We start from the raw sequence: 57,671 nt of genomic DNA, 5'->3' as shown, positions 1-57,671 counted from the left end.
TTGGTCTACCTTGGGTAATGATTGCTGATTCTATTGATTATCATGAGTGGAATTCAGGAGAACGTACAGAAGGGATTGTTTATTCAACGTACAGTTTCTTCCGAAAGCTTGCACAGGCTCTCGCTGGTTTTATTCCAGGGGTAGCACTAGGGCTTATTGGATATGTTCCAAATATTCAACAGTCTGCAGATACACTGTTAGGTCTTAAAGGACTGTTATTTCTTGCTCCAGCAGCCCTCAATATTATTGGATTAATTATCTTATTTTTCTTTTATAATCTCACAGATAATTTATACAGTAAAATTGTAGCTGACTTAAAAGAAAGAAATAAAGATAATCAGCCTGACTTAAACTAAACCTAAGAGGAGACGTGACGAAAAAGTTTCTTAATTATTTTTGTATGCGTTTTATTAAAGGCAGTACTTTATTCTTGCATCAAATAGCTATTAGAGAGCATCTCTGATGTTAGCTTAATCTTATACTATTTGATCTATAATATACACACAGAGAAGGAGATATCAAATGAGCATTAAGGAGAACTATCAGTTTACTTTCATTAAAGAGAATAACAATATTCTTGACTTTAAATTACTAGATGGAAACACATATGCAAAAATTATGGTGCTTGAAAAAGACATCATTCGAATCTTATTTACAGATGGAGAAAAATTAAAGCTTGATAAAACCTGGAGTGTAGCACCGGGACAAGCTGATGTTCCATTGGAGGGCCGTGATCGTTTGGATACAAACGGTTTTTCACTACCAAATTATGAATTTAGACAAGACGATGATGAATTCATTGTAGAAACTTCACTCATAAAGATTCAGGTGAAGTTAAATGGATTTAAGATCAGCTGGTTTTATCGTGAGAATTCTGAGTGGGAGAACTTTGCGAATGATCGACAAACTCAGGCATATAACTTTGATGGCTCACTTTGTCAGGACATAGTTCATTATTTAAAGCGCGATTTAAATGAACAATATTTCGGATTAGGTGAAAAAACGGGCTCAGTTGATAAGCATGGAAAGCGCTATCGGATGCAGACAATTGATGCGATGGGTTACGATGCAGAATATAGTGATCCACTTTATAAACATATTCCATTTTATATTACACGACAGAAGAAAACTGGATTTTCATTTGGAATTTTCTACGACAATTTGTCCAGCTCTATTTTTGAATTAGGTACAGAGCTTGATAATTATCATGAGTTATACAGATATTTTCAAGCTGAACATGGTGATTTAGATTACTATATTATCGCAGGTCCGAAAGTTAAAGATGTCACTCGCAAATTTTCGTGGTTAACTGGGCAAACAATCTTTCCACCAAAATGGAGTTTAGGCTATTCTGGATCGACAATGAGTTACACTGATGCTCCGGATGCGCAAGTGCAGTTAAATAAATTCCTAAAGCTTTGTGAAGAACATGATATTTTATGTGATTCGTTCCAATTGTCATCAGGATATACATCAATCGGCAATAAACGTTATGTGTTTAATTGGAACCATTCAAAATTTCCGTCTCCTAAAAAGATGGTACAGAATTTTCATGATAAGGATGTACGATTGTGTGCAAATATTAAACCATGTTTATTAAAAGATCATCCATTATTTAATGAGTTGAAAGAAAAAAAGATGTTTATAACAAACAGTAAGACAGAAGAACCTGAAATGGCACAATTTTGGGATGATATCGGCGCTTATTTAGACTTTACTAACAAAGAAACGTATGATTGGTGGAAAGGTCAAGTAAAAGAAAATCTGTTGTATTATGGAATTGATTCAACTTGGAACGACAATAATGAGTTTGAAATTTGGAGCAAAGACGCTACTTGCCAAGGCTTTGGCAAAAATAAAGAGTTTGAGCTAATTCGTGCGGTCCATCCGCTCCTTATGATGAAAGCTTCCTATGAAGCACAGTTAGAATACAATCCTGAATTGCGCCCATATCTAATATCACGCTCTGGTTCCGCGGGAATGCATCGTTATGTGCAAACATGGACCGGTGATAATCGTACCAGTTGGAAAACATTGAAATACAACATTAAGATGGGAATAGGGTTAAGCCTATCAGGTATTTATAATTTTGGCCATGATGTAGGCGGATTTTCGGGTCCTGCTCCTGAACCGGAGTTGTTCGTGAGATGGGTGCAAAATGGAATTGTTCATCCAAGGTTCACTATACATTCTTGGAATGACGACCAAACAGTTAATGAACCTTGGATGTATCCTGAAACACTGGAATCGATCAGGGCATTGATTAAATTTAGAACAAAGATCATTCCATATCTATATACTGCTCTGCACGAAGCCTATAATAACTATCAGCCTATCATCCGACCGACGTTTTACGATTTCGAACATGATGAAACTACCTTTGAAGAAAACGATGACTTTATGCTAGGTGAGTCACTCTTGGTTGCTTCTGTTGTCGAAAAGGGGAAGAGAGAACGGGAAGTTTATTTACCTAAGAATACTGATGGGTGGTATGACATTCAAACGGGAAAATGGTATGAAGGAGGGCAAACAGTTGTAATTCCTGCGCCTTTATCCTATACGCCAATACTAGCCAAAGCAGGATCAATACTTCCAATCAATCAAGCAGAAGTCACTTTTGCAACTAAGAAAGAGGATGAAAGGGGATTTTTATTATTTCCTTCTAAAGGAAAAGGAAAGTCCTCTTACAAATTATATGAAGATGATGGTTTAACAAACAACTATTTGCATACATTTGCCTACATTAATGTTGAAATGGAAGCTGAAGAAAATGAGATTCAAGTGACAATTCATAAGAAAGGGTCCTATAAATTGCCATATGATCAGATCACATTCCACCTCCCAGAAAATGAACAGAGAAAATTAATCGTCAATGGAATAGAACAGGACCGTGATAAAGGCACTTTTAATTATAAATTAAACTAGATTTTCGCTGAATACTTGATCAAATAATCCAAAGTTTATCATCCTCTTTTAACGATTATGAGTTTATATTTCGTTTTTTATTTGGATGCCTGCGGGCATCTTTTGAACTTTATTTTTTTGATTTTCCTACAATAACCCAAATGGGCCCTTTATTTTGGCTCTAGTCAGTATATATTATTGCATATTGAAGTGACGGGTTTACGGCGATTATTTTAATGGTTATTCACTTTTATGAAGTACATAAGAACATAGAAATAGGAATCCTATCTAATGCTATATATCATGAAATTAGATTGATGAACAATCAGCCTTAAAAAGAGTTATCTCACTTGAATATCCACATGATAAGGTTCAAAAATAAAGAATGAAAATTAACTCCTAGCCTCTAGTATGCTGGGAGTTAATTCTTGTAGGTGTAAGTCAGAAGATTAAACCCAGTTATGAAGAAACATTCATTCTTTGTTCGTAAAAGTACGCTTTTGCATACGGGTATGTTTTATGTGTTGCTTTAGGAGTTATTTTGCACTTATTTTTGGCGATATTTTGCACTAGAAGTAAATATAAAAAAGCGATAATATCTAACGGGGAAATCGAACTCCATTTGCATATTCCATATATCTATCCGAATGAACCTGACACTCAATGATTCTAAATGAGTGTTTTTTTGTGCGGAAACCCACTGAATTAACCAAATTTTCGAAATTTACAATTGACCAAAATGGGACGGCTGAATTAAAATTGATATGTATATGAAATTAAGTTTTGTATATAAAACAAAATTCAGAAGGGGAAATTTATGTCTAATGGACATTTTTCATTTGAAGAATCTGATGAAAAGCATGTTGCTGAATTAAAAGAAAGCACTTTTAAGCTTGAATGGCTATAAATTCAAGAGAAGATTGAAACGGCTTTTCTTTGAAAAACAGTAACCTATTAACGCTTAACGGTCTTTCAAAGTTAGTGAATTAAGCGTCAATAAAAAATGATTGATTTGGGGAGGTAAGTAATATGCTTAAGAAAAAATGGTTCGTTCTGCTTTGTTTGGTGTTTATAGTATCTGGATGCAGTTCAAGTGACGAAACTACTACAGAAAATAAGGGGAGTTCAGGAGGGAAAGCGGTAAAGCTTACTTTTACAGAACCTGCACGGTTGTTGTCGGTTGCCCCATTGTACGTAGCCATTGAGCAAGGATATTTTGAAGAGGAAGGAATTGAAGCTGAAATTGTTTCTGGTGGTGGAGGAGCACAAGTAATCGCTTCTGTATTATCAGGTGAAGCTCAGTTTGCGGTCTCAGGTCCTCGAAGTATGTTTACTCCTCTTGACAAAGGTGAAGATTTATTGGCAATTCAATCTTTAAATTCAGCGTTAACCTATCAAATTACACTCTCTAAACAATATCAAAAGAAAAAGAATATTTCTAAAGACTCATCACTTGAAGAAAGAGTTGCTTCATTAAATGGAGCAACTATTGGTACTAACCTTGTTGGCGATTCCGGGGATGTATACACCCGATATTTAATGAAATTACATGGAGTGGATCCAAATACTCTAAAAACCGTCAAATTAGCAGGAGATGGATCGAAGATTGGCGGAATGCAGGAGGGGATTGTTGACGGGGGTGTAGCATCACCACCGATGGGTTTACAAGTGGAAAGTAAAGATGTTGGTGAGATTGTAATCAATACAAGTGAAGAGCAAATGTATGGGAACATGGTCTGGGAAGCTGTTTTTGCTAAAAGAGAATACTTAGAAAAAAATAAGGAAACATCTTTGAAAGTGGTTCGAGCAATTGGGAAAGGGATGGAATTTACACGTAATAATCCAAGAGAGGCTGCCGAATCAATCGTATCTTATTTTGATGGGATTGATGTTGATATTTTAGAGGAATCAATAATTGGCTTAAAGAACACTTTTAAAGGCTATGGAGAAATGAATCAAGAAGCTTGGGATAATGCTCAAGATCCATTAGTTGAATTTGGCAAAATGTCAGGCGTTTCTACTAAACAGGATACTACTGAAGATGTTATTTGGACAAATAGTTATATTGAAGAAGCTTTTAAAAAGTAATGAAAATGGAAAGGAGATGATAGTTAAGATGGAAAACGAGCAATTGGAAGAAAATTTTAAATTATGTACTCGATTTTTAGATGTTACTTACGTAAACAATAAAACTGGTGCAGAAGTGATTGCCCTACAAAATATAAACTTATCTATTATAGATGGTGAATTTATATGTATTGTTGGGCCGAGCGGCTGTGGAAAAACAACTTTTTTAAATACTGTAGTTGGATTACTAAAGCCAAGTAAGGGAGAAATTCTATTAGATCAGCAAAAAATTGATGGACCCGGCAAAGATAGGGCAATGGTTTTCCAAAACCCGAGTCTTTTACCTTGGAGAACAGTTTTGGAAAATGTTCTATATGGGGTTGAACTATTAAAGCAAGTAACAGCAGAGAAAAAGAAAGAGGCCAAAGAATTTATTGAAATGGTCGGATTGAAAGGTTATGAAAATCATTATCCACATGAATTATCAGGGGGGATGCAGCAAAGGGTAAACTTGGCTCGAGCTTTAACGTTAAACCCGTCATTAATATTACTGGATGAACCATTTTCGGCGTTAGACGCACAAACTAGGGAATTTATGCAAGGTGAGTTACTTAGAATATGGGAAGAGACAAAAAAGACAAGCCTTTTTATTACACACCAAATTGATGAAGCGGTATTTTTAGCTGATAGAATTTTTGTTTTTGGGGCAAGACCAGGACGTGTAGTGGAGGTTGTGGATGTTGATATTCCTAGACCGAGAGATCTCCATGTGAAGCGTAGCCCAGAATTTTTAGAAGTTGTGGACCATATATGGTCTATTATTGAACAGGAGTCTTCAAAACAAGGTTTCGATAATAAAGAAAAATAATAAAGTGAAAGGAGAATACTATGACTAAGGGTACTATCCAACTTACACAATCAAAGCATAAGATAAAAAAAGCGAAGAAAATAAAAAAAGAAAAAAAGTCATTTTTTATCAGTGTTGCTTCTGTTTTAATATTCCTGTTACTTTGGGAATTGGCCTCTCAAAATGAATGGATAAATCCATTGTTTATTAGCTCACCAATTGAAATTGCTCAAGCGGCAGTTTTAATGGTCCAAGAAATTTCTTTTTGGGAGAATGTGGAAGTAAGTGGTTACGAATTTGTTGCAGGCTTCGTTTTAGCAATACTTATTGGAATTCCAATTGGTGTGTTGTCTGGCTGGAATGCTAACTTTAATGCAGTAGTTAATCCTTTTATTTCAGGATTATATGTAACTCCTAAAGTTGCCCTTTTACCCGTTATTATCATTGCATTCGGAATAGGGCCAGCATCAAAAATTGTTATAGTATTTTTGATGGCCTTCTTTCCCATAGTGATGAGCGCTCAAAAAGCCATGTTAACATTAGATCAAAACTTAATAAAAGCAGCAAGAACGTTTAATGCAAGTGAATTTCAAATTTTTAAAACGATTGCATTGCCTTCGACGGTACCATTCCTTTTAAATGGTATTCGCTTAGGTATCGGTCAAGGACTGATTGCTGTAGTTGTAGGTGAATTATTCGCTTCGACAGCTGGTATCGGATATCAATTGACAAGCAATGGACAAAATCTACAAACAGATCGTATGTTTGTTGGAGTGTTAGTAATTACCATTACGGGAATCATTCTTACTTCATTATTAGGTATCATTGAAAGACGCTTTTCTTCTTGGAAACCAGAAAATAGTTAATTTATATAGGAATGTAATCGTTAATTTAACCGGTTACATTGTAAAAAGTCTCAAGAAGTATTTCGAGTAATCTATATCTTGGACATTCTGGGTGCTTCTGATACGAAGCACCTTTTGTTTAGCATGCTTTTCAAAACCTGATCGATCCGTTCCAAGCCCAGATGGAATTTACTTTCCCAAAGAATGTACGTTAGTTCCGTATTTTACTTTTTCACTTCACAGCAAGATGGAAATTTTATTGAAGTTCTCCCATATCCATGTTACCTTCAGGTTATAGTGAATGGTTGGGGGGAATAGGTTTTGAACACTAAGGCATTTTTATTGGCATCAATTACAGTTATTATTTGGGGATCTACATTCGCAGCTATTCGTGCAAGCCTCAATGGCGGGTATTCAGCTGGACATTTGGTACTTGTTCGTTATCTTATAGCATCAGGGATTTTTGTCCTTTATGCTCTATGGCCTGGAGTGAAGTTTCGTCTCCCGAAAAAAGAGGATTTATTGAGGATATCGATCCTTGCATTAATTGGTATTAGTATTTATCATATCGGGGTGACGTTTGGGGAACAGACCATTTCGGCGGGAACTGCTGGAATGCTGATTGGTTCAGCACCTGTTTTCATCGCTATCATCGCTTCTATCGTTTTAAAAGAACGCCTTGGCCTATTCGGATGGATTGGTTTAGGAATAGGTTTCACAGGGATCACCTTAATAACTTTAGGTACTGCAGGTCCTTCTCTGGATATTTCTGAAGGAGCCTTTTTAGTGCTGATGTCTGCTGTTGCATCAGCGGTGTTTTTTGTTTTCCAAAAGCCTCTGTTTAGCCGCTATAATCCGATTGAATTGACAGCTTATTTCACATGGATTGGTACGATACCCTTTTTTATATTTGTTCCTGGGCTATTTCAAGACATGCAACACGCTACAATGGAAGGGCATTTATCAGCTATTTTTGTTGGTATTTTCCCTGCGGCCATCGGTTATGTCACATGGGCAATTGCACTATCGTTAGGAAAAGCCAGTTCCGTTTCTAGTCTGTTATACATTGAACCTGTAATAGCCATTTTCATCGCTTGGCTATGGCTGCAAGAGGTGCCGAGTACTCTTTCAGTCATTGGAGGTGTGATTGCGATATTAGGGGTTCTTGTTGTTAATGGGTTAGGAAAGTACAAATCATTAATGAAAAAAGCTGCATGAAAATTCAGGGTCTTTCCAATCGGGAATTTTTGAGGGCTATTTATATATAAGCCGAGATATATTCATGGAAGCAGATATGAAAGAATCATCGAAGAACTGCTTGACATGGTAAATCATCAAATAGCCACAAGCTGGGCTGAAGAATGTACAGATCGCATTTCAAACAAAAATAGCCGCATGATGATCGGCCATGAAAAGCGATAAAAGCAAGTAACACATGGGAGAATTAAGTGTGGAAGAAGCTTGCAAAGCTGCTTTCACAGCCCATGCTACTGCAGTTGCAGCAAGGTTGCAACTGCACATATGTTTGGGCATCCGCTTCATGAATCCACCTACCAGTGTCTTTTTGATTAGCGAGGCCAGTTTAAACCAACTTGAAGAAATGTTCAATTTTCACAGCATTCCACCTTCTTTATGTGGGATGATCGTTCATCCTTCCAAATCCTTGGAAACTGCCGATTATAAATAGTAATTCACAACTGTTATCAGGTTTTGGAAAAAAATGATGATAATGCATGACAGCTTGAATGACTCAACAAAAAGGGTGGAGTAGTCCACATAAAAGGAATGAACCCAGGTTGATTGATAGTTCAGGATACCTGGGGAATTCAATTTTTTTCCTTGTGTTTCAAATTACTTAAAGTTAAATCTATTTTTAAAATCCCAATCCAATTTAAATGAATTATTTTCCCCTGTTAAAAATTTATAATCAATATAAGTTTTTTCCTTTTTAGACATTTCATTGACAAATGGGGAAAAGGTACGGAAAAGCAGTTCGTTTTTCTTTTCATTAAATTCCACAAGTCTTAGCCAACCATTTCCCCCGCGATAATTCGCTTGGTAATTGACTAGCATTTGAATCACATCATTCCCTGCTGAGTTTTGTTTTACCTGATGTGCTATCCCAAAATAATGTCCATTAACCGTCATGAACACTTGATTGTGATCCTTTACAAGTTCATCCCAGATCAGTCGGCCATTAGACGACTCGACGGCTTTGATTTCATTACCTTTAACCTCTGGGGAAATAATATCATGTGAGACGAGGATGGTCGGTTTATCTTTATGCTGATCTAGAACCTTTTTTGACCACTCTAAGTCCTTATGCAGATTTTTCATATCTACGATCAAGACTAAGTATTCATAACTTCCTGCCTTAGCAATTGCATAAGAGCTATATCCGGATTGAGACGACCCCTTATAGTATTTTTTATTCACAAATCGTTGCGGTCCATAATGTGTTAAAAAAGGGTTTCCGTCAGCATAGTCATGATTACCTGCTGCCATCATATATGGAACTTCATTCTTATCCAAAAGGGAAATGGCTCCGAGGGAAATCTGCCATTGTTTTTCTGAATCACTATCGACAATGTCCCCAACGAATGTATTCATAATGATATTGTTTTTTTTCGTATTCTTGGAAATCCAATTCATTTGGCTATTGAAAATCTCTGGATTTTGGCTTGCGTATTTCTGGGTATCTGGAACAAAAAGAAAATTATAATTCTTTTTATTCGTTAGAAAGGGTAAAGATTTGTTTGATCCTTCGAATGGTTCATCGTCACGAGCATCCTGCACAAGCCATTCTTTCTCTGTCAATGCTTTATTAGCAATCCGTATTTCCTGGATATTTCCTGCAAATAGTGTTCCCAATTTATTTCCCCACTGAGAAGCACCGATGTTCCAGCCTTTACCTTGTATTGCTGCAATGCCTATAACTTTTTCTGATTTTCCGTAATCACTAACGCCATTCAATGTTAAAGTCGTTGTGCTACCGTCATTAACAATAGCCAAATGATACCATTCATCAGGATTTAACGAACGAGACCAATTACTTACATTATATTGTAGGTTGGATGGATGGCTTGACCATTGAATTTTTTGATCACTGGAAACAGTTAATGCAGAAAGAATTTTTTTCTCCCCTTCCATTTTATTAAGGGCCGCAGCCTGTCCTTGTCTTGAAAACATGCCCATGCTGCTTTTTAAATTACTTGGCAATTTGAATATTGTCTCGATGGTGAATCCATGATCGAATATCTCAGAATTTATAGGTGCATCCTTTTTTGTTTTGAAATATCTTCCTGATGGGGCGTTTTCATAATTAGCGAATTTCAAACTATCCACTTTTTCTTGATCATAATAATCTTCTTTAGACCATTGAAGCATATTTTTTAATTCAGGCGAGGCCGGATCACCTATCGTCACCAACTCTAGATCATTTCCATGTTTGCTTGCATCTTCAATAATTAAATTACCTTTATCGATTGAACCACTTTTTACATGTTGTTTTGTAAATTTCCAGTCAGCCAGGATATTGCTTCGGTCGCTTAAAGAATTTGCCGAATTGGCAATACCAGGAACAATCAAACATAAGAGTGATAGACCTATAAATGCCTTTTTCATCTTCATAAAACACTCACCCCAATAAATTTTGGTCAAGCCATTTAATAATAACGTTTATATATTTATTCTGTTTTAACTACCTAGATAATTTGTGGAAAACTATGCCTAGGTAGGGAGAGTCCGTTAAAGGCGCAATATGGTATAGTTTGCTTATCTTCTTGATAACTTATTAAGGATGAGTAAAAAAGACTTATTCTTTTAAAAGGGATTAGGAGATAAGACCTAATTCATGCAATTTAACTTGTTGATCGCTTTAATCAAAACAAATTGTCAAAAGTGAATAGGAAAAGGTGTTATTTGAAGAAGTTTGAAATTTAGATGGCGAGGTAGGGAAACAAGCGGTGTTTTCGTATAAGGACAGTTGAAGCTGCGGGGGAATGGCTTGTATTAAAATAGCTAATACCAGAGCTGCGAAATAAGAGTGTACTTGATTTGGGCTGCGGTTTCGGATGGCATTGCCGATTTGCCCGTGAGCAGCAAGCCAGTTCCGTCGTTAGTATTGGTATTTCCGACAACATGCTTTAAAGAGCACGTGAAAAAACGGATGATACTTTCATTTCATATATTAAAATTGCCTAGGGCTGCTTTTCACTATCAGGGACCGTCAATAAGTTTGTGTAAATAAGCAATTCCTTTTCCTACGGATTTTATCGACTTGTGTGCTTTAAACATCCATTGTATATGTAAAAATTCCTTTTCTCTGACGCAAATTTTCCTTTTATGAATTTGAGTTAAGTAAGCTTTAAAAGTTCTACTTCAGCTATTTTTTATACCCTCTCCTCCTCGCCCAATTCAGGTATATTTCCCCTATTACAGGTTATCCTAATCAGCATATGTAAGCGTTATTAAAGAAGGAGACCTAGAAACCAAAATGGCAATTCAACGTGGTCTAATAAATGAAAATATTGAACAATTTAAGGTGCATCTAGAAAAAGAACTAGGGGCTAATTCAGACCTTTTAATTAGAGAATTTCAATTACATAACCGTGTAGATTTAATCATTGTCTATATTGATGGGATCTGTGATAAACAAGTGATCGAAACTTCTATTATCAAACCTATTTTGGAAGTATGTAACGATTCTTTTTATTTCAATGAACCTAATAGAACAACCGAGTTAAACAATTATCTAAAAGACCAGGTATTATCTGCTTCAGAAGTAGAAATAGCGTCTACGTGGGATACTATATTATCTTCTCTTGTATCAGGAAATACAGTTATCTTTTTTAACAAGAGTTCAGAAGTATTAGTGATAGGGACTAAATCGATTGATTCTCGCTCCATTAGCGAACCTACTACACAAGTTCTTGTTCGCGGTCCCAAAGACAGCTTTACAGAAAAAATCCGCACGAATTCGTCTCTCGTGCGTTCACGCATTCAACATCCTAGTTTACGCATTGAGTTTTCTAAATTAGGGGAAAGGACACAAACGGATATAGCTATACTTTATATAGAGGATTTAGTAGACGCATCTATATTAAAAAAAGTAAAAGAGAAAGTAAAAAATATTAAAATCGATGGCATATTGGAATCTAGATATATCGAAAGCTTTTTAGAAGATGAAACATACTCTCCCTTTCCCCGTACGTTTAATACAGAACGGCCAGATGTAATGGCTGGTAACTTGTTAGAAGGGAGAATAGGCATTTTAGTGAATGGGACACCATTTGGGCTTATCTGTCCTACGCTATTAATGGATCACTTCAAAACCGCAGAAGATTATTATGAAAAGTCTGATATTAGCTCACTCATGCGCTTATTGAGGATATTTTCTTTTATTATTTCATTGTTAACACCAGGTGTGTACGTAGCTTTAGTGACACATCACATTGGAATGATTCCAACTAACTTAGCAGTTAGTATTGCAGCACAACGAGAAGGAGTACCTTTTCCAACTGTTGTCGAAATCTTTTTGCTTGAAGTGACATTTGAGATTCTACGGGAAGCAGGCATTCGGATTCCCCGAGCTTCAGGACAGGCAGCATCCATTGTAGGTGCTCTAATTATTGGGCAGGGGGTTGTAGAGGCCGGATTTGTCTCTTCTGTTTCAACTATTATCGTAGCTTTAACGGCAATCAGCAGCTTTGCTGTCCCTCAATATTCCATTGGAGCAACGGGTAGAATCTTGCGATTTGTTTTTTTATTTATGGGAGCTTTTATAGGTTTATATGGTATTATGCTCTCTTTATTTTTTATTGGTTTTCACATCGCAAAGCTAAATTCTTTTGGTGTACCATATTTATTACCTGTGACTCCATTTAATACTGCTGCTCAACAAGATAACTTTATTCGAATGCCTTGGCGTCAAATGAAGCGAAAAAATAATAAGATAAGAGATGAAAAATAAGAGGTCTAAAAGAGATGGTGAGAGACATGATCGGAACGTTTTCTAAAGGGTTTAAAGTTCTAGCAATCATTTCGTTATGTAGTTTTCTTGCAGCTTGTAGTGATTATAAAGAAGTAAATCAGATTAGTTTTGCAATCGGTGTGGCCTTGGATAAAGAAAACGACGGAACATATAAGGCTACTCTACAGGTGGTCAATCCTTCCAATGTTACTTCAGCTAGCAGTACAGGAGGACAAGGTCCGGCCATATTAAATTATCAAGGACAAGGAAGAACCGTAGGAGAAGCTATGTGGAAGAGCTTCGAGAAACTCCCTCGTCCAGCTAGTTTTCCTCATCTAGAGATAGTGGTAATAAGTGAGGCGATAGCGAAGGAAGGTTTACTTAATGCTCTAGAGTTGTTTGATCGAGAGCCCGATGTCCGTTTATCAACGGCTGTGACAGTTTCCCATAATTCCTCTGCATGTTCTATTTTAAACGCGCTCACACCTTTAAATAAGATACCAAGCAACTCGTTAATTTCTAATCTAGAGAATATTAAAAAAGTAGCAGGTACGGGTCAATCGTTAACTATTAGTCAAATTATTCAATATATTAAAGATGATGGGCAGGAAGTAGCTATATCAACTGTAGCATTACCTAAAAAGAAAAAAAGTACAGGTGATTTATCTAACCTAGAAAAAGCATCTCCTACTTCTCCTGAGATAGATGGGACAGCCTTTTTTAAAGAAGATAAATGGGTAACATGGAGTAAGAATCATGAAATACGTCCTGTATTAATAGCTTATAATGAGATGAAATCTTCGTATATAACGGCCCCTTTTGAAAAACATAAATTTGTTACCGCTCATTTACTAACTGTAAAATCTAAAAAGTACACAACTGTCAAAGATGGCATACCCTACCTTAAGATGAATGTAAAAGGGATAGCAGAGATAGAAGAGATAAAGGGCTTATATACCTTAGAGAATGATAAAGACCTTCAACCTATTGAAAAATCTGTAGAGGAAGAAATAAAGAAGGAAATTAAAAAGATGATTGCCCTTACCCAGAAATATCAAACGGACACATTAGGATTTGGTAAACAATTATCCTTTCAACATCCTTCTCAATGGAAATATTACCGTAAATCATGGAGTTCCCTTTACCAAAAAGCCCAAACAGAAGTTCACGTTGATATTTCGATTAAAACAGCAGGATCACGTACACATTCAAACCAATTCCAAAGAGGTGAAACACAATGAAAGAGAAAATAAATACGATTCAATTTTTTTGTCTCATTGTGTTATTTGAAATAGGAAGCGCTCTATTGCTTGAAGTAGGGCGATCTGCAGGTAAATATGGCTGGATTTCCTTGATAGTTGCAGGCCTATTAGGGTGTATACTATATTTAGTATACACAAAGCTTCATACCTATTACCCTTCCTTACCTCTTACTCAATATACTCAATTAATCTGGGGGAAGCATATTGGAATAATAATAAGCTTCCTGTATGCCCTCTATTTCATGTACATGGCAGCGCGTATCTTGAGAGACTTTACAGCCTTATTATTAATAATGGCCTATCGTAATACTTCTCCAGTTATACTTGCAGCATTGATGATGGGAGTATGCATGTATGGTATTAAACAAGGGATACAAACAATAGGACGAGTAGCTTTAGCTGGATTTGTTCTTCTTTTTTCTATTTTATTTTTAATTATTATCTTTCAATGGATTAATGGGTTATTGGATGTAGAAAATGTACGGCCTATAATACCTAGAGATTGGTCTCCAATCCTCCATACAATTTTCCCAACTGCGTTAACCATTCCATTTGGAGAGATGATTGCTTTTTCAATGATTTTTCCTGATCTAGATCAGAAATCGAAAGTGAAAAAAATAGGATTATATGCCATTATAGCTAGTTGTCTCTTCTTGGCTTTTTCCTCTATTGTTAATATAATGATTTTAAATGAAGATATTGTAGAATCATCTATTTTTCCACTTCTATCAGCTGCTTCTCTTGTGGATATTGCTCATTTTATAACCCGTTTGGAAGCGCTAGTTGTTATTACATTGGTTACGTTAGGGATTTTTAAACTGTTAGTTTTCTTCTATTGTACTGTTATTGGTATAGCAGATATCTTACAAATAAAGAACCAAAATAAATTAATCTTACCCATAGGACTTTTAATTTTAACTTTGTCGTTTGCTATTGCGCCTAATTATATTGAACATATTTATATTGGAATTCACAAAGTACCTTACTACCTACATATTCCTTTGCAAATTGTTGTGCCTATACTACTTCTTTTGACAGCTTTTATAAAGAATAGAAAAAAACATAACTAAATTGCCTTTAAGAACATCGTATATGCTACCCATTTTGACTACAATATTGTATCCATTACCTCTATATAGAATGTGTAATAGCATTTTTCTTTTTAATTGATTTATCATTTTAGTCTACATCCAATAAAACTATATTTTGTACACAATAAATAAAAAATCTTGTGTCGTCAGGCGGTATGCTCGCCTTATAACCTATTCTGTCTACTATGAGTGGATTTTTTTTATGGGGAAAAGAAGAGAACGTTTGACATTGAGTTTAAGAAAAGAGCAGTTGATTTATATCTTTGGGGTGGTATGAGCTATTTTTATATTCCAATTTCAGCTTCAAATCGTTTTATTTTCGTTTCTGTATTCTCTGAATAAGTAGGGAAATGCCCTATTGTGGGGCCTTTTATTTTGCCTCGTTTTTCTTCAAGTCCTTTCATGCCTTCAGTTTCCAAGTGACGAACCCTACTCACAACGGTTGTATGATTAATCCCTAATTCTTTTCAAAAGGCCTTACAACCCATGACAGTTAGCCCCCATAATAAACCAACTATCCTATTAATTATTATCCGAATTTAACGAAAGTAGGGACGCATTTTCTTTATTAACATTTATTCTTTCATCTATAAATCGTTGATTATCGGCTTTAATTAGGTAATGATTGAAACAGTAAAATATGAAAAAGGGGACATTAGAGGAGGGGAATTGGATGGGGAAAGAATTTCCGTTTATTGAAACAAAGCGATTGATTTTAAGGGAAGTTACAAAAGCAGACGCGGGTGATATGTTTACATATCTATCTGATACAGATGTAGTGAAGCCAATGGGATTAGATCCATGCCAAACAGTAAATGACGTATGGGATGAAATTAAGTGGTACGAATCTATATTCCAAGAAGGTACGGGAATTAGATGGGGAATTACATTAAAAGATTCCGGTAAGGTTATAGGTAGCTGTGGTTTTCTTAATATGGTCACCAAACATCATCGAGCTGAAATTGGATATGAATTAAATAAAGAACATTGGGGAAAAGGCATTGCTAGGGAAGCGTTGGAAGCCGTTGTTATGTATGGGTATCGTCACTTTCACCTGGAAAGGATTGAAGCTTTAATTGAACCTACAAATCACCCATCCCAAAAACTAGTGGAAAAACGAGGATTTAGAAGAGAAGGATTGCTGAGGCATTATGAATATACTGGTGGCAAATTCGATGATTTATATATGTACTCACTAATAAAAGAGGATCTTAATGATATTTCCTTTAATTCATTATCATGATTTTAAATGAAAACTTGGTTATGTTTTTACTTTTTTTGATGGTTCGTAAAGTTTGAACGTTGATATTCACTCCAGGCACGCGCTTGCCCCGCAGGAGTCTCGTACCTTCCGTTCCAATCAACTTTGTTTTGGAATTTAGATAGAAACCCTTTTGTCTATATAAGGGGATACTGAACAGTCTCATCCCGAACCAAGATTTTAAAACAAGACTAGGTTATACTCTAGTTTTTTTGTTTTAAGACCCTCTCAATAGATTGAAGAAATTTTGCGACACTCTTGCCGAATAACTGACTAGCCAAGACCCCACAGACGCCTGCGGCGAGGAGGCTTGGCAGACAGTCGGCGGAAAGGGAGCAGATTTCTGAAATCAATGGGAACGTTTATTATAGAAAAAACTACAGGCAAACTAGCTTTTCTTCGAGTTTGTCTACAGTCTGAGACCGCTAAAAAAGCGGTCTTTTTATATAGTGAAAATCATAAAAAAGGCATGCAATTACATGAAATCTTAGTATTTTTACTTACTTGTATAATCTCTCTCAACCTTACAAATCCGGGTTGTGTATGACGAGTACCAATCTTTCATACCTTTTTCTTGAGCTTTTTTGTGGGCGGCATTTTCTTTCCAGAGCTTAATGGCATCGAGGGAACTCCAATAGGATACAGTAATTCCTACTCCGTTTTGATCTCTCACACTTTCGACTCCTAAGTAGCCTTCTTGTTGAGCGGCAAGCTCATCCATGAAATCTGCGGTAGAGTTGTAACTTTCGGCATCTTTATCGCTTCTTTGGGAAGTGAAAATACAAGCGTAGTAGGGTGGTTCAGGTGTTTTTGCAAATAACATGAAATGATGCCTCCTTCTATCCTAATATTCAAAATAATACCACATCGGTTAGACCATGGATACAGCATTTTCCTATAAGGAAATCTTGCTTAAAACCCATTATCGGGAAGAAGCAGAATGGAAGCCAGCGATGTAAAAAGGCGAAGGTGTGCAAATTTCTCAGATGCGAAGAAACGACTACTATTCAATAGGACAATTCAGAGGGAGAAGGGATTTTTTCCCTGCCCCACGAATATATAGTTTTGTAGGTTTTTCTAAGAAAGGGATAATTTTAATGTGTGGGATTTGTCAGTAAACATATAGAAAGAGATGCATTTTTACCAAAACATCGCGATATTCTATTGAATAATGCATTAAAGGATTTATCAGCAGATCCTAATGTTTTGGCAATTTACCTAGCCGGTTCATTACCAAAAGGAAACTTTGATAATTACTCTGATATAGATTTGCACACCATTGTCATGCCAGAACGGATAGCGGATTTTTTAAAGGGAAAAAGAAATAGGGCCAATAACTGGGGAACTGTTTCATTTCACGAAGACTACAATCCTTCTTCACCGTATGTCATCACTCATTATGATACCTTTGTAAAAGTGGATAGCTGATATCAATTACCTAAGGAAGTTATACCATCCATCTGGTTAAAAGAGGTTGAAGTACTATATGATCCTTTTAATATGATGAGTTATGTTATTCAGGAATCAGGAAAACTAGTTTATAAACCGTCACCAGATGAAGTTGAGCATTGGAGAGGAAAGCTGCTTGCTTTTATTCATGAAACTTACAGAGCTGTTATGAGGGAGGAAATATTTTATGCACTTTCTAATCTTGATAGGATACGGTGGCTAATTGTGTCTGGTTGGTATATGGAAATGGAAGAACATGTAGATGGGCCCTATGGGGTATGGACGAAAATCGAGGGTAAAAGAAGTAAATTAAATGAAATGCAATTATTCCTTTTGACAGGTTGGGATTGTGGCCGTAATTCAAATGAAATCATGAAAACGATGAGAGGTATGTTCCCAGAATTCCTTAGATTGAATAAATACCTAAGTACTCAAGTGGATATTGAAGCAAAAGAAGACCACATAAAAAAAATAATGGATATGGCTATATGATACAAGTTTTCTACTAAAGCCATGAATGGCGCTCGAATAGAATGTACTTGGAGGGATGACAAAGTGGGGAAATTGGTTTATCATGTTGCAGTCTCATTAGACAATTTCATTGCGGACCAAGGGATTGTAGATGGGAATATTAATCAATCACTTTTCTTATTTGAAGGGGAACATGTCCCGGATTTTTTATCCGATATTCAGCAATATGAAGCAGTGTTGATGGGGAGAAAAACATATGAGTTTGGTTTTCATTTTGGAGCTAAGCCGGGTGAACCTGGCTATAAAGGGATAAAGCATTATATATTTTCAAATTCCCTTCAGTTCGAATCGAACGAGGAAGTAGAGCTCATCCAAGGTGACTCTGTAGCATTTATTGAAAACCTCAAACAGCAAGGGACCGGTAAGCTATGGTTATGTGGGGGAGGAGAACTGGCTGGAACGTTAATCAACCATAAACTCATTGATCAATTGGTGCTGAAAGTGAATCCAGTCATTATCGGTGAAGGTATACCTCTATTTGGAAGCGTAAAGCCTTGTCTTAAATTAGATTTAGTTGAAATGAAACAATATCCAAACAGTGTGATTAAATCCACGTATAATATTATATATACCTAAGAGAATACGAGTTGTCCGAAAAACTTCATTCCTACATACAGGAGTGCTTTTTAATAAATAGTGAGGGTTGCGTTGGCAGCCCTCAGTTTGTAGACAAAAGGGGTTCGGAATTAAAAAATTCCGAGCCCCTTTTGAAATCCCTTTTGAATTTTCGCCTAAAGTTAAGAGATTGGGGCTCTACGAGCCCAATATGTTAGGCCATTTTTGGACCTTCCATGTCCAATTGGCCATCCTACCTCTGAATACATATCTTTCACCAAGTCATAAATGAAAGTGAAATTAATGGCAGCCTCCATTTTACGAACCAAATGGTTCGGTGGCACCAGTTGATCTAAAGTAATCATTTTAAGTTGATCTCGCTGAATAGAATCATGTTTAGAAAGCATCCTTATCACCTCAAGTTTTAATACTTCTATTTTAAAACAAAAAAGACTCTAGGCATAAGGGTTCTATCTAAAAGTTAAAACAAAGTTGATTGGAACGGAAGGTACGAGACTCCTGCTTAGAAAAGCGCGTCTAAGGGAGACCCCGCAGGCGAAAGCCGAGGGCGGACCGCCCGCGAAAAGCGAGTGCCCTACGTTCCAATCAACGTCCAAATTGTACAACCCTTTTTTTATGCAACAAACAAAGTTCAAACGTGTTGTAACTTTCAAATTCGTTGGTCTTGGATAAAATTTATTAAAGTTTAACAAGGGGCTTACCTTAAGAAAAAAGTGAAAAATATATAATGGAACATCATTCAAATGATTTTGATTTATTGAAAACTTCATATATTTACTCTTTTCAGACAGTTTCCCCTATGCAACATAGTTACCTATTACTTACTTATATAAAACGGTACAAAAAGGTTGCTATAGACCCACCCAATTTAAAGTTGATATTATATTCATGTACTTAATTGTGGGGGGAAGTTGAATGGAAGAACAAAAATATAATGACCTCAAATTAGGCGAACGTGGTGCAATCATTAGTATAATTGCTTATATTTGTCTATCTATCTTAAAACTGGTTATAGGTTACATAAGTGACTCAGAGGCATTAAAAGCGGATGGTTTGAACAATACCACAGATATTATCGCATCCATTGCCGTACTGATTGGATTAAGGCTAGCTCAAAGACCCCCCGATAAAGATCATGGTTATGGTCATTGGAAAAGTGAAACGATCGCTTCTATGGTAGCTTCCTTCATTATGTTTGCCGTTGGTGTACAAGTTTTAATAGATGCTGTCACTTCCATGCTTAAGGGTGGAGAGGAATCACCTGACGTATTGGCGGGATATGTGGGTTTTTTATCTGCGATAGCTATGTATTTTGTATACCGATATAATAAAAAGCTTGCAATCAAAATTAACAGTAAAGCTGTTATGGCAGCTTCAAAAGATAATATATCCGATGCATGGGTTAGTATAGGAACAGCCATAGGTATCTTTGGGTCCCAATTTAACATGCCTTGGCTGGATCCCTTAACTGCCATCATTGTTGGACTATTAATATGCAAAACTGCGTGGGAGATATTTATACAAGCCTCTCATGAACTTTCTGATGGATTTGATGAAGATAAAATTCATCTTTATAAGGGTGTAATTACAAATGTGGAAGGCGTTAAGGGGATAAAAGAAATTAAAGGGAGAAATTATGGGAATAATGAAGTGATTGATGTTGTGATTCTTGTTAATTCCACATTGGATATTAAAGAAGCTCATGATATTGCGACACACGTAGAAAAAGTTATGATGAAAGAACATGGAGTGTACGATGTTCATGTTCATGTTGAACCCAATTAATTTTATGATTACTACAAATAAATGGTTTATGGAAGGGGATTCATGTATATGAGAATACCTTCATTCCACAAAAAATATATTTTCCGAATTGGTCATTAAAAAAATAAGGGTTGACAACAAGAGAATAAAATGCAATCATAAACACATTACATTGGAAGGAATAGGTACCTCATACAATGAAGCAGTAATCTTATCAAAAAACAGTAAATCTAAATATTTTTCAATGGGTGTATATGGTCAGGTATGTTCAATGCTAGTACGCGTCACTTTTTCATTTGAACAATCAACTTCTTACCCATGTGAAATTTTTAATGATTATGTTTAGAGATGGGATTCGTCTGCTCGTTTATAGGTACTAATTCATATACAAATACTTTTTCTGTCAGCGAAAACAGGAGAGGTATGTTTAGTTTTTGTATATTTTAGTAGCAGGCGATCTCTCTCTAAAAATTAGAGGGGGATTTTTTATGTTATTTTTAAAAGCCAGTGATTTAAAGAAAAGCTACGGGTCACGTGAAGTTCTTTCCATTGATTCACTCCAACTTTACAAACATGATCGTGTTGGCGTTGTTGGGAGAAATGGAGAAGGAAAAACGACATTGCTTTCAATATTAGCAGGTGTTAAGGAACCGGATTCCGGTCACATAGAGAACTTTGGAACGGTCACTTATATCCCACAGCTAGAAGAAACTGAACAGGAAATAAGTGGAGTGTTAGCGAGTATTTGGAACTTGCCCAATGAGGATCAAGAAATGATAAGCGGCGGCGAACGCACCCGAAGAAAAATAGCTGCAGCCTTGACATCCAATGCGGATGTCTTAATTGCAGATGAACCTACAAGCCATTTAGATGTATTCGGAATTGAACAACTGGAAAAGGATCTGATGTCTTTTGATGGAGCTATATTGCTCACTTCCCATGATAAAGCATTCTTAAATCACCTATGTACAACAATCTGGGAAGTTGATCAAGGTAAGGTTACTGTATATGAAGGGAATTACGAAGCGTATACCGAACAAAAGCAGACAAAAACAGAAAAGGAAATTAAGGAATATGAAGAGTATCATCGCGAAAAGGATAGGTTGAAGAAGGCTGCACAAAACTTACAGACCAAGTCGGATTCCATTAGGAAAGCCCCTAAACGAATGGGGAATTCGGAAGCAAGACTTCATAAGAGGAGTTCCGGGAAACAGAAGGCGAAATTGAACCGGTCTGCTGAAGCAATCGAAACTCGAATCGAGAAGTTAGCAAAAAAAGAAAAACCTAGGGAAAATACTCCTATCATCTTTGATATTTCCGAATTTCCCTCTTTACACAGCAAAAGGGTCATTCGATTTAATGGCTGTTCCCTGAAAGCCGGGTCTAACATACTAAAGAAGCATATCTATGGAGATGTCCCCCTAAAATCCAGGCTCGCCATCAATGGGCAAAATGGGTCAGGCAAATCGACGTTATTGAAAAAGATAGTCGATCGTCAAGCGGATTTAAATGTAGCGAAGCCGGCAAAGATAGGATTTTTTGCACAACAACAAGAAAATTTGACCGAAAATAAAACGGTGCTTGAAAATATTTTGCAGGATAGTCCGTACAATCAAGCCTTTGTTCGAACGGTATTATCCCGATTAGCCTTTAAAGGAAATGATGTTTACAAACAAGTATCACTCTTAAGCGGTGGTGAAAGAGTCAGGGCTTCGCTAGCAAAAGTTTTTTTGGGAAACTATAATGTACTGGTTTTGGATGAACCTACAAATTACCTGGATATAAGCACGAAAGAGGCTTTAACCGAGGTGTTAAAAGCATATCCAGGAACCATTGTTTTTGTGACTCATGATCGTTCATTGATTCAATCACTTGCAACACATACTCTTTCTTTTGAAGATGAACCTTCGAGAGTTAGAGTCATCAACCAAGAACCAATAAAATTGGATACGGAAGAAATTGAACATCAAGACAAAAAGGCTGAACTCCTTAAGATAGAAGTGCAAATCCTCGATACACTTGGGAAACTGTCCACGGTTATGAATGAAGCGGAAAAAGAGGAATTGGATAGGGAATTCAAGCGGCTCTTGAACAAGAAAAGGAAGCTTGAAAGTTAAAGGGCTTTCCTGTTTCTAAAAAGGAATTGTTGCAGGAAATAGACGATATCACCTAGCGTATAAATCAAAGAAATTCAACAACAGTCAGGACTTCTTTCTTAACAAAGAAAATGCTGCAGATAAAATAATACTTTTTAAGAATGTACTTCATTTCTTTCGTTCCGAATCAGTTTTTGATAAGTTGGGAATACATGATAATGAAGAAAGCATGAAGGGGGCAATATGATGAAACCACGGATTACTGTCATTACATTAGGTGTAGATGATTTGGAAAAATCGCTAGAGTTCTATCGTGATGGGCTTGGATTTCGAACAGAAGGGATAATTGGCAAGGAATTTGAGCATGGCGCCGTTGCCTTTTTCGACTTACAATCAGGCCTAAAGCTTGCCATTTGGAATCGAAAGGATATTGCTCATGAGGCCAAGGTTGCTTTGACTCCAACAAGTTCTACAGAATTTACCATTGGTCACAATGTAGCCAGCAAAGAAGAAGTGAATACCGTGGTGGAGCAAGCAAAAAAAGCGGGTGCGGTCATAACTGATCCGGCACACGATACATTCTGGGGAGGATACTCTGCACACTTTCAAGACCCAGATAGCCACTTGTGGGAAGTGGTTTGGAATCCGGAGTGGGATATCTGAGAATCTTGAATGTGATCCATTTCAAATGGTTCTTGCGTATAGAAAGCATCCGTAGAAGTTCTATCCAAATGTTAAAACAAAGTTAATTGGAACGGAAGGTATGTGACTCCTGCGGGAAAGCGAGTAGCCTACGTTCCATCAACGTTTACATTGTAAAAGCCATAAAAAACTGTAGGCAAACCCGATTTTCATCGAGTTTGTCTACAGTTTGAAGCAAGCACTTTACCTAGAGGTTAAGTGCTTGTTTTTTATTAATAAAATCTCTGCTTTTTTCAATCATTTCTTTATTCTTTTCAATCGCTTCGTTATTACTGAATTTCACCTGTGCATTAACGGTCTCATTGTCTTCCATGTATTCAAGCAGCAAGTCTACAGCTTTTTCCATGAGTCTTTCTATGGGGATATTTCTATCTTCAGAAAGATTGGTGAGTCTATTAGTTAAATAAGGATTGAGCGTAATGTTTAATGGTTTTCTCGTTTCGGAATGAATAAGTCGTTCCACCTTAAGTCGTTTTATCTATTATATAACTATAATTATAGTTAAACAAATGTGAGTGTTTGCAGTGGCTTATTGGAACCCGAAGTCCCAATATTAAAAGAGAAAGTAGAGTTTCGTTAATATCACTTAAAGTTGAAGATGATTTTATACTATTTTGTCATCACAATTAGTTGCTGAATCACTGTTTCACGTAAATGATCATCTAACGGAGCTATATTAAAAAGCTCTGATTAATAAAGACCATCCATGGCTAATCGAATGATAGCTGCTGTTACCGAATTAATATGATCCTGCTCCACTTTGTCTTGAAGAACGATTATCCCTCATAAGAAACGATTATCCCCCTTTAAAAATGTCATCATCCCATTTCTTTAAATTCAACGAGCATTGTTAGTTTCTACTTTTGTATAGCTAGTAGTCCTTCTTAAGTATGAAGGTATCACTGTCCCCAGATTTCATCCTTAAAACAGTAAAACTTGATATATAGGGAAAGTCACGAGGTGGATTACTCTTTAATACATTTTATCCCCTTAATCTTACCTGGCTTAATATCTGGATAAGATCTTTTAGAACGACTTATTAAAGAGTTCCACACTGATTTTATGATAGGTAAAAAAAATGTTGACATAATCAATATAACGTTATAATGTTTATTTATTGTAATTTTGTGTTTTTTCAGACTATAAATAAAAAAGGGGGTAAAGTTATTGAATAATTTTATGGGGTTTCTCGAAGCTAAGGTACTGCCAGTGGCAAACAAAATTGGTTCACAAAGACATCTACTAGCTATTAGACATGGCGTTCTAGCAACGCTTCCTTTAACGATCATTGGATCATTCTTTGTTATTTTGTTGAATTTTCCAATTGAGGGGTATGATGAATGGATAGCACCTTATCGTGCTGCTTTAGATGTTCCGTTTCGGTTTACAGTAGGAGCGATGGCTTTATATGCAGCTTTTGGGGTCGGGTCAGCTCTTGCTGGACATTATAAATTAGATCAGCTCAGTGCAGGCTTTCTATCAGTCTTAGCTTTTTTAATTACATGCGTTGTGCCTACGCAAGTCATGGAAACTGTTCCAGGAGTCATTGAAGCAGGGCGTTGGTTACCAATCAGCTCTTTGAGTGCAGCTTCTTTATTCGGAGCAATTGTGACAGCATTGATTTCCGTAGAAATTTTTCATTTTCTGATTAAACGTGATATCAAAATTAAATTACCGGAAAGTGTTCCGCCAATGGTTTCGAATTCCTTTGCAGCTTTGATTCCAACATTAGTCGTCGTCCTTTTATTCTGGGGCATTCGCTATGGTTTAGGCTTTGACATTAATTCGATTATCACTACATTGGTATCTCCTCTCAAAAATTTATTGGTAGGAAATAGTTTAATAGGTGGTCTGCTTACTGTCTTTCTCATCGTTTTCTTTTGGTCACTGGGTATTCATGGGCCTGCAATATTAGGGCCGATCATACGACCAATGTGGGATTCGGCGATTCTTGAAAATATGGATACATTTGCGAGAACAGGTAATGCAGCTAATTTGCCCAATTTATTTACCGAACAATTCATTCAATGGTTCGTCTGGGTCGGTGGTGCAGGTTCGACTTTATCGCTCGTTGTATTGTTCTTATTTTCAAAATCGAAATATTTGAAAGAGCTGGGTAAACTGTCCTTTGTTCCAGGGGTTTTTAATATTAATGAACCTGTCATCTTTGGAGCACCTATCGTTATGAATCCTATATTAATGGTCCCATTCATTGTTGCACCTTTGGTTAATGTCATCGTTTCATATACGTTCTTTCAATTGGGATTAATACCAATGATCATGGCAAAGCTGCCGTTTACGGTGTTTAGTCCGATTGCAGCTGTAATCAGTACAGATTGGACAATCATGGCCGGGGTTCTTGTTTTATTGAATTTCTTCATCTCATTAATGATATATTTTCCATTTTTCAAGATGTTCGAGAAGCAACACTTGCGTGATGAAAATAAAATAGAAGATAGACCAGAGGAAAACAAAGAGGACATTAAATATGCTTGAAATAATATGTGCAATCCTTTCATTTGTAGGAGCCCAAATCATTTTTTCCCGTACCAGTCTAGGTGAAAAATTAACTCCCTGGAAATCGGTTGGCCTCTCTATTTTAATCATTGGCTTTTCTATTTTTTTGTTCAGCGCAATGGGGTCGACTTATTATTTGATAGTCATTGTACCAACGATTATTTGTTCTGTAATGGTATCCTCCCGCTACCGTGATTACTTAATGGGTTTACAAGCTAAGCGGGCTCAATGGAAAGAAAGTAGAAAAGGAGTGAATGATAGCTTATGAGAAGATTAGGTATTTCCATTTATCCTGAACACTCTACACCGGATAAAGACAAGCAATATATTAAACTTGCCCATGGTTATGGTTTTGAACGAATTTTCACGTGTTTATTATCGGTTTCAAAACCTCTTGAAGTTGTGTTGGAAGAGTATAATAATATTATTTCTTATGCGAAATCATTACATATGGAAGTCATTCTTGATGTTGCTCCAGCTGTTTTCGACAAGTTTGGCATCAGTTATGATGATTTGAGTTTTTTCGCAGAAATGGGAGCTGACGGTGTTCGTCTTGACCTTGGCTTCGATGGCTTGAAAGAAGCTAAAATGACATATAATCCTTATGGATTGAAAATCGAATTGAATATGAGCAATGATGTCGACTATTTATCGAATATTCTGACGCACCAAGGGAATAAAAATCAAATCATCGGTTGTCATAATTTTTATCCACAAAAATTTACGGGTCTGCCTTATGAGTTCTTCATTTCCTGCAGTAAACGTTTTAAAGAAAACGGCATTAAAACAGCGGCATTTGTTACTTCACAAACTGGTGATATAGGGCCCTGGAGCATTAATGATGGTTTATGCACATTAGAACAGCATCGTGACCTATCAATTGATGTACAAGCTAAGCACCTGTGGGCAACTGGTTTAATTGATGATGTAATCATTGGAAACGCATACGCCAGTGAAGCGGAACTGAGAATGCTTGGTTCCTTACAGCGTGACATGATCGAATTGAAAGTGGAGCTTCATTCGGATGCGTCTTCAATCGAGCATAAGGTTGTATTGGATGAATTACACCTTCGCCGTGGTGATATCAGTGAGTATATGGTACGTTCGGTGGAAGTTCGGAAAAAATATGCGAATGAAGATTTTGCAATTCGGGAGAGTATTCCACAGGTGAAAGGATCCGTTTTCATTGGTAATGATTCTTTCGGGAAATACAAAGGGGAACTTCAAGTCATTTTACGGGATATGCCTTTGGATGCACGAAAAAATGTTGTCGCACAAGTTGTAAAAGAAGAACATTTTTTACTGGATTACATTAAACCGTGGGGCACATTCAGATTGATTAAATAGTCTACACGACTTACCACTCTAACGAGATTTAAATATAATCATTTGCTTACTATCCAGTAAGAAAATTTTTAAGGGGGAAAGAGAAATGAATATTTTATTATGTTGTTCTGCAGGAATGTCTACTAGTCTATTGGTTAACAAGATGGAGAAAGCTGCAGCGGAAGAAGGAATGACCGTGAAAATACAGGCCGTAGCCACTATGGAAGTAAGAAACCACATTAATGAAGTGGATGTTATTCTTTTAGGTCCTCAGGTTCGTTACTTACTTAATGATATAAAGAAAATAGGTGATGAGAAAGGGGTACCGGTAGACACGATAAATCCGATGCATTATGGATCATGTAACGGTAAAGAAGTATTGAAAACAGCTATCCAATTAATTTCAAAATAACATACTATCAAAATATAAGAGGGTGTTAATGTGACAAAAACAAAAGAGGATCTTTCTGAATTATCATTTCAATTAATTCTTCATAGCGGAAATGCCCGCAGTTGCGCAATGGAAGCTATCGCCTTGCAAAAACAAAGGAAATCAAGCGATGCCCGAGAAAAACTAAAGGAAGCAGAGAGTGAGTTTGTTGCAGCACATAAAATCCAAACGGCATTGATCCAACAAGAAGTGAATGGTGAAGAATTCGAAATTCCATTGCTCTTAATCCATGCTCAAGATCATCTGATGACTTCCATGACCACAAAAGATTTAGCGAAAGAAATCGTGGAATTACACGAGAAAACACAAAAGAACTAACTAAGTGATCATGCTGCTAGGGGAATGAGTACTTATTTAAGAGGTTGCTACGGCAGCCTTTTTCTTATGGACATAACGGGTGAAATTGCACGACAAGGTGGCGTTATATTTCTATAGTTTAGGTCATGAACCTAAGCTAAAGAGTTATGGCATAAAAGGGTCACTCAAGATTAGGAATCTCCGAAATTTTAAATTATACTAATGCTCATGGCAGTAACAAATGATACTGACACAGATTAACCAGTATGATTATGAAGGATAATCAGGACAGAAAGCATTAACATAGGTAAGCCATAACAAACAACTTATTAGCAAGGTCAATCATGATATAAAAGGAGAGAAAAGGCATGCAAAGAGTCAATTTAACTGAAGATTTTAGTCTTTCACGCATTGTTCACGGTATGTGGAGATTAGCAAATTGGAAATTTTCTAACGAAGAAATTCTATCACTTATTGAACATGGTATGGATCGAGGTATCACTACATATGATCACGCCGATATATATGGTAGTTACACATGTGAAGAGATTTTTGGGAAGGCTCTTTCATTAAAGCCATCTTTACGCGATAAAATGGAGATTGTTACGAAATGTGGCATAGTACTTCAATCAGAAAACCGTCCTTCTCATAAAAGTCACCATTATAACACTAGTAAAACCCATATAATAAAGTCTGTTGAACAATCTCTTATGAATTTTAAAACGGATTATATAGATTTATTACTTATCCATCGTCCTGATCCCCTGATGGACCCGACGGAAACGGCTGAGGCGTTTAATCAATTAAAAGAATCAGGAAAGGTCCGTAACTTTGGCGTATCGAACTTCAAAAAAACGCAATGGGATATGCTTCAATCTTATCTTGAATATCCACTTGTGACGAATCAACTGGAGCTTTCTGCATATAATCTTGAAAACTTCGAAGATGGAACCATGAACTTATGTCAGCAAACGGGCGTGGCGCCGATGGCATGGTCACCGCTTGCAGGAGGAAGCATCTTTGAGGAATCGGATGAAAAGGCTGTCCGCTTAAGAAAAACGTTAGAAATCGTAAAAGAAGAAATAGGGGCTAATGGAATAGATGAAGTCATGTATGTTTGGCTGTTGAAGCATCCTGCAAAAATCATTCCAATCGTTGGTTCCGGCAAGAAAGAACGCCTGGATAGCGCCATTGATTCATTAAACCTAAGTATGAAACAAGAGCAATGGTTCAACATTTTAACAAGTTCCATGGGGCATGATATCCCGTAATGATCATACAGTTGAACCGCAAAAGTATGGGACTTCCAAAAGGGGGCCCATTCTTTTTTGCGTGAAAACATAATTGGGAATTAACTAGAGATGTAAACAGGCAATCGTTTAACCAATCCTTCCGTAAAGACCAACCTATTAATTCAAGTGAACGACTGGAACATCAATCTTTACCCCTTTTAAGTAATACCTTCAATTTTTAATAGTATATTTTTATTGATAAAGGTAGTTATGTATTTTATAATGGTTATAATGAATTAACATCATGGATAAGAGGGGGTTCGTACATGCTTAACACGGTCGTTTTATATTTACCTATAGGTAGAAAAACGTTTGATATTGAAGCAGCTGAAATATATCGTAAGCAAAGTATGGAGTGGTTGGAAGAAAGCTGCAGCCATCTTGTAGCACCAGAACAAACCGTGACATCTGTTGAGGAACTTCAAGATTTTTTAGATTCCATAAAAGATGTGAAATTCGATACGGTTTTATATCAGAGTGTTACTTTTGCAGATGGAGAGTTTATGGTCAAGGTATTGGAGTATTTCAAGCAGCCTGTCATTGTTTGGTCAGTTCGCGAACCGAGTGTTGGAGGACGATTACGCCTCAATTCATTAACTGGCGGGAACAGTACAAGTAATGTACTGCGGAATCATCAACATCCGTTTGCTTTTGTATTCGGGAATCCAGATGAAGATGCTTTAAGAAAGCGTTTACTAAGACAATTTGATGTTATGCGTGTTCTAAAGGCATTAAGTGAGCTGAAAATAGGCGTGGTAGGTGAATATCCACCAGGTTTCTTCTTCTCACAATCTAATGAAGGAGAACTGCAAACAGCACTTGGGGTTACACTTCATAAGATTGATTTACAAGAGGCGTTTACACATTGTGTGGAACTCCCAGAACAAGAGTGGATCGGTGAAATTGACCGTGCTGAGAAACAAGTAATTGGATTGAATCGTAATGATGAAACCGTTACGAAGTTCGCTCAATTTTCAACGTACATAAAAAAACATATCCAGCAACAAGAATTGAACGCATTGGCGATGCGGTGTTGGCCGGACTTTTTTAACGAGTTGGGAGCAGCTCCGTGTTCGACTCTATCCCAATTCACAGAAGACGGAATGGTAACATCATGTGAATCAGATATTCATGGATCGGTTTCTATGTTTATTTTACGTGAATTAGCTGGTGGAAATGCACCTTATTTAGGAGATTTAGTCCATGTAGATGAAGCAAAAAATTCGGTTGTATTTTGGCATTGTGGTGCGGGAGCTTATTCTCTTGCCAATCCTACTACAGGGGCAACAGTCGGTGTACATCCAAATCGGAAAATAGGCTTTGCAATGGATTTTGGTTTGAAAGCAGGAGTAGTAACGATCTTTAGAGTAAGCCATACACCTGAAGGCTATCGTCTTTTAGTCATGAAAGGAAATGCATTGGATGGAGAGCAGCCGTTTACAGGAACATCTGTGGAAGTGGAATTAAAAACAGATGTAATGGACACACTTTACAAACTTATGCATGCAGGATATGAGCCTCACTTTGCACTAGTTTATGGAGATGTAACGGAACATCTAATTGAATTGGGACGTATCCTTCAATTAGAGACCGAGGTATATGTATAAGAAAACAGTATCTCACCATTACAGCAATAGCTAGTTAATGATATATAATTTATCCTATATACTAGCTTAAAGGGGTTGGACAACGTGAAAAATATGATAGATGCTAATAAAAATGTGGCTCTTTATTTACAGGTAAAAGACATTTTAGTTAAGCGCATTCAGGAAAAAGTATGGAAGGCAAACGCATTGATACCAACGGAACAAGAGTTGATGCAAGAATTTGATGTTAGCCGTACCACTTTAAGGCAAGCCATTTCCATTCTTGTACAAGATGGATTATTGGAGAAAAAACAAGGAAGGGGAACAATTGTAAAGCCTCAACCTCTTATTGGTGGGAGCTTAGGAAAACTAAAGGGGTTAGCAGAAGAAGTAACAGAGAGAGGCTTGACACCTAATTCAAAATTACTGCGTGCAAACTTTAAAAAAAATCTATATTACGAAACATCAATGCTCCAACTAGCAGAGGGAGAAGAAGTTTTTGTAATTGAAAGGATCCGTTTCGCTGATGATGTTCCCATTGCCATTGAACGCTCATGTTGGCCCAGGCATATTGGTAAAATAATTGAAAAACATGACCTGAATAGTGCAAAGTTTTATGAGATTCTAGAGGAAAACGAAATTTTTTTAAAACGTGCGAAAGAAAAAATTTGTGCAATCAACGCAACTATTTATGAAGCAGATTTACTTGGCATTCGCGGTGGTGAAGCTTTGCTTGAAATGACAAGGCTAAGCTTTGGATTTGATGATAAACCACTTGAATTTACGATAACAAAATATCGTAGTGATAAATATCATTATGATATTGACCTTTTTAGATAAATCTTAATACGTTTAGGGAGTGGAGAGATTTGACGAATGGAACACTAGTTAAGCAATATGGTTTATATGTGGATGGTCAATGGGAGAAAACGTCAGAAACAATGAACGTACTAAACAAATATACGCAAGAACCCGCAGCTCAAATTTCAGTAGCCACAAAAAAACATGTGGATAAATCTGTAAAAAGTGCAAAAACAGCGCTAAAAGTAAATTTTTCACCATATGATCGATATGAGGTATTAATGAAAGCTGCTCAGTTGCTAATTGAGCGTCGTGAAGAATTTGCTCGAATTTTAACTATTGAAGTTGGGAAGTCCATTCGCGAATCACGTGGAGAAGTAGATCGTTCAGCTCAAACTTTACAAATATCAGCAGAAGAAGCAAAGCGTATTCATGGAGAAGGTGTGCCTGTTGAATCAGCTCAAGGTTCAGAGAATCGCATGGCCTTTACAGTACGTGTTCCGGTTGGGGTCATTGCAGCTATCACCCCATTTAATGCACCTATAAATCTGGTCTGTCATAAAATCGGACCAGCACTTGCTGCTGGCAATAGTGTGGTCTTAAAACCAGCCGAAGTAACCCCAATCTGTGCCATTAAACTGGCAAGCCTATTGGAAGAGGCTGGTCTACCAAAGGGACGCCTTCAAGTGCTGACTGGTGATGGTGCAAAAGTTGGTGAATGGTTGCTAGAAAATCAAGATGTTAACATGTTTACTTTTACAGGAAGCCCACGGGTAGGAGAATTAATCCGTTCAAAGGCGGGATTACGGAAAGTGTCTCTTGAATTAGGAAACAATTCAGCCACCATTGTTCATAAAGATTCTGATTTGGAAAGAGCTGTAACTTTAGTTTCACAAAAAAGCTTTAACAATGCAGGACAAGTTTGTATCTCAGTCCAACGTATCTATGTTCATAACGATATCTATGAAACCTTTGTTGCTAAGTTAATAGAAAAAACAGAAGATTTTGTAGTTGGTAACCCATTGGATGAAAATACAGATATCGGACCTATGATTCGTCTTACTGAAGCGGAGCGGGTAGAGGAATGGGTGAAAGAAGCAGTAGAACAAGGTGCACAGGTTGAGTTAGGCGGCAAACGTGATGGCGCTTTTTATTTTCCTACAATCTTAACGAATGTAAATGATGACATGAAAGTTTGCCGTCAAGAAGTGTTTGGGCCAGTTGTGTCCATTGCACCATATGAAGAGATAGACGAAGTAATCGTTAAAGTAAACGATTCTGATTATGGTTTACAAGCTGGACTTTTCACGAACGATTTACAATTAACAATGAAAGCAGCGCGTGAAATAGAAGTGGGCGGGCTGATTGTTAATGATGCGTCAGCATATCGGGTCGACCATATGCCTTATGGTGGCGTGAAGAAGAGTGGAAATGGAAAAGAAGGTCCGAAATATGCAATTGAAGAAATGACGGAAGAACGTATTATTGTCATAAATTTATAATTGTATGATTTATTAAAAAAGGACCTAGAGGGGAAAGAATCTAGGTCTTTCCTTTAGCCATATGACAAAACAAAAGGTAATGAAGGTGACAAAGATGGAGTTTTTAACTATTCTCCTACCTATTTTCGGTATTTTTGCGATCGGATTTATTGGACAAAAGAAAATCGGATTTGATACAAAGACAATTTCAACAATGGCGCTTTACATCATGTCTCCCGTTCTAGTATTTCAAACTTTTTATACAACACCATTTAACGTTGATTATTTATATCTTACTTTTTACACATTTGTCCTTTGTTTTTCCCTGATTGCAGTTGTTTATATGATTGCTTTTTTTCACGGATATTCGACTCCTGAGACATGTGGGATGATATTGGCGTCGTCTTTTATGAACAATGGAAACTATGGTACCCCCGTTGTCTTATTACTTTTCGGTGCTACCGGACTAAAATCTGCCATCATTTTAATGGTGATACAACAATTGGTTATGTGTACGGTGGGGGTGTATTATGCTGCAAAAGGGAGTCCAGAAGGTAATGGTATACGTTCAGCGCTTCGGGCAGTTCAACGTATGCCCACTATATATGGCGGACTTTTAGGCGCTACTTTTCAATTATTGAATATTCCATTAAGCAGCGCCGTACAAGAAGCTGTAGGCTTAGTAGCTGATGCAGCTATTCCTACAGTAATGATCGTACTAGGAATGCAGCTTGCTAGAATATCAATAAAACATTTAGCAAAAGCCAAGATTTCGTGGTCGCTCATTGTCAAACTTGCGATTTCACCTGCCATTGCTTATATGCTAACACTTTTCTTGCCTGTAGATGATATGGTTAAACAAATTATGATTATTATGGCTGCAATGCCAACAGCAGCTAATACGACTATGTACGCTCTCCAATTCAATACAGAGCCAGAGTTTGTTTCAAGTACGACACTAATTAGTACTTCGTTAAGTCTTGCTACTTTGCCTATTATTTTTATGATGGTCTTATAAAAAAATAGTGGAATTCCATATATATTTATGATCAAAAAATGTTAGAGGATGATTAATCAGAGTCCTCCCAATAATTCAATCCTGAACAAGTAAGTAGATATTATGAGTTTGTAGACAAAAGGGATTCTATCTAAATTATAAAAACAAGTTGATTGGATCGGGTGTGCGAGACTCCAGTGGGAAAAGCGCGTCCAAGGGAGACCCGCAGGAGCAAAGGCACCGAGAAGTCTCCCGGACCGCCCGCGGAAAGCGAGTGCCTGGAGGGGAAATCAACGGGCAAATTTTAAAAACCTAAAAAAATGTAAACAAACTCAATTATTATCGAGTTTGTCTACTGTCTGAAGCTTTTATATCATATAAAAGCTTCTTTTTAATAAGTTTCTTCTATGTAAGGGGGGACAGTCAGCGATATGGAAATACCCGTCTTTGCTATAATTGTCTCATGGTTAAATTCAAAGGGGCGGAACAACTTAAATATTTGTTGATAACATAGTTTAGAAAATTGATTTGCACATAGGATTTAGAGTGAGTGCCTTACGGTGGAATGAGGGGAAAACAAAACTAAGTATCGGCTTACCCCGGAATTCAAAGGGAAGAAGCATGTAAGATGCTCCAATATCCGAAAAGGATACTGTGCATTTTACATGCTCCCATTTACACCGAGAATGAACACAAATACAGAAAGGTGAGTTGTAGATCTTTAACGCCATACACCATAGTTTACATACTGTGGGGAGAGGACTGTGCTTAAGACGTACCCCTACTAGATTCGATTCATTAGAAGACTATAGCTTTCCCTTTATAAACGCTTTTTAACAACTCATCAATGTATACTACTTTTCCTGTTTTTATGGATTCTTCTGCCGCGATTCCGACGACAATAGACCAAAAGCCTTCTTCAACAGTTGCAGTTGTTGTGGATACGCCTTCAATATTATCAATAAAGTATTTGTGCTCATAATAGGTTCCCCCATTATGCCCACTGCTCTGGATAACAGATGGATAACAAGGAGTGGAGATTCTTGTAGGTTTACTTTCACCACTTAATACTTCTAGGTGTGTATTTGGTCTATTTACTGGTAAAAAATCATCGTTTTCATATGCTCTCAGTCTTCCTTCATCTCCACATATCGTTATTTCTTCATAAAACATAGGAGAAAACATACATAAATTAAAATTCGTGTTAACACCGTTTTCATAAATGATATTGACATTAGCATGATCAATAACATCCGATTTTTGATCTTTATATTCAAAATCAGTAAAATTGACAGCGCTTCCTCCAGTTGCATATACGTAAGATGGTTTAGATTGAGCAAATAAGTTTAAAAGGTCAAAGTAATGACAACATTTTTCAACTAATGTCCCGCCTGAATACTTAGAAAATTTATTCCATTGATTTACTTTATCGAGGAATGGAACCCTATGTTCTACAATGCTAATTGTTTTAACGTCACCAATGGATTTTCGCTCGATTGCTTCATGAATCGATTCATTATAAATGGCTTTGTATCGATATTGAAGGCCAATTTGAAATATCCCTTTATAATCATCAGCAAGTTCTTTAATTTCCAATGCATCTTCTAAATTAGTAGCCATTGGTTTTTCCAGTAAAATATGTTTACCAGATTTGACAGCTTCTCTCACAATCTCAAGATGGGTATAATTTGGCGTGCAAATAATTAGTCCATCTACTTGTGGATCATGACAAGCGTCCGTTAGACTCTGATATTCTACTAAATCGTGGCCAGGGAAGTTTTCTGAGAACATTCTTTTCGTATTTTCAATACTTTTCTTATCTATATCATAAATACCATGGATGGTGGCTCTTCCTTCTAACATGGTTACTTTAATATGCTCATGTCCTATCATTCCAGCACCAATAACGTTGAATTTATATTTTTGTTGTTCACTTTTATAAATGTATTTATCCTCTTCAGATAAGTAATCAACATTTAAAAAGCCTGAGAAAAAGTTACTGTTTAATTCTTTTCTTTTTGTACTCATATCAATAACCTCCGTGTAATGCCCTATTTTTTAATCAAGTTTTACGAGTTTTTCCCTCTGATTACTTACTTTGGTATTCCAAAAGAAGGTGTAAAATACACTTGCTAGCGTTATAGGAAAGATAGGCAATTACTAAGCTAATGCTGAAAGTTTGAGGGCAAATTGCAACATTATGCACACTAAACGTAATTACCTTTAAATAAAAATCAGTACCTTTGTTTATTATAAGAATACGTTTACAAAATTACAAGTGAAGATTTTAAAATAATCAAAAATTCTGAAAAGATAAAAACTGAATTTACACCTTACTAATAGGTAAGGCATATTAAAAAAAAGAAGAAGCTATGTGTAGGTGGAAAATCTGATGAACGAAAGATTCGGTAGAGTATGGAAGTATATTTGTATACTTTTACTATAGGATATATTTTTTTAAACAGAAAAAAATATATGGAAAAGGCTTGCTATTTTGTATGCGTTTTCATAATATAATAAAAACATAGTAACTTTTTCAAAAAAGATAGTAATCTTATCTCTAAAATAGAAGGGAGATTATGCCGTGAAGATTTTTTAACTGGAATTTTTTAGTGTCTGCATTTCTTATGAAGGGTTATTTACAAATATCCAAGTGGAAATTTCTTGAATTATAAAAATGGTCTCTAAAAGGAGAGAACTTATGGAACAATCAGTCATTCAAAACGTTGAACGTCCAGTTGAAACTTCTAAGAAATTAAAACTTAAGGAAAAAATCGCTTACGGAATGGGGGATGTTGGAAATAATTTTTTGTTTGATTTAGGTCAAATATATTTGCTTAAGTTTTATACCGATGCACTAGGATTGCCTTCTGCAACTGCTGGACTAATCTTTTTAATTACAAAAATTTGGGACGCTTTTGCCGATATTACTGTAGGTACTTGGGTTGATAATCGAAAAAAAATTGGTCCTAAAGGAAAGTTTAGACCTTTTATACTTTACACAGCAGTACCGCTAGCTCTTATTACAATCGTGAGTTTTACTAATCCAGATTTTTCACTTACAGGAAAAATGATTTGGGCTTATGCTACTTATATGGCTTTTGGAACCATTTATAGTATTTCGAATATCCCTTACGGTTCAATGGTTCCGGCTATGACCAAAGATCCTGTAGAAAGAGCAGAGTTAGCTGCATTTAGACAAGCAGGTGCAAACTTTGGCTTACTTGTTACTACAGTTGGGTTTATGCCTATTGTGTTACTTTTTGATAGTGAATCTACTGGATATATAGTAGCTGTATCGATATTTGCATTTGTAGGTGTTTTATTTCAAATATATTGTTATGCGAATGTTAAAGAACGGTATGTATATGAGAAGCCAAAAGAAACGCAAGTAAAACTAAGTGATAGTTATAAAGGGCTTCTAAAAAATACGCCTCTTCTGATACTTTGCTTAGTCAACTTGTTTACCTTTTCAGCGTTTAATGTGAAGCTCGCAGTACAAGTATATTATTGTCAATATGTATTAAAAAATGTTTCTATCGTTCCTTACATGGGTTTTTTTAGCATTGGCTGTGTGTTTATTGGTGTGGCATTAGTTCCGTTTATGGTTAAAAAGTTAGGAAAAAAATACACGTATATACTTGGTTGTGCAATTTGGGCAGTTGGCGATATATTAGCTTATCTTTTTGCTGATAACGCAGTAATATTTATCATTTTAGCTTGTTTTGCATTCTTTGGAAGTTCATTTGTTAATAGTTTAAACTGGGCATTTGTTTCTGATGCAGTTGAATATGGAGAATGGAAAACAGGTAACAGATCTGAAGGTGTGGTTTATTCTTTCTTTACTTTCTGTCGCAAACTATCTCAGGCCCTCGCGGGTTTTATTCCAGGGATTGTTTTAGGGTTGGTCGGTTATGTTCCCAATGCAGTGCAAAATGCTAATGTAGTTGAAGGGATTAGAGGACTAATGTTCATATACCCAAGTACTTTAGCCATGGCAACTATTATTGTAATGGGAATATTTTATAAACTATCAGATGAAAAATACAATAATATCGTAAAAGATCTTAATGACCGTAAAACCGGTGTACCTATGTAAAATAAAAGTGAAGAGTAAGACTGTAGGATTTAACCATTTGAAGACCTGTTATGTTAGGATATTGCCATTTTTGAACCGATAGAGTGTATGTTTTTAGAGTAAAAATTCCAAGTGTGCTTCTATCGTAAAAACAGACTGGCGGTATTGTATAAAAAGATATTTACTAGAATCTGTATAAAAAGCTTGAAATATTGTAGTCTATTTTTTATTATAATGTTAAAGGTAATGATGTTTTAGGTAAACATTATTATGTTTAAATTAATAACAAGGAGGAACAAACTATGAAATATTTTTTGGATAGTGCTATTCTTGAGGAAGTTCGTTATGCATATAAAAATTGGGCAATTGATGGTGTGACAACAAACCCCCGTCACATAATGACTAGTGGTAAACCATTCCTAACAGTTTTAGATGAACTAGGAAGTGAATTTAAGGGAGTTGAAAACTTTCCTATTTCAGTCGAGATTAATCCTCATTTAGAAGATGCAAAAGAAATGGTTGTAGTAGGAACTAAAATTGCAAAATTATCTTCTAATTTCGTCATTAAGATCCCATGTACAGAGCCTGGTTTAATTGCTGCGAGGGAATTTGAAAAAGAAGGTATTCCTACGAATGTTACGCTTGTTTTTTCTCCGTCTCAAGCCTTACAGGCTGCCCGAATTAAGGCTAGTTTTGTATCACCTTTTGTTGGATGGAAAGAAAATAGCGGAGATGACACAACTCAATATATTCAAGACATCGTAAATATCTATAAAACATATAATTTTGATACAGAAATTATTGTGGCTGCATTACGGAACGGTAAACAAATGGTTGATGCTGCGAAAGCAGGTGCTCATATCGTGACTTGTGGCTTCGATGTTTATAAGGAAAGCTTCCACCACGCATTTACTGATTATGGATTAGATAAATTCCGCAATGCTTGGGATAACACAATAACGGAAGTACCCGTATTAAAATAATAGATAGCGATGAAGGGTACCTCATAGGTTTTTCTTTGAGGGGCCTTTTATAGAGAAGAAATGAGGCGAATGGCTTTGTCTAAATTCGAAACGATAAAAGGGCTTAATAAACACGTTTCTTTTTTTCATGTTGAAGATAGAACGTTTACCCCATACGGTAAAATAATCAAGGGATATGATTTCCATGAGTTACAAACTTATATGGAAGATACAGAAATTCCTCAAGATCAAAATATATATATTGCCTCTGTTGCAAATATGGAAAATAAGAGAGTGAATGAACAAATTCAAACAGCATTTTATGGTGAGATGTCGATACAAATTGGATATTGTAATGGTCCTAACTCAACTTTAAATGGTTTAGAATATCATAAAGGCAGTGAAATCAACATCGCTGTGACAGACCTGGTTCTTCTCTTAGGAAAGGTACAAGATATTCAAGACAATATCTATGATTCTAATAATGTGACAGCTTTCTTTATACCTAAGGGAACTGCCGTGGAATTATATAGTACGACATTACATTTTGCGCCGTGTAAAGTAAATAATGATGGTTTTAAGACCATCGTTATTTTGCCATCCGGAACAAATGAACCATTAAAAGAGGACTTGGAAAAAAGAACAGAAGAGGATAAGCTATTATTCATGAAAAATAAATGGCTACTTGTTCATCCTGAAAGAAAACAGTTAGTAAGCCGCGGTGCATATGCAGGAATAAGAGGAGATAATATTTCGATTTTCCAGTAATGTCAGATCATTAACTAAGAGAGGGACTTTAAAAAGTATATTATGTTATAGGTATGCAAACAATTTCCTTCTTCTTTATCTCTCTTTTTCTAGTTTTTTTGACGAGTTGCCAAACGTTAAAAAGAAAACGTTCTCAATTCCTAAAAGCCTTAGATGCATATCATTTGAATGTCTACCGAAGGCTCATATATTAAAAATGCATTCAACTCCAAGTCTTGTCCTGCTTGGAGTTGAATGCATTTCTTAACATGATTATAATAAACCGTCAAATATTAACCTTTGTTCAACTGAGCAAAGCTAAAAAAAGAGATCTGTAAAATGAATTTGGCAAGGGGAGCTAAATGGCTATGTTTGATATGATTCTCAAGGATTTTATCGGTTAGGTTATTGCGTTATCTCCTTGTTATATGATAGGGGAAAATGCTATGGTTGAGATACATTTGCAAGTCCAATATAAAGAACAGAAGTGAAATAAATGGCTGAGCCCTTAAAGGATTTATATAATGAAACGTTCATTCGTGAATTCGGTGAAAAAGTAAAGGGTGTCCATCCGTCCTTCTCTACTGAATCGTTTGTAAGGGAAGTGATTGATGAGCATTGGGACGAGAGGAAGTTAAAAGAACGAATTAGACATATTTCCATTACCCTCGGGAGGCATCTTCCAAGTGATTATCAAGAGGCATTGGATATTTTGTATCAAATTGATAAGGATTGTGAAGGGTTTAGATATTTATTTTTCCCGGACTTTGTCGAGGTACATGGATTGAATAAGAAAGATTGGCCGTTATCGCTAGATGCGTTGGAGCGTTTTACTGCAAGGTCATCCTCTGAATTTGCAATCCGAGCTTTTATCTTGCTTGATCCCGTTTTAATGATCGAGAAGATGAAGGAATGGACCAAGCATGATGATGAACATGTCCGCAGGCTGGCTAGTGAGGGGTGCCGGCCCAGGTTACCTTGGGGACAAGCTTTACCGATGTTCAAATCCGATCCGACACCGGTATTGGATTTGCTTGAGAACCTGAAAAGCGATCCGTCCATCTATGTACGCAAAAGTGTGGCAAATAACTTGAATGATATTGCGAGAGATCATCCAAATGCCGTCATAGAGACTGCCAAGCGCTGGCATGAAAGTGGAAACCCCCAAACGATTTGGATTGTTCGACGGGGATGCCGAACTCTTGTTCGTAAAGCGGATCCAGAGGTCCTTTCATTATTTGGTTACACGGATGTATTGAACAATCTTACTATCATTACAAACGCATGTATTAGAAATGAACCAGATTCGATTTTTATTGGGGAAACCAGTGAACTTTATTTCGGGTTTCTAGTGAACGTGAAGAATACAGCGAAACTTCGTATTGAGTACGCCATCGATTTTGTTAAAGCCAGTAAGAAAACGTCTCGCAAAATATTTCTACTGGCAGATAGGAATTTCACGGATGGAGAACGAGTCGAGAGAGTGAGAATCCACAATTGGAAGGATTTGACGACACGTCGTCATTACACGGGAATCCATCGTATCTTCCTTCTCGTAAACGGAGTGGAAGTTGCAGAAACGCATGTAAAACTAAACGCTGAAACTTAATTGTTTATTGATAATATTCAATGAGTGCCTAGAGGGAAAATCGACGGTCACATTTTAAAAACCTAAAAAACTGAAGACAAACTCCAATATTATCGAGTCTGTCTTCAGTCTGAGAGGAGCACCCCAGCTCCTCTTTTTGTTATTTAGATATAAGTGCAGATTACTCATTTTTGAATACACTTCGTTACATCGTTTATCGCAACAAAAGGCTTATACTTCTATTTACCTTAAATCCAAAAAGTCGGATAGTTCCGATTGCTGCGCAAATTATTAATTAACAGTGCAAGGAAAACGATTATCACGGAACCAATTAACACAGGCGTAAATAAATAGCTCAAGCTATAATGACCAAGCATAACAACAAGGGGATCTGCCCCTGCTGGTGGGTGCGTCGTTTTTGTCAGCATCATGACGGCAATTGCTAATCCGACTGCTAAGCCGATTGCCCAAGGCTCATCGCCAAAAAAATGATAGGAAGCTAAACCTATGAATGTTGAAACAAAATGGCCCCCAATAATATTCCGTGGCTGTGATAACGGCGCATTCCAAAGACCGAACGCCAGTACACAACTGGCACCAAATGGAGCCATTAACCACAATGCTGATGTCATTTTTGTTAAAAGAATTAAAGCGAAAATAGTTAAAAATCCACCGATTAGCCCGGTTATTGCGTCTTTTACATTTATCTGTAAAGGACTTCTTCCTTTTCCCTTCATTTTAGATAAATACCGTATATGAAATGAGCTTGTTTCTTTTTGCCCAGTCACAGCTATGCGGTCCATTATTCCCCCTCCTTACAAGTACATTTACACTTTACACGAAATAAAATAACCTGTCAAAATCATTTTTAACGGTTAGTTAAAAATCTCATAAAAAAACCTACTCTTTTAAGAAGTTGGCTCTTCATTCATCATCAGATTTCCGGTGTTGAAATCGGGCGACCTTTTTTCTATTACCGCATATTTTCATTGAACACCACTTACGTCTTCCACTTTCATCGATAAATAACAATACGCAATCATTATTCGAGCAACGCTTTAATGAGGCTAGCTTATTTTCTTCTATTAAAGTTAATAAGTCATAAGCAATAAAAGAAAGCAAGATATCTTCTGCTTCTCCAACAGGTATGGGAATCAATTTTTGATCCATTAATTTATAAGTGAATGGTGCTTTTTCGATTTTCTTTTCTGAAAAAGCGATAAACTCATCAGGAAACGGATTCCCATCTGCTATTAATTCGAAATGTCTTCTTAAAATTGTACGCATTTCTAGAAGACATACGAATACCTGCTCGATTCTCTCTTTAAGTTTTAAGCATAGCTGATCATTCCAAAATGAGTTTTGCTCTTTTATTACAGTAAGCCAGTCCAGCACATCTTCTTCTGATAGCAATAAGTCTTGTCGTTGACCACGACTGACTAGTTCCGTGTTCACTAAATCCAGAGAAAGATTACCTGATATAAGTGGAAATTTATTAGTTTCGGACACAAGTTCATCTCCCATTTATCTATTATATTCTAACCATTAAGTTGTCAATAAAGAGGTTATATCCTCATTATACCTTATTACTGAATTTTACAGCTACTTATCATGTCTGATGGGAATTCCTTTCTGTAAATCTATTATTGCGCCCTTAACTGGATTACATTTCTTGCGTTTTAATTCCTTTATTGTGGATGAATCGTATAGTAAATCGAAGCCTATGAGAATCACTCCTTATATAAAGTGAAGGTAGATGGCTGGAAAAAAGTTATTGACAAAACCTGTACGTACAGGATAATATGAAAGCGTATACAGAACCTATACGTACAGGTTATAAAATCAATTATATTTTGCTTTCTAGGGAAGGGAAGTAGTGAAATGGGTAAATACACAGAACCTGCAAGGGATTTGCTCCAACATGTCGGAGGGAAGGAAAATATTGCAACGGTTACGCATTGTGCGACAAGAATGCGATTTGCATTGAAGGACCCTGGCAAGGCGGATGTAAGCAAAATTGAATCGATTAAGCTTGTAAAAGGAACATTTACACAAGCTGGCCAATTCCAGGTCATTATCGGGAATGAGGTATCATCTTTTTATAATGAATTCGTTTCCATGGCTGGATTACAGGAAGCGTCAAAAGAAGATGTGAAAGAAGCAGCTAAACAGAATATGAGCTGGCTGCAGCGTTTGATTTCCCATCTTGCGGATATTTTCACACCATTGATTCCTGCCATAGTGGTTGGAGGCCTCATTCTTGGATTCCGCAATATCATCGGCGATATTAAAATGTTCGATGACAGTACGAAGACGCTTGTTGATATTTCACAATTTTGGGCAGGGGTTCACTCATTCCTGTGGTTGATAGGTGAAGCCATATTTCATTTTCTTCCTGTTGGGATTACATGGTCCATCTCGAAGAAAATGGGCACGACTCAAATTCTCGGCATCGTCCTTGGTTTGACCCTGGTTTCTCCACAACTTCTAAATGCCTACGCAGTTGCAGGCACGAAGGCAAGTGACATTCCTTTTTGGGATTTCGGTTTTGCCCAAGTCGATATGATAGGCTACCAGGCCCAGGTCATCCCAGCCATACTGGCGGGCTTCGTTTTGGCATATTTGGAAATTTTCTTGAGAGATAAAGTGCATAATTCCATTTCCATGATCGTCGTTCCATTTTTTGCTTTACTTCCAACAGTAATCATTGCCCATACCATTTTGGGGCCTTTAGGTTGGAAAATCGGTTCAGTCATTTCAACGGTTGTATATTCCGGACTGAATTCATCAGTTGGCTGGCTTTTTGCTGCCGTCTTCGGCTTTGCCTATGCACCACTTGTCATCACAGGCCTGCATCATATGACAAACGCAATCGATCTTCAGCTTATGAGTGAACTAGGCGGAACGAACCTTTGGCCAATGATTGCTTTATCCAATATTGCTCAAGGTACAGCAGTGCTTGCGATGATTTACATTAACAGAAAAGATCAGGAGGAAAGACAAGTTTCCATTCCAGCTACGATTTCATGTTATCTCGGAGTAACGGAGCCTGCCATGTTCGGCATTAACTTGAAATACGGCTTCCCGTTCTTAGCCGGTATGATTGGTTCGCTGTTTGCTGGCATCGTATCAGTCGGATCTGGGGTGATGGCGAACTCAATCGGTGTTGGGGGGATTCCAGGTATCCTTTCCATCCAGCCAAAGCATATGGGAATGTTTGCGGTCGCGATGTTGGTTGCATTCATTGTGCCATTCATTTTGACTATAGCATTCTCCAAGCGCCCTCAAATGAACTTGAAAACAAGAACGAAAACAACGAAATTAAATGCGTAATAATGCGGAGGGGGAGCATTCTCCCTCTTTTTTATCATAGAGACAAAAGGATACAACCGGGAAAGCAGAGGAGGATTTACAATGAAGGATTTTAAAAAAAGTACCATCTATCAAATTTATCCGAAGTCTTTTAAGGACTCCAATGGCGACGGCATCGGCGACATAAATGGTGTCATTGAAAAACTTGATTATCTGAATAAACTGGGAGTGGATTATATTTGGCTGACCCCTTTTTATCGTTCACCTCAAAATGATAATGGATATGATGTAGCGGATTACACATCCATTGATCCAGCGTTTGGGACGATGGATGAATTCGAAAGATTGGTGAAGGAAGCTAATTCACGGGATATCCAAATCATGCTGGATATGGTATTCAACCATACTTCAACAGAGCATGAATGGTTCCAAAAAGCACTGGCTGGAGAGAAAGCATATAAGGATTATTATATTTTCAGGAAATCAAAAAATGAGGAGCCCCCTACAAATTGGATTTCAAAATTCGGTGGCTCTGCATGGGAATATGTAGAGGAACAAGATGAATATTACCTCCATTTGTTCGATCGGACACAAGCGGACCTTAACTGGGAAAATCCGAGAGTAAGGCAGGAAATCTTCAATATCATTAACTTCTGGCTGGATAAAGGTGTCAAAGGATTCCGATTGGATGTTATCAATCTTATTTCTAAACCCGAATTGTTTGAAAATGACAAAGAAGGAGATGGACGTTGCTTTTATACAGATGGTCCCAAAATTCATCAATTCCTTAAGGAGATGAATGAAGAAACGTTTGGGAAGGATATAGAGGTGATGACTGTTGGGGAAATGTCATCAACGACCATCGACCATTGCATCAAATATTCATCTCCAGATGAAAAGGAGCTGTCCATGGTATTCAATTTCCATCATCTAAAGGTGGATTACAAGGATGGTGAAAAGTGGTCGATTGCTGATTTTGACTTCAGGAAGTTAAAAGATATCCTAAGCAGCTGGCAATCTGGTATGCAAGAAGGCAATGGGTGGAATGCCCTGTTCTGGTGCAACCATGACCAGCCGAGGATCGTGTCCCGGTTTGGTAATGATTCAGAGTATCAAAAGGAATCTGCCAAGATGCTTGCGACGGCCATCCATATGCTTAGGGGAACCCCATATATTTATCAAGGTGAGGAAATAGGGATGACCAATCCGAAATTCAGTCAAATTGAACAATATCGCGATGTGGAGTCGATTAATTATTTCAATATCTTAAAAGAGGAAGGCAAAGATGAGAGTGAAATAATCGAAATCCTCCAAGCTAAATCCCGCGACAACTCCCGAACTCCCATGCAGTGGAAACATGCAGAGCATGCAGGTTTTACGGAAGGGACGCCATGGATTACAGTGCCTGAAAATGCAAAGGCCATCAACGTGGAACAGGCACTCAATGATCAGGATTCCATCTTCTATCATTACCAAAAACTTATATTATTAAGGAAGAAACATGATATCATTGCATATGGGGACTATCAGGAAATTCTAGGCGACCATGAAGAACTATTCGCTTATATACGCAGTCATGAAGATGAGAAACTTTTGGTCATCAATAACTTTTATGCAAAAGATGCTTCCTTCAAAATTCCAAGGGGGGCAGACCTATCCGGATTCAAGTCAGAGCTCCTGCTCTCAAATTATAGTGATTCAAAAGAGCATGCAGGTGAGTTTATCCTGCGCCCCTATGAATCATGTGTCTATTTGTTGAAAAAGGAGTAGCAGACTAACAAATATATATTGTGGTGATGAAATGAACAGTAAGTACGTATCGCTATACGGCGATATCGTTTCAAAAATTGAAAAAGGAATCTTTCCCACCAATTCAAAGCTTCCATCCGAAAGTAGTTTTATGGAAGAGTATGGAATATCGAGGGATACTGTGAGAAAGTCTTTACACCTGCTTGAACAAAATGGGTATATTCATAAAATCAAAGGCAAGGGTTCCTTTGTGTTGGATTTCAGCAAATTTAATTTTCCAGTAGCAGGCTTGATTTCCTATAAAGAAATGGTGGAAAAGTTGAATCTGCATTCCAAAACGATCATCCATACCATGGAGCTTGAGCCACCTGATTCAAACATGATTAAGCTTCTTGACTTAACTGAAGGCGAAAAAGTATGGAAAGTTGTCCGAGTCAGGCAAATCAACGGCAAGAAAATCATTTTGGACAAAGACTACTTCAATAGTGAGTTCGTAACTAACCTGACAAAAGAAATTTGTGAGGATTCGATTTATGGATATATTGAAAAGAAACTGGGACACCAGATTGGTTTTTCAAATAAAGAAATCACTGTGGAGCCATGCAGTGATGAAGATAAACAATTATTGGACATAGATGACTACAATATGGTGGCAGTCGTGAAAAGTACGGTCCATTTAATGGATGGAACCCTGTTTCAGTATAGTGAATCCAGGCATAGACCCGATAAATTCAAGTTTACGGACTTTGCACGAAGAACTTGATGAAAGCCTGAGCGAAATGTTCGCTTAAGCTAAGACCGAAAAATCTATAATCAATAATAATAAAAAGGTCTTTATTCTTGAAACTCAACTCCATTTGAAAAGAGAAGGTCGCAGGGGCGACCTTCTCTTTTCGAATGCAAAACAAGTTGCAGCTGGATAGGTTGAAGAGTAAGTTGAAATGAAAGGATATATGGAATTTAACGAGTGTATGGAGACCCATTAAAAAAATTTTTCTTTAAGACCTGGCTTATTTTATAGCTGGTATTTGGTATCCGTTTTGAATTGGGGGTTGATTGCTTGAAGACAATCCCTACCTTAAAGGAGTTTATAACAGGGCAATTACTTTGTTTAAATCTTAACATGTTGATAATGAAGAGGTTTTTGTCGTGGCAAATGTAAACGATTTTACAAACAAAGTTAAAATATTCAACCGTCATGTTAGGGATAATAGTGTACGATTCAAGTTAAAGCATAAAACAATACCTAACGTTTTTCCAGAAGATGAGGAAGAGCAGCTACATATAACACACAGGTTCATTCTTAAATGTAACACATCGGATATTCAGTATGCGCCTCTATTAAAAGCTATTTGCAATCAAGACAGGGGGATAAAACCTAGAATTTCACATGATCTCTTTTTTTTGTGAATATCAAAAGGAAAACCATTTTTCATGTTTATGATGATAGGGGATGTTATTTGCTAGCGACCGCACCCGAAACAATAAGAGGAATATATGAAAAATATAATGATTGGATTTTAGATTACGATAGAGAAGATATCGATAAAGTTTTTAAGTAATGATCAAAGCTCATAAATTAACATGTTCTGGAGGATTTAGATTAAGTTTTTTGATTGTTGGGCTTTTGAAAAATTAAAAGGGAGGGCATGAACAAAGGAAAAGGTAAATTTGGAATCCTTAAAATTTTGAAGACATTAACGCTTTTTCTTGGTTAACTAACTGGAAGAAGAAAATCATCAAACCCTCAGATTGATGATTCTCCTACTTGTTTTGGAGTGTGGGATCCATTTAACAAAACGACTCCACCTATTATTAAAACTAAGCCACCTAATGTAATCAAATTAAATGGCTCATTCCATAACAGTACGCCAATTAACGCTGTTAAAGCGGTTCCTATTCCTGACCAAATGGCATAAGCCAAACTTAATGGAATGGTTTTTAGACATAAAGATAAGCAATAAAATGCTAATCCAAAACCTAATATGACCCCAAAAGAAGGATATAAATTAGTGAATCCTTCAGATAATTTAAGCATGGTCGTACCGAATATTTCGCTAATGATCGATACCCCTAAAGCTATGTAACCTTTCATGCTATTACCTCCGATTTTCAAAAGGTCAATGAGAGCCACCACTGGTGAGTTTCAAAACAACAACTCCTCCAATGATGAGGGCTAAACCTGAAAATTTTTTTAGATTAAAGCTTTCTTTATAAACGATAACACCAACTAGAGCAGTTAATGCCGTACCTATACCTGACCATATCGCATAAGCGGTTCCAAGTGGAATGGTTTTAAGAGATATAGACAGGCAATAAAAAGCTAACCCCATTCCCAATACCACACTAATGGAGGGCAACAACTTTTTAAATCCGTTAGATACTTTTAACATGGAACTACCAAAAACTTCACTTATGATGGCTATGGCCAAAAATGAATATGGATTCAAGATGAACTCCCCCTTTGTTGGCATATTAATTAATTACATGATGACTTCCCCAAGCATCTTACCACATCTAATCTAGCTTTATAAAACAGTTCTGTGTAAACCTCATTAGAATCATTTTGTTAGTCAAAAAACCGTCTAGATGGTCTTTTTTATATTGAACAATACGTCTATGTTTCTTGTCAAGGCATTCTATTGCACAGATCGTATAGAAAAAATATATTTCTTCGGATTTTTGTGGGCAATCAATAAATTTTCAAAATGTATTATAAAAGTAGATAAAAAGAATCTATATAAAGATATAAGGCATATCCTTGGCACTGAACTAAAAAAATAATGGACGTTTTGCAGCAAAAGGACCATGTGTTAAACAAGGGTTTTTAGTTATTTTGTCAAATGAAGTTCAATCGAAAATGATGGGATGAACTTCGATCATGGAATTAGGATACGAATAATAGAGTTGAATCGTTAAACGGCAACGCGAGATAAATAGAAAACAATGATGGGTGTTGATGGACAGTGGGAAAATGGTCTTTAAGAACTTGTCCATTTTTTGTTTGGCTGAATGCCCATCAATCAAGTCATCAGGGTATCAGAATTTTTTTAAAGAAGGTAAGGAAAAGGAAAATGGTAGAATATGATAAATGAAATAATAATAAGCTTCATTATTTCATGGATTTCCTTCTGAAAGCCAGCAACAGACAAGTTTGAGCTTTCAGAAAAGCTGTAGGAGGTTCACCAGAAAGCTTCATATCTGGATTAATAATGTTCTTTATTTAGGCAAGTTCTTCATTATCCATTGTTTAATTAACTTAGCAACTTGTGGTGGAGAAGTGTTTGAAGTGTCTAAAGTTGGTACTGGAGGAACTGAATTTTTGGCTTCTTGAACTAATTTCTCAGATAGTGCATTCATATAGGTAATGCTGTCAGTCGTCCATTTACCACGAGCCGATAATCGTTGTGTACGTGCTTCTTCGTTACAATAAAGATGTAGGTAATGAACTGGATTGAATAAAGGGAAATGGTCGCAACTTTCAACATTATATGGATCAGGAACATTGCCGAATAATACGGAATTTCGGCCGGAATAAGCACTATAATAGGCAACTTTCAACCAATTATCACAAGCTGTTTGATAATCGTCGTTGTTAACGATAAGATCCATATCAAATACATTGAAATCAACCATGATTTTCTGCAATTCCAGTGAAGTTGCTGATTTACCTGAGCCACTAATGCCAGTCACAATAAAAATAGGGTAAGTCATGATCATCACCTTCCAGTATGTTAAGGAAATAGGTTACTATTCTCTTAAAGATATTTTCCACTTTATTTATTAGTATGTTGAAACTGTTGATTCGCGTCTTTTATTTACCCAGAATGAAAAAAGAACTTTGACTGCCCATAAGCTTGTTTTAGGAATGGGATTCTTATTTACGGCTAGGATTGTACTTTTTGAATGCGGACGTTGCTTGTTTGTTATATAAAAACTCACAGGATATAGAAAGGGGGATAATTATGTATGTTAGTCAGGGATCATGAATTGATTGTAAAATTAAACTAAAATGTTCACAATCTGCATGTAAAACTATATCCTAAGTATTTTAAGGAATATGACTATAGTGCAATGAAGGATACATTCAAAACTTTAGTTGAAAATAACAGGTATGTTTTTCTTCTTTTAAAAGATCATGAAGAACCGGTCGGTTACGCATGGATTGAAATTAAAAACCATCCAGAAAATGCTTTTAAAAATGCGTATAAATCTGTGTATGTACATCAACTTAGTATCGTTGAAGGTCAAACCCAAAAAGGGTGCGGTAAAAAACTGAAGAATGAAGTCTTTGATATTGCTAAAAAGAACGATATAGATTTAATTGAACTGGATTATTGGTTTGAAAACATCGCTGCAAAAGAATTTTATAAAAAACAACACTTTAAAAAGTATAGGGAGTATGCATTTAGACAGTTGTAAATTATGAATATCAAATTTTCAAAGGTTGATGGAATTAATAAAAACCCCGAAATGGGGTTTTTTTATTAATATCTGAACATTTTCATTGAATAACAAGGGGGTTGAGGAACTCCACAAACAAAGTTTTGGGTATGACACTCTTTCACGACACATCGGGTATGCGGAATATACGTGATGAAGTGTTTATTCACGGTAGTTGTATGTGTTGGATGAAAAACTGGAATCACAGTATTAATGACATTTGTTTTAACATCATGATTTGTTGGGGAGATTTGAGGTGGATTATTCTGAGTAGGCATTGTTCGATGTGGGCAATATTGTGGTGGACATTGACCGCCTTGTGGATGCCCCCATGGCTTATTATACATATCAACACCTCCTATGTTGTTTTTAAAGTCATTGTTAGTTTATGAAAATAAGTGATAAAGGGACTAGTATAAATGCCTTTATCAAAAATAATGACTACATAATGGCGCTGTATGAATGGTTCACTTTATCGAAAACTTCTCCCTAGCAGGGAGAGGGGATTTTATCATGGGCATATCTGATCTTTCACTCATAAAAAAATGGATGAAACATCAATTAAAGCGAATTTGGTTAATCGCTTGACGAACAAATGTCTTGTGTCTTTTTCGCCAGTTATTTTCCTTGCTTTTTTCCAAGCCCCATTCAGGAAATGTAGATAACCGTAATGCGGCAAATAATTGCCAGAAAGATAAGTTTGTAAAATTCACCTCCGGCATCATGCATTTATATTGATTGGTGAAGTCATTCATCGCTTGCATTCCAAAATGAAATAAAATTTCGAGTTGACTATTTGCAAGGTCTGCCAAAGGATCCCCTAGGCCTGAGTCCTCCCAATCAATTATGGAAACTAATTTATCTTCTTTCCATAATATATTTCCTGGCCAATAATCTCCGTGAAGGATTACTTCCTTATTCAGTGAGGGTAATGGCATGGAAGATATTAATAAATCTCTAATCAAGCTCAGGTTCAATGTTTCGTCCAGGATTACCTTATTTAACATCTCGGCATTGTTTTTTTCTAGTTTAGGCAGAAATGATAAATCTAGATTTGAACAATCGACACGGTGGATTTCTGCTAGATTGGTTGCCAACTGAAAGATATATTCTTTTAAATTTGAGGGAGTGAATTCTGGATTTCCATCAATAAATTCGATAATTACACATGGCTTGGAAAAAAACTCGCAGGTTTGATCGAAGTAATATGGCGTCGGGACAGGCAAACCTGCAGCTTTCAATATCCTTAAGAGCTTGTGTTCATCTGCCGCAACATTTGGGTTTCGTTTCAAATCATTATCACCATGCTGACGAACGATCAGTCTTGTGTTCTGCCCTGTAGATTGTAATACTTCAAGTCCAGTAACCTGTGCAGAGATTCCGCCTTTTAAGTCCCAGACACGAATAAGCTTGTTTCCTGAATCTAACATTTGAATCAATTGCTCAAACCGTTTGAATTCATTCGTCATGCGTTCTTCTCCTTATAAAATCGGATTATTGAACATCATAATGATGGGATATCGATAGTGTCCATCTGCCCTGTTACCCACATTAGCAGAATCATAAGGGCGCCTTGCCTGTTGCCCATTATAAGAATGTGGTTATTTCATGTATGATGTCACGTCCTTTAATTGATAGAAGTTCCTGTTTGATTTTACCAAAGTAAAATAATAGAAGAAAGCTTTTTAAGGAAATCAAAAGTTAATTGCACTTTAGTCGTAGTGTTATTTATCAAGATGATCGTACCATGACATATACACTCGGCGGGGTGTATTTTTTTTGAGAAAGAAAAGGGTGGGGAGTAGAAGGGATTCCATAAGAACCGAGGCAGCGGAGTAAGGAAAACAAAGAATTTTCTCTATTATTTTCAGGTTTTAATAATCCGGTAGTATATGTGTACAAGCATTTATTGTGACGTGACATAAGATTAATAGAGGTGATAAAATGGTAAAAATATTTATTGACCCCGGACACGGCGGTACAGATACAGGCTCGGTGGGAAATGGATTAAAAGAAAAAGATTTAACTTTATCCATTGCAACTAGAATGAAAGATATTTTAATAATAGAATATAATAATGTTTCTGTAAAAATGAGTAGGACCCTAGATACGTACCCCTCCTTAAACGATCGAACGAATCAAGCGAACGCTTGGGGAGCGGACTTCTACCTCTCCATCCACATTAATGCAGGAGGCGGAACTGGTTATGAGGATTACGTTTATACCTTCACAAACCAGGCAACGAAAACGTATCAAGATCAAATTCATTCAGAGGTCATGAAGCTCATCAATATCCAAGACAGAGGACAAAAAACAGGAGATTTACATGTGCTCCGTGAAACGGATATGCCTGCACTTTTGACTGAAAATGGATTTATCGATAATGTCAATGATGCAGCCAAATTGAAAACGGCCTCTTTTATTGAAGCCCTTGCTCGAGGACATGTAAACGGTATCGTTAAATGCTTCAATCTTACAAAGAAAAGTACAGCGGTATACCATACTGTTGTTGACGGGGACACGGTGTATTCCTTAAGCCTGGCCTATGGCAGTACTGTTCAAAAAATTAAGGAGTGGAACGGCCTTGACAGCCAGTACACTATTTTTGTAAATCAGAAATTACGAGTGAAATGAATAGTTTGTAATTGATGGGTTAAATTATGTATAACTTCCAGAAAACACACCACGTAAAAACCCTTCTCTTTAAAGAGAGGGTTTTTTTATTGGCTTCAAAAAAAGGTCAAAAACATGTGACCGTTTTACTCATTATGTTTAAATCATGCTATACATATTTTGAAAGTGAGCGAAAAGGGGATTATAGGACAAAGTTATGATTTGCCTGAGACCTAATAAAAGGGGAAATAAGCGATTTAAAGCCTGCCATATTAAATGGCAGTTTCAGACTGTGGACTAACTCGATAATAATTGAATTTGCCTGTTGATTTCCACTACAGGCACTCGCTTTCCGCGGGCGGTCCGCGAGCCTCCTTGGCGCCTTTACGCCTGCGGGGTCTCCCTTGGACGCGTATTCCTAAGCTGGAGTCTCGTACCTTCCGTTCCAATCCAATTGTTATAAAGTTTAGCTGAAACTCCTTTTGTCTACAATCTTTTATGTTTTTTTATTAACAAACCGAGACTCCATAATAGATGGCAGTTTTATAGAGAAACAAGCCCCTGACGGGATTCGAACCCGCACTCCTTTCGGTAAGCATAGGTTAGGGGAGAACACGCTTCCCTACGGATTTTCACCGGCAGGAATTGCACCTGCCTCAGCTTATTTGCTTTTCGGTGCTTCTGAAACCCTTACCTTGCGACCCGGTGGCTACAATGTTTTCCGGCGCTCTTCCCTTCTAGAGCTACAGGGGCAAATGTTCATTATTATATTTTATTATCGATTCTTATATGATATTTTAAATCCATGTTTCATTAAAACAAGACTAAAAAAGCACAAACCATATGGCCTGTACCTTATATGTATCACCAAATTGAATGTTTTTAAAAGATGACCATCGTAAAGATAGGGTCGTTGTATGTAAACAATTTCTTCATTGCCACTAATGAAACCCTAAAGGGCACTGAGTTTTCAATCGTATATTTTAATCGCTTGAACCACTTTCCCTAAAATTCGTACGCGATCATTTTTGATATGATAGATTTTTTCTTCATAAAAAGGATCCGTGCTGCAGGGAGTTAGTGTGATGCTTTCTTCGTTAATATTTACTTTTTTGACAGTAGCATCGTACCCATTTACTAAGACCACACCAATTTTCCCATTATCGACGTAGGTTGTTTTTTCAACAAGGATCAAGGATCCGTCACTGAATTCTTTGTTCATGCTGTTGCCATTTACTCTAAGGAAAAAGTATTCTTGATCGGTTTTTAGCATGGAATTTAATGTCGGCATATACGCTTCTATATATTCATGGGTAAAATTTGGCTCTCCAGCATGGATATTTCCGTAGACACCAATTAATCTAACATTATTTTCGTTTAAAAATTCCATTGAAGGATTATTTTTAACGATAGGTGTTCCTTCAATGAGGTGAGAAAGAGGTACTTCAAAGCAGGTGGACATCATGCTCAATTTATCCATTAATGGCTTATTCCGCCCTGATTCCCAAGCTGAAACTGCCGTTGGGGCCACTTTTAATATTTTTGCCAAATCTTCTTGTGTCATTTTTCGTTCTTTTCTAAACATTTTAATCCGTTCACCAATGTGCATATTTCTTCACCTCTACCTCGAATATACACCATGAGTGAAAGTGAGTAAACTCAAAGTGCGTGAATTTTACAAAAAATTGTTGGAAACTATACTTCAAGTGTGATATTATTTTTATAATAGGGGGTGACAAGATATGACAAACGTTAAATTCACACTTAAACAAGCTAGGAAGTATAAAGGTATAACTCAAGAAGAAATGGCAAAAGTGCTAAAGATGGCCAAAAGGACCTACATTGACTATGAGCAATATAAGATTCCGTTGCGGATTGATAAGGCGTATATGTTTGCTGAATGTGTAGGATTCTCGATCGATGATATCATTTTTTTTGACCCTCACCTACACTTTAAATGTAGTTAAAGGGTCAAAGGCTAAATGTGCTTCATGACGATATGGAAAATCTTTTCATCGGCAACTCTAACCCGCCAAGGGGATACAAAAGTCCATATAAGTTTGGTGTAGTGGATGGAAAAGTTGCTGTAGGAGCAGCCGTTAGTACCATTGCGATTGGAAAGGGAATTCTCTTTAGCAATGTGTAAGGGTTTTGTTTAAAAAAGAGATTAATTGTGTATCTATTGGAAAAATTGTTGTCAAAAACACCAAGATTAGGGGCAATCGGATAGTGTCATATTCAAAGGAATTAGTACGGAGGTTCATAAATAGTCAAGCCCTTTATCCTTTGCGAGAAGGGCTTGTTCTCATTTTTACGTAAGGAACTTAAACTGCATGTGATGATAAGGTCTTCTTCCATAATTTCTAAAGCTCAACTGTGTCCTTATTGTGAAATCCTATTTTTGTACGTTGTGAAAAAAGAGAATCACTAAAAGTGGGGCATGAAGTTAAAGAAAATATCCCTCAAAGTTAAGCACTCTCCGCCAATCGAAATGAGTTTATAGAAATCGTCCGTAAGTAACAATGACGCATCCTCATACTTTATCTCTATATTAATGAATTCCTTCTAGTTTTTTTCTCCCATTTTTATAAAGATTGCAGGTAATGGATTGTAAAAGTACAAATATAAACTAATGAATGGATAAAGCAGACTTGGTAAAGGAGGACATAGATAATAGGAGATTCAAAATTACAAAGGATATGGGAGGAGATAACAATTGAAAAGGAATATAATCAATTATGTCATTTTTCTTGTCCTTATATTAACAATATTAATTATGGCAAAACCAGACATTTCCACAGCGGGAAAATTGAAGCCGCCTTCCGAAACTTTCAGCCCAGGGGATTGGTTTCTGGGAAGCATCCCTCCCAATCTTGACGTAAATAAACCACCTATCGTATTTGTTCAAGGGAAAAATGGCAGCTCAACAAGCTGGTACGGTGAAACGGATTATCATGGTATCAATGATATGTATACCAAAGCATATGAGGCTGGCTACCAAACCGTTTTTGTTCAGCTTTATGATTCAGCTGGTAATGGATCTGCTAGCCAATATGATAATGGTAGGCTGTTAGCATCCATGCTTGAGGAAATCAGTACCCATTTCGGCGGAGAAAAAGTAAATGTTATTGCTCACAGCAAAGGTGGACCAGACACCCAAGCGGCTCTTGTACACTATGGAGCCCACCAATATGTTGGCAGGATCATCACTTTAGCTTCTCCACATCACGGTTCTCATCTAGCTGATTTGGCTTATAGCTGGTATGCAGGTTGGCTTGGTTCGCTTTTAGGTCAAAAAGATGATGGAACATATTCTTTGCAAGTTGGCAAAATGGCGGAATTTCGCTCTGCCACGGACAACCATGTTAACTCTCGTAAAAACATGTATTTCACGGTGACAGGAATGAATAGAGGACCAGCACTTTCTGCTTTATCAATGGGGGGACAATATTTATCTACGTATGGAGAAAATGATGGTTTAGTGAATGTATGGAGTTCAAAAATTCCCTATGCGTCACATTTGTTTACTGATCCAAACTTAGATCACGATAATATTCGAGTGGGTTCAGCTGTATTTCCAAGAATTGAGCCCTATTTAAGAAGCGCTTCTACCGTTGAGCTTCCGAGTGTAATTGTAAAATATAAACAACAAGTTGAAGATGATGTCATTACAACCGCTCTCGCACAAACCGTTCTAGGCGGTGAACTGCAACAAAATATCTGGAACGAACAAAGTTTCCATGTAAATGAAGCAGCCCCAGGTATGATAACCATATATACAGCCTCAAAAGATGTTGAGGTTGAATTAATTTCTCCATCCAATAAAAGGCATTCGCCTTCGGTAAAAGTCCACTCTGCAAAAAATGAAGCTTCCTTTTTTAATGGTGCAACCATCCAAACATTTAATGGAAACAACCTTGAAATTGGGGACTGGAGAGTGCGAATGAAGACTAAGTCACCAACTGATGCATACCTGTTAACCGCACAATTTAACGAAAAGAATCCCATTACATTAAGCATGCCTGGAAAGGTTAAGCAAAAGGATGCGAAATTTTTAATAAAGAA

The 57,671-nt window shown here is 36.8% G+C and carries 51 protein-coding genes and 3 pseudogenes (2 of these 54 cut by a window edge); 41 read left to right on the top strand and 13 right to left on the bottom strand.

All coding sequences use genetic code 11. The features are described from left to right. The 7 genes from LQ203_RS18055 to LQ203_RS18025 form a co-directional block, all read left to right on the top strand. Positions 1-356, top strand: partial view of a glycoside-pentoside-hexuronide (GPH):cation symporter gene (locus tag LQ203_RS18055; RefSeq protein ID WP_230159886.1) — the end only. Its footprint begins 1,048 nt before the window's first position; the window shows 356 of its 1,404 coding nt (coding positions 1,049-1,404); its start codon lies beyond the left edge, outside the window; its stop codon occupies positions 354-356. 166 nt (positions 357-522) lie between these two features. Next, a complete protein-coding gene (locus LQ203_RS18050; RefSeq protein WP_230159884.1) occupies positions 523-2,925 on the top strand; it encodes a glycoside hydrolase family 31 protein in 2,403 nt (800 codons plus the stop codon). 1,008 nt (positions 2,926-3,933) lie between these two features. Beyond that, the gene (locus LQ203_RS18045) at positions 3,934-4,992 is read left to right on the top strand and encodes an ABC transporter substrate-binding protein (protein ID WP_230159882.1); all 1,059 of its coding nucleotides are present in this window, start codon (positions 3,934-3,936) and stop codon (positions 4,990-4,992) included. Then, positions 4,946-5,839, top strand: coding sequence for an ABC transporter ATP-binding protein (locus tag LQ203_RS18040; RefSeq protein WP_230159880.1), 894 nt, complete (start codon positions 4,946-4,948; stop codon positions 5,837-5,839). Before LQ203_RS18045 ends, LQ203_RS18040 begins: the two co-directional genes overlap by 47 nt. Positions 5,840-5,859: 20 nt before the next feature. Next, entirely contained in the window at positions 5,860-6,684 is an 825-nt protein-coding gene (locus LQ203_RS18035) for an ABC transporter permease (RefSeq protein ID WP_230159878.1), read from the top strand. 300 nt (positions 6,685-6,984) lie between these two features. Beyond that, entirely contained in the window at positions 6,985-7,881 is an 897-nt protein-coding gene (locus LQ203_RS18030; protein WP_230159876.1) for a DMT family transporter, read from the top strand. Between the two features lie 232 nt (positions 7,882-8,113). Further along, positions 8,114-8,350 carry a hypothetical protein gene (locus LQ203_RS18025; RefSeq protein WP_230159874.1) on the top strand — a complete coding sequence of 79 codons (237 nt, stop codon included), beginning with the start codon at positions 8,114-8,116 and terminating at the stop codon, positions 8,348-8,350. Between the two features lie 164 nt (positions 8,351-8,514). On the opposite strand, the gene LQ203_RS18020 is transcribed toward LQ203_RS18025, so the two are convergent. Next, on the bottom strand, positions 8,515-10,293 hold the full coding sequence (locus LQ203_RS18020) for a LamG-like jellyroll fold domain-containing protein (protein WP_230159872.1): 1,779 nt from the start codon (positions 10,291-10,293) through the stop codon (positions 8,515-8,517). Positions 10,294-10,686: 393 nt separating this feature from the next. Between LQ203_RS18020 and LQ203_RS18015 the strand changes: the two are divergent. The 5 genes and pseudogenes from LQ203_RS18015 to LQ203_RS17995 form a co-directional block, all read left to right on the top strand. After that, positions 10,687-10,809: pseudogene (locus LQ203_RS18015) on the top strand (class I SAM-dependent methyltransferase); the annotation flags it as partial. Positions 10,810-11,158: 349 nt separating this feature from the next. After that, the gene (locus tag LQ203_RS18010) at positions 11,159-12,634 is read left to right on the top strand and encodes a spore germination protein (RefSeq protein ID WP_230159870.1); all 1,476 of its coding nucleotides are present in this window, start codon (positions 11,159-11,161) and stop codon (positions 12,632-12,634) included. 26 nt (positions 12,635-12,660) lie between these two features. Then, positions 12,661-13,875: a Ger(x)C family spore germination protein gene (locus LQ203_RS18005; protein ID WP_230159868.1), complete on the top strand. Its 1,215-nt coding sequence runs from the start codon at positions 12,661-12,663 to the stop codon at positions 13,873-13,875. Beyond that, positions 13,872-14,966: a GerAB/ArcD/ProY family transporter gene (locus LQ203_RS18000; protein WP_230159866.1), complete on the top strand. Its 1,095-nt coding sequence runs from the start codon at positions 13,872-13,874 to the stop codon at positions 14,964-14,966. Before LQ203_RS18005 ends, LQ203_RS18000 begins: the two co-directional genes overlap by 4 nt. Before the next feature lie 694 nt (positions 14,967-15,660). Next, positions 15,661-16,230: a GNAT family protein gene (locus LQ203_RS17995; RefSeq protein WP_230159865.1), complete on the top strand. Its 570-nt coding sequence runs from the start codon at positions 15,661-15,663 to the stop codon at positions 16,228-16,230. 514 nt (positions 16,231-16,744) lie between these two features. Here LQ203_RS17995 and LQ203_RS17990 read toward each other — a convergent pair. Further along, on the bottom strand, positions 16,745-17,071 hold the full coding sequence (locus tag LQ203_RS17990) for an antibiotic biosynthesis monooxygenase (RefSeq protein ID WP_230159863.1): 327 nt from the start codon (positions 17,069-17,071) through the stop codon (positions 16,745-16,747). Positions 17,072-17,349: 278 nt separating this feature from the next. Here LQ203_RS17990 and LQ203_RS17985 point away from each other — a divergent pair, with 278 nt between their 5' ends. The 3 genes from LQ203_RS17985 (at position 17,350) to LQ203_RS17975 (ending at position 18,804) form a co-directional block, all read left to right on the top strand. After that, the gene (locus tag LQ203_RS17985; protein ID WP_230159861.1) at positions 17,350-17,676 is read left to right on the top strand and encodes a hypothetical protein; all 327 of its coding nucleotides are present in this window, start codon (positions 17,350-17,352) and stop codon (positions 17,674-17,676) included. A 72-nt stretch (positions 17,677-17,748) separates the two neighbouring features. Beyond that, positions 17,749-18,189: a hypothetical protein gene (locus tag LQ203_RS17980; protein WP_230159859.1), complete on the top strand. Its 441-nt coding sequence runs from the start codon at positions 17,749-17,751 to the stop codon at positions 18,187-18,189. Between the two features lie 63 nt (positions 18,190-18,252). Further along, positions 18,253-18,804, top strand: a complete 552-nt coding sequence (locus LQ203_RS17975; RefSeq protein ID WP_230159856.1) for a dihydrofolate reductase family protein — start codon at positions 18,253-18,255, stop codon at positions 18,802-18,804. A gap of 239 nt (positions 18,805-19,043) precedes the next feature. On the opposite strand, the pseudogene LQ203_RS17970 reads toward LQ203_RS17975, so the two are convergent. Then, positions 19,044-19,190: pseudogene (locus tag LQ203_RS17970) on the bottom strand (IS5/IS1182 family transposase); the annotation flags it as partial. Between the two features lie 529 nt (positions 19,191-19,719). Between LQ203_RS17970 and LQ203_RS17965 the strand changes: the two are divergent. From LQ203_RS17965 to LQ203_RS17955, 3 genes are all read left to right on the top strand, one after another. Further along, on the top strand, positions 19,720-20,589 hold the full coding sequence (locus LQ203_RS17965; RefSeq protein ID WP_230159854.1) for a cation diffusion facilitator family transporter: 870 nt from the start codon (positions 19,720-19,722) through the stop codon (positions 20,587-20,589). Positions 20,590-21,056: 467 nt separating this feature from the next. After that, positions 21,057-22,685, top strand: coding sequence for a ribosomal protection-like ABC-F family protein (gene abc-f / locus LQ203_RS17960; RefSeq protein WP_230159850.1), 1,629 nt, complete (start codon positions 21,057-21,059; stop codon positions 22,683-22,685). Between the two features lie 225 nt (positions 22,686-22,910). After that, positions 22,911-23,327, top strand: a complete 417-nt coding sequence (locus LQ203_RS17955; protein WP_230159848.1) for a VOC family protein — start codon at positions 22,911-22,913, stop codon at positions 23,325-23,327. A gap of 226 nt (positions 23,328-23,553) precedes the next feature. Here LQ203_RS17955 and LQ203_RS27540 read toward each other — a convergent pair whose 3' ends face one another. Beyond that, the gene (locus tag LQ203_RS27540) at positions 23,554-23,829 is read right to left on the bottom strand and encodes a ribbon-helix-helix domain-containing protein (protein WP_290370609.1); all 276 of its coding nucleotides are present in this window, start codon (positions 23,827-23,829) and stop codon (positions 23,554-23,556) included. 704 nt (positions 23,830-24,533) lie between these two features. Between LQ203_RS27540 and LQ203_RS17945 the strand changes: the two genes are divergently transcribed. The 10 genes from LQ203_RS17945 (at position 24,534) to LQ203_RS17900 (ending at position 34,135) form a co-directional block, all read left to right on the top strand. After that, positions 24,534-25,862 (top strand): PTS sugar transporter subunit IIC, encoded by a 1,329-nt coding sequence (locus tag LQ203_RS17945; RefSeq protein ID WP_230159844.1) that lies wholly within the window; start codon positions 24,534-24,536, stop codon positions 25,860-25,862. Further along, positions 25,855-26,151 (top strand): hypothetical protein, encoded by a 297-nt coding sequence (locus LQ203_RS17940; protein WP_230159841.1) that lies wholly within the window; start codon positions 25,855-25,857, stop codon positions 26,149-26,151. Before LQ203_RS17945 ends, LQ203_RS17940 begins: the two co-directional genes overlap by 8 nt. Then, positions 26,148-27,230 carry a MupG family TIM beta-alpha barrel fold protein gene (locus tag LQ203_RS17935; RefSeq protein WP_230159838.1) on the top strand — a complete coding sequence of 361 codons (1,083 nt, stop codon included), beginning with the start codon at positions 26,148-26,150 and terminating at the stop codon, positions 27,228-27,230. The genes LQ203_RS17940 and LQ203_RS17935 overlap by 4 nt, the downstream gene beginning before the upstream one ends. Positions 27,231-27,315: 85 nt before the next feature. After that, on the top strand, positions 27,316-27,621 hold the full coding sequence (locus tag LQ203_RS17930) for a PTS sugar transporter subunit IIB (RefSeq protein WP_230159835.1): 306 nt from the start codon (positions 27,316-27,318) through the stop codon (positions 27,619-27,621). A 30-nt stretch (positions 27,622-27,651) separates the two neighbouring features. Then, the gene (locus LQ203_RS17925) at positions 27,652-27,978 is read left to right on the top strand and encodes a PTS lactose/cellobiose transporter subunit IIA (protein WP_230159832.1); all 327 of its coding nucleotides are present in this window, start codon (positions 27,652-27,654) and stop codon (positions 27,976-27,978) included. Between the two features lie 347 nt (positions 27,979-28,325). Continuing rightward, positions 28,326-29,228 (top strand): aldo/keto reductase family oxidoreductase, encoded by a 903-nt coding sequence (locus LQ203_RS17920; RefSeq protein WP_230159814.1) that lies wholly within the window; start codon positions 28,326-28,328, stop codon positions 29,226-29,228. 287 nt (positions 29,229-29,515) lie between these two features. Continuing rightward, on the top strand, positions 29,516-30,856 hold the full coding sequence (locus tag LQ203_RS17915; RefSeq protein WP_230159811.1) for a hypothetical protein: 1,341 nt from the start codon (positions 29,516-29,518) through the stop codon (positions 30,854-30,856). Positions 30,857-30,940: 84 nt separating this feature from the next. Further along, a complete protein-coding gene (locus tag LQ203_RS17910) occupies positions 30,941-31,675 on the top strand; it encodes a GntR family transcriptional regulator (RefSeq protein WP_356714723.1) in 735 nt (244 codons plus the stop codon). 29 nt (positions 31,676-31,704) lie between these two features. After that, entirely contained in the window at positions 31,705-33,138 is a 1,434-nt protein-coding gene (locus tag LQ203_RS17905; protein ID WP_230159809.1) for an aldehyde dehydrogenase family protein, read from the top strand. 94 nt (positions 33,139-33,232) lie between these two features. Further along, on the top strand, positions 33,233-34,135 hold the full coding sequence (locus tag LQ203_RS17900) for an AEC family transporter (RefSeq protein WP_230159807.1): 903 nt from the start codon (positions 33,233-33,235) through the stop codon (positions 34,133-34,135). A gap of 777 nt (positions 34,136-34,912) precedes the next feature. Here LQ203_RS17900 and LQ203_RS17895 read toward each other — a convergent pair. Next, entirely contained in the window at positions 34,913-36,142 is a 1,230-nt protein-coding gene (locus LQ203_RS17895; RefSeq protein ID WP_230159804.1) for a Gfo/Idh/MocA family oxidoreductase, read from the bottom strand. 673 nt (positions 36,143-36,815) lie between these two features. Here LQ203_RS17895 and LQ203_RS17890 point away from each other — a divergent pair. From LQ203_RS17890 to LQ203_RS17875, 4 genes are all read left to right on the top strand, one after another. Further along, positions 36,816-38,213, top strand: coding sequence for an MFS transporter (locus LQ203_RS17890; protein ID WP_230159801.1), 1,398 nt, complete (start codon positions 36,816-36,818; stop codon positions 38,211-38,213). 281 nt (positions 38,214-38,494) lie between these two features. After that, positions 38,495-39,175 carry a transaldolase family protein gene (locus LQ203_RS17885; RefSeq protein ID WP_230159799.1) on the top strand — a complete coding sequence of 227 codons (681 nt, stop codon included), beginning with the start codon at positions 38,495-38,497 and terminating at the stop codon, positions 39,173-39,175. Positions 39,176-39,244: 69 nt separating this feature from the next. After that, positions 39,245-39,922, top strand: coding sequence for a DUF4867 family protein (locus LQ203_RS17880; protein ID WP_230159796.1), 678 nt, complete (start codon positions 39,245-39,247; stop codon positions 39,920-39,922). A gap of 475 nt (positions 39,923-40,397) precedes the next feature. Then, positions 40,398-41,510 carry a DNA alkylation repair protein gene (locus LQ203_RS17875; RefSeq protein ID WP_230159794.1) on the top strand — a complete coding sequence of 371 codons (1,113 nt, stop codon included), beginning with the start codon at positions 40,398-40,400 and terminating at the stop codon, positions 41,508-41,510. Between the two features lie 227 nt (positions 41,511-41,737). Here LQ203_RS17875 and LQ203_RS17870 read toward each other — a convergent pair whose 3' ends face one another. Further along, on the bottom strand, positions 41,738-42,292 hold the full coding sequence (locus LQ203_RS17870; protein WP_230159791.1) for an HPP family protein: 555 nt from the start codon (positions 42,290-42,292) through the stop codon (positions 41,738-41,740). A 121-nt stretch (positions 42,293-42,413) separates the two neighbouring features. Next, positions 42,414-42,998: a CGNR zinc finger domain-containing protein gene (locus LQ203_RS17865; protein ID WP_230159789.1), complete on the bottom strand. Its 585-nt coding sequence runs from the start codon at positions 42,996-42,998 to the stop codon at positions 42,414-42,416. 372 nt (positions 42,999-43,370) lie between these two features. On the opposite strand from LQ203_RS17865, the gene treP reads away from it, so the two are divergent. The 4 genes and pseudogenes from treP to LQ203_RS17845 form a co-directional block, all read left to right on the top strand. Next, positions 43,371-44,822, top strand: a complete 1,452-nt coding sequence (gene treP, locus LQ203_RS17860; RefSeq protein WP_230159787.1) for a PTS system trehalose-specific EIIBC component — start codon at positions 43,371-43,373, stop codon at positions 44,820-44,822. Positions 44,823-44,903: 81 nt separating this feature from the next. Then, positions 44,904-46,571 (top strand): alpha,alpha-phosphotrehalase, encoded by a 1,668-nt coding sequence (treC, locus tag LQ203_RS17855; RefSeq protein WP_230159779.1) that lies wholly within the window; start codon positions 44,904-44,906, stop codon positions 46,569-46,571. A gap of 31 nt (positions 46,572-46,602) precedes the next feature. After that, the gene (gene treR, locus LQ203_RS17850) at positions 46,603-47,313 is read left to right on the top strand and encodes a trehalose operon repressor (protein ID WP_230159777.1); all 711 of its coding nucleotides are present in this window, start codon (positions 46,603-46,605) and stop codon (positions 47,311-47,313) included. 235 nt (positions 47,314-47,548) lie between these two features. Further along, positions 47,549-48,112: pseudogene (locus LQ203_RS17845) on the top strand (DUF3885 domain-containing protein); the annotation flags it as partial. Between the two features lie 185 nt (positions 48,113-48,297). On the opposite strand, the gene LQ203_RS17840 reads toward LQ203_RS17845, so the two are convergent. The 3 genes from LQ203_RS17840 to LQ203_RS17830 form a co-directional block, all read right to left on the bottom strand. Continuing rightward, positions 48,298-48,645 carry a multidrug efflux SMR transporter gene (locus tag LQ203_RS17840; protein ID WP_230159775.1) on the bottom strand — a complete coding sequence of 116 codons (348 nt, stop codon included), beginning with the start codon at positions 48,643-48,645 and terminating at the stop codon, positions 48,298-48,300. 25 nt (positions 48,646-48,670) lie between these two features. Continuing rightward, complete coding sequence (locus tag LQ203_RS17835) at positions 48,671-49,000, bottom strand: multidrug efflux SMR transporter (protein ID WP_290370608.1); 330 nt, start codon at positions 48,998-49,000, stop codon at positions 48,671-48,673. 769 nt (positions 49,001-49,769) lie between these two features. Beyond that, positions 49,770-50,264 carry an AAA family ATPase gene (locus LQ203_RS17830; RefSeq protein WP_230159765.1) on the bottom strand — a complete coding sequence of 165 codons (495 nt, stop codon included), beginning with the start codon at positions 50,262-50,264 and terminating at the stop codon, positions 49,770-49,772. 309 nt (positions 50,265-50,573) lie between these two features. On the opposite strand from LQ203_RS17830, the gene LQ203_RS17825 reads away from it, so the two are divergent. Next, complete coding sequence (locus LQ203_RS17825; RefSeq protein ID WP_290370612.1) at positions 50,574-50,972, top strand: GNAT family N-acetyltransferase; 399 nt, start codon at positions 50,574-50,576, stop codon at positions 50,970-50,972. A gap of 65 nt (positions 50,973-51,037) precedes the next feature. On the opposite strand, the gene LQ203_RS17820 is transcribed toward LQ203_RS17825, so the two are convergent. Together LQ203_RS17820 and LQ203_RS17815 are read right to left on the bottom strand one after the other, a co-directional pair. Further along, positions 51,038-51,271, bottom strand: a complete 234-nt coding sequence (locus LQ203_RS17820; protein WP_230159912.1) for a CotD family spore coat protein — start codon at positions 51,269-51,271, stop codon at positions 51,038-51,040. A gap of 279 nt (positions 51,272-51,550) precedes the next feature. Further along, entirely contained in the window at positions 51,551-52,462 is a 912-nt protein-coding gene (locus tag LQ203_RS17815; protein ID WP_230159761.1) for an aminoglycoside phosphotransferase family protein, read from the bottom strand. 475 nt (positions 52,463-52,937) lie between these two features. Between LQ203_RS17815 and LQ203_RS17810 the strand changes: the two genes are divergently transcribed. Further along, on the top strand, positions 52,938-53,627 hold the full coding sequence (locus tag LQ203_RS17810) for an N-acetylmuramoyl-L-alanine amidase (protein ID WP_230159759.1): 690 nt from the start codon (positions 52,938-52,940) through the stop codon (positions 53,625-53,627). 949 nt (positions 53,628-54,576) lie between these two features. Here the strand turns inward: LQ203_RS17810 and LQ203_RS17805 are convergent. After that, positions 54,577-55,215 (bottom strand): XRE family transcriptional regulator, encoded by a 639-nt coding sequence (locus LQ203_RS17805; RefSeq protein ID WP_230159757.1) that lies wholly within the window; start codon positions 55,213-55,215, stop codon positions 54,577-54,579. Positions 55,216-55,348: 133 nt separating this feature from the next. Between LQ203_RS17805 and LQ203_RS17800 the strand changes: the two genes are divergently transcribed. The 3 genes from LQ203_RS17800 to LQ203_RS17790 all read left to right on the top strand — a co-directional run. Further along, on the top strand, positions 55,349-55,573 hold the full coding sequence (locus LQ203_RS17800) for a helix-turn-helix transcriptional regulator (RefSeq protein WP_230159755.1): 225 nt from the start codon (positions 55,349-55,351) through the stop codon (positions 55,571-55,573). A 17-nt stretch (positions 55,574-55,590) separates the two neighbouring features. After that, positions 55,591-55,752, top strand: coding sequence for a hypothetical protein (locus LQ203_RS17795; protein ID WP_230159753.1), 162 nt, complete (start codon positions 55,591-55,593; stop codon positions 55,750-55,752). 630 nt (positions 55,753-56,382) lie between these two features. After that, a protein-coding gene (locus LQ203_RS17790) for an alpha/beta fold hydrolase (RefSeq protein ID WP_356714738.1) crosses the window boundary here: on the top strand, positions 56,383-57,671 show its 5' portion. The gene runs 244 nt beyond the window's last position; the window shows 1,289 of its 1,533 coding nt (coding positions 1-1,289); the start codon lies at positions 56,383-56,385; the stop codon falls past the right edge of the window.

The sequence above is a fragment of the Peribacillus sp. Bi96 genome (genome assembly GCF_918698115.1).
In the GTDB taxonomy this organism is placed as follows: Bacteria; Bacillota; Bacilli; order Bacillales; family DSM-1321; genus Peribacillus.
The sequence above is the reverse complement of the archived record's forward strand: the minus strand, read 5'-3'. Positions and strand labels throughout refer to the sequence as shown.

Coding starts and splice junctions, on each gene's coding strand:
- LQ203_RS17990 (WP_230159863.1), bottom strand. CDS start 17,071: ATGTTATTTGCAAAAACACCTGAACCACCCTACTACGCTTGTATTTTC.
- LQ203_RS17980 (WP_230159859.1), top strand. CDS start 17,749: ATGATGAGTTATGTTATTCAGGAATCAGGAAAACTAGTTTATAAACCG.
- LQ203_RS17900 (WP_230159807.1), top strand. CDS start 33,233: ATGGAGTTTTTAACTATTCTCCTACCTATTTTCGGTATTTTTGCGATC.
- LQ203_RS17815 (WP_230159761.1), bottom strand. CDS start 52,462: ATGACGAATGAATTCAAACGGTTTGAGCAATTGATTCAAATGTTAGAT.
- LQ203_RS17830 (WP_230159765.1), bottom strand. CDS start 50,264: ATGACTTACCCTATTTTTATTGTGACTGGCATTAGTGGCTCAGGTAAA.
- LQ203_RS17870 (WP_230159791.1), bottom strand. CDS start 42,292: ATGGACCGCATAGCTGTGACTGGGCAAAAAGAAACAAGCTCATTTCAT.
- LQ203_RS17955 (WP_230159848.1), top strand. CDS start 22,911: ATGAAACCACGGATTACTGTCATTACATTAGGTGTAGATGATTTGGAA.
- LQ203_RS17880 (WP_230159796.1), top strand. CDS start 39,245: ATGGCTTTGTCTAAATTCGAAACGATAAAAGGGCTTAATAAACACGTT.
- LQ203_RS18005 (WP_230159868.1), top strand. CDS start 12,661: ATGATCGGAACGTTTTCTAAAGGGTTTAAAGTTCTAGCAATCATTTCG.
- treR (WP_230159777.1), top strand. CDS start 46,603: ATGAACAGTAAGTACGTATCGCTATACGGCGATATCGTTTCAAAAATT.
- treC (WP_230159779.1), top strand. CDS start 44,904: ATGAAGGATTTTAAAAAAAGTACCATCTATCAAATTTATCCGAAGTCT.
- LQ203_RS18050 (WP_230159884.1), top strand. CDS start 523: ATGAGCATTAAGGAGAACTATCAGTTTACTTTCATTAAAGAGAATAAC.
- LQ203_RS17965 (WP_230159854.1), top strand. CDS start 19,720: ATGGAAGAACAAAAATATAATGACCTCAAATTAGGCGAACGTGGTGCA.
- LQ203_RS17915 (WP_230159811.1), top strand. CDS start 29,516: ATGCTTAACACGGTCGTTTTATATTTACCTATAGGTAGAAAAACGTTT.
- LQ203_RS17805 (WP_230159757.1), bottom strand. CDS start 55,215: ATGCACATTGGTGAACGGATTAAAATGTTTAGAAAAGAACGAAAAATG.
- LQ203_RS17875 (WP_230159794.1), top strand. CDS start 40,398: ATGGCTGAGCCCTTAAAGGATTTATATAATGAAACGTTCATTCGTGAA.
- LQ203_RS18045 (WP_230159882.1), top strand. CDS start 3,934: ATGCTTAAGAAAAAATGGTTCGTTCTGCTTTGTTTGGTGTTTATAGTA.
- LQ203_RS17820 (WP_230159912.1), bottom strand. CDS start 51,271: ATGCCTACTCAGAATAATCCACCTCAAATCTCCCCAACAAATCATGAT.
- LQ203_RS17935 (WP_230159838.1), top strand. CDS start 26,148: ATGAGAAGATTAGGTATTTCCATTTATCCTGAACACTCTACACCGGAT.
- LQ203_RS17890 (WP_230159801.1), top strand. CDS start 36,816: ATGGAACAATCAGTCATTCAAAACGTTGAACGTCCAGTTGAAACTTCT.
- LQ203_RS17930 (WP_230159835.1), top strand. CDS start 27,316: ATGAATATTTTATTATGTTGTTCTGCAGGAATGTCTACTAGTCTATTG.
- treP (WP_230159787.1), top strand. CDS start 43,371: ATGGGTAAATACACAGAACCTGCAAGGGATTTGCTCCAACATGTCGGA.
- LQ203_RS17840 (WP_230159775.1), bottom strand. CDS start 48,645: ATGAAAGGTTACATAGCTTTAGGGGTATCGATCATTAGCGAAATATTC.
- LQ203_RS17995 (WP_230159865.1), top strand. CDS start 15,661: ATGGGGAAAGAATTTCCGTTTATTGAAACAAAGCGATTGATTTTAAGG.
- LQ203_RS17810 (WP_230159759.1), top strand. CDS start 52,938: ATGGTAAAAATATTTATTGACCCCGGACACGGCGGTACAGATACAGGC.
- LQ203_RS17895 (WP_230159804.1), bottom strand. CDS start 36,142: ATGAGTACAAAAAGAAAAGAATTAAACAGTAACTTTTTCTCAGGCTTT.
- LQ203_RS18020 (WP_230159872.1), bottom strand. CDS start 10,293: ATGAAGATGAAAAAGGCATTTATAGGTCTATCACTCTTATGTTTGATT.
- LQ203_RS18000 (WP_230159866.1), top strand. CDS start 13,872: ATGAAAGAGAAAATAAATACGATTCAATTTTTTTGTCTCATTGTGTTA.
- LQ203_RS17885 (WP_230159799.1), top strand. CDS start 38,495: ATGAAATATTTTTTGGATAGTGCTATTCTTGAGGAAGTTCGTTATGCA.
- LQ203_RS17940 (WP_230159841.1), top strand. CDS start 25,855: ATGCTTGAAATAATATGTGCAATCCTTTCATTTGTAGGAGCCCAAATC.
- LQ203_RS17800 (WP_230159755.1), top strand. CDS start 55,349: ATGACAAACGTTAAATTCACACTTAAACAAGCTAGGAAGTATAAAGGT.
- LQ203_RS17920 (WP_230159814.1), top strand. CDS start 28,326: ATGCAAAGAGTCAATTTAACTGAAGATTTTAGTCTTTCACGCATTGTT.
- abc-f (WP_230159850.1), top strand. CDS start 21,057: ATGTTATTTTTAAAAGCCAGTGATTTAAAGAAAAGCTACGGGTCACGT.
- LQ203_RS18040 (WP_230159880.1), top strand. CDS start 4,946: ATGTTATTTGGACAAATAGTTATATTGAAGAAGCTTTTAAAAAGTAAT.
- LQ203_RS18035 (WP_230159878.1), top strand. CDS start 5,860: ATGACTAAGGGTACTATCCAACTTACACAATCAAAGCATAAGATAAAA.
- LQ203_RS18010 (WP_230159870.1), top strand. CDS start 11,159: ATGGCAATTCAACGTGGTCTAATAAATGAAAATATTGAACAATTTAAG.